The sequence below is a fragment of the Algoriphagus confluentis genome, from assembly GCF_036245625.1.
In the GTDB taxonomy this organism is placed as follows: Bacteria; Bacteroidota; Bacteroidia; order Cytophagales; family Cyclobacteriaceae; genus Algoriphagus; species Algoriphagus confluentis.
This window is the reverse complement of sequence record NZ_BTPD01000004.1, coordinates 57,672-114,933: the sequence shown is the minus strand read 5'-3', so window position 1 is coordinate 114,933 and position 57,262 is coordinate 57,672. Positions and strand designations below refer to the sequence as shown.

Sequence of the window (57,262 nt, the reverse complement as noted above, 5' to 3'; positions counted from 1 at the left end):
AAGACGATTTCCCCAAATTGAGCTACATTATTTTCAGAGTAATGTAGAAGGAGAGCTTATCAATAAAATCCAGGAAGTCGGCTTTGATTTTGATGCCATTTTACTCAATGCTGGAGGTTACACCCATACCTCTGTAGCCATTTCGGATGCCATCGCAGGGGTGACTACGCCTGTGCTGGAAGTCCATATCTCCAATATTTACAAGCGGGAGGAGTTTCGTCACAAAAGCATTATCTCCAAGCCCTGTGTCGGGATGATTGCAGGATTGGGACTTAAGGGATATGAGTTGGGAGTTCAGTATTTTCTTCATTCGCCACAGTTATGATCACATTTGCTCCGGGACCTTCCAAGGTCTACGATGCCTTGCCTCGATACATGCAGGATGCTTTCGAGCAGGGAATTCTCAGTGCCAATCACCGAAGCTCGGCCTTCATGAGGCTCTATCAGGAGACCGAACAGTTGATGCGGGAAAAGCTGCACATGCCGGATGACTATCGCCTGCTCTTTACTTCTTCGGCTACCGAAAACTGGGAGATCATTTCCCAATCCGTGGTAGAAAATGCCAGTTTTCATATTTACTCCGGGTCTTTTGGGAAAAAGTGGATAGAATTTGCCAAGCATATCCTTCCTCAGACTTCCGGGATCAAAATCGGGGCAGATGAAGAAATTGAAGTTCCTTCGCTGGAGATCGGGGAGGAATTTGATCTGATTGCCATCACCCAAAACGAAACTTCCAATGCCTCTCAGGTTCCCATGGAAGTCATCGCTGAGATTGGGCGTAAATATCCTGAGAAAATGATCGCGGTGGATACCACTTCTTCCATGGGAGGGATTGAGTTGGATTTTTCTCTGGCAGACATTTGGTATGCCTCCGTGCAAAAATGCTTTGGGCTGCCTGCCGGATTGGGGATTTTGATTTTGTCTCCCAAAGCCGTGGAAAAGACGCTGAGAAAAGGAGAAAGAGGGCGTTACAACAGTCTGACTTTTATGTTGGAGAATGCGGATGGATATCAGACCCACTATACGCCGAATGTTTTTGGAATTTACTTACTCAATAGGGTGCTGAAGGACATGGAAGAGATTCAGCATGTCGATGCCCGACTTCGGGAGCGAATGAGACGACTGGAAAATACCATTGCCCAATCTTCAAGTCTTAGAATGCTTGTGCCCAATGAAAAAACCCGCAGCACGACTGTAATGGGTGTAGCGGGGACTGAAGATTTGATCACCAATGTGAAGAAAGCCGCCGAAAAAGTAGGAATGCAAATGGGAAGTGGATATGGCCCACTGAAGCCGACGAGCTTCCGGATTGCCAATTTTCCTGCGATCACGGATGAGGAATTTGATCGCTTGATTCACTTTCTAAAATCCTATTAAAACTGAAGCCCTGATTTTTTGTCAGGGCTTCAGTTTTTTATGTGTTTTCCTCTTCCAGTACACTTTCATTGGCGGTAAAAGGATTGGATTTGCGAAGCAGCCCATCCGGAAGTTCGCCTTCTGTACTAGCCACGACTGTAGTCACGACCACGTCTCCAGTCACATTGACTACTGTACGGAACATATCCAAGATCCGGTCAGGGGCCATAATCAAGGCAATTCCTGCGGCAGGAACTCCGATGGACTCTAATACCACAATCAGCATAATCAAGCCTGCACCTGGAACTCCTGCAGAACCTATTGCAGCCAAGGTCGAGGTCAGGACAATCATTAACTGTTGGGATAAGGTGAGCTCCATACCTAAAGCTTGGGCGATAAACACGGCCGCTATACTTTGGTAGAGGCTGGTTCCGTTCATATTGATGGTCGCTCCAAGAGGCAGAACGAAAGAGGTGATGTTTTCAGAAACGCCCAATTCTTCTTCGGTCAGCTTCATGGTCACTGGGAGTGTAGCTGAACTCGAACTGGTAGAAAAAGCCAAAAGCTGAGCTGGCCGAATAGCTTTAAAGAAGTCCGCATATTTGACCTTGGTGAAGCTTTTGAGCAAGAGTGGATAGATTACCAGCATCATGAAGAAGAGTCCTCCAAGTACAATCAGACTGTACTTCAAAAGCGCCAACAAGAGATCCACTGCCGCATCCGGATTGTCTCCGGCTATCTCCACGATCAGGGAAGCCATGAGAGCAAATACACCATAGGGGGCAATCAACATCACATAATTCACCACCTGAATAATCAGGTCATTGAATCCGTCAAAAAAAGCAATGACGGGTTCTGCCTTTTTCTTGGGAATTTGTAACAGGGCAATTCCGGCGATGATAGCAAAAAACACGACCTGAAGCATAGCAGCGTTATCAGTGGTGGCTTGAAACAGGTTTTGGGGAACCATGTCCACGATGGGCTGCAGCGGGCTTTGTTCTTTCAGTTCTGCCGCAGCCAAGGCTCTCGCCCCAGCATCCCCTTCGTAGAGACTCATGAGGTTTTCTCGGGTTTCAGCAGGAAGACCTTTGCCGGGTACAAGAATATTCACCAACAGCAAACCGGTACAGATTGCGATCACAGTAGTGATGAGGAAGGTCACGATGGTTTTTCCCCCGATTCTGCTTAGCTTGGAGATATCGCCGAGATTGGAAACTCCGATAATCAGCGAAGCCAAAACGAGCGGCATGGCAATCATTTTTAGCCCATTGATAAATATGGTTCCTATCGGCTTGATCCAGTCCAGGGTCAACCAAGCTGGAATTCCGACTTGGATAGCTACGATACCATACACCAGACCCAATACCAGGCCGATGATGATTTGTGTATGAAGAGGTATTTTTTTCAGCATGATCTAGGATTAGATTTCTTCGAGTTTATTGGTTTTGGATAGTAGCAGGTAATCTGCCAAAACTAAGGCGGCCATGGCCTCCACTATAGGGACTGCTCTGGGGACTACACAAGGGTCATGCCTTCCCTTTCCGCTCACCGTGACTGCTTCTCCTGCTTCATTGACGGAGTCCTGGTCCTGCATGATCGTAGCTACAGGCTTGAAGGCCACACGGAAATAGATATCCTCCCCGTTGCTGATTCCTCCTTGTATGCCTCCGGAATGATTGGTTAGGGTTTTTATTTTTCCGGCTTCGTTGACCAAAACATCGTTGTGTTGCGATCCGCGCATTTTTACTCCTTCAAATCCACTACCGTACTCGAAACCCTTCACTGCATTGATACTCAGCATGGCCTTGCCCAACTCGGCATGTAACCGGTCGAATACGGGCTCGCCAAGACCCACAGGAGTATTTTTGATCACGCAGGACACCACCCCGCCTATGGTATCCCTATCCAGACGTACCGAGTCGATGAGGGAAATCATTTGCTCTGCTGTTGCCGGATCCGGACAGCGTACCATATTTTCTTCGGCCTTGAATAAATCCAGCTCCTGATAGGGGATTTGGAGAGAAAGGTCACCTACTTGGGAGACAAATGCCTGGATGGATATTCCTTTGGATGCTAAAAATTGCTTGGCAATGGCGCCTGCAGCTACTCTTGCGGCGGTCTCCCTCGCACTGGATCGCCCTCCTCCCCGGTAATCCCGCACACCAAACTTTTCGAAATAGGTGAAATCTGCGTGGGAGGGGCGGAATTTGTCTGCGATGTGAGTGTAATCCTTGCTCTTTTGGTCGGCATTGGGGATGACTATCCCGATGGGTGTCCCTGTAGTTTTTCCTTCAAATACACCGGAGAGAATCTCAATCTCGTCCTCTTCTTTGCGCTGTGTAGTTATTTTGGATTGTCCCGGTTTCCTGCGCTGCATTTCTTCCCTGATTTTTTCCAAATCCAGGTTCAGCCCTGCTGGGCATCCGTCAATGATGACACCCAGAGCCTTTCCGTGGGATTCCCCGAAGGTGGTGATTCGGAAAAGCCTGCCAAATGAATTCCCCATTATTTTTTTCTGATAATCAGTACGGCCAATAACACGACCGCACCGACGAGTAGTAAGTTTATAGCTGCCGAAAAATAATATTTATATCGCTCGTTTAAAAACTGATTGTTTTCGGTGGCGATTCGATCGTAGATTCCCCCCAGCCGCTGACCGGAAAGGGCCTGATTGACCTTGGATTCTCCCGTGACCAAAACCTTCCCTTCGGGTCTGAGCGTATCGTACACTGCCCTTATCGGATCAAAGTAAATCCAGTTGAAATATTCCTTTAGGGAGTATTCTCCGGCCTCATTTAAGGTGATGAAATAGCTGAATTCCTTGATCCCGGAGACCCTTCCGTACCCCCGGTTGATTTGCTGCTGTACGTTGGGTGCAAAGGTGTTCAGGTTGGTTTGAGATAGTTTTCGGGGTTCTTGGATCGCATTGATGTTGCCTACTCCACTGATGCCGAAATTGTAATTGAATCCTTTGCCTGTTTCCACTTCCAGCGAGGAGATATTTTCTCTGAGTTGATATACGCCAACCGCCACTTCATTTTTCAGAGGATGTGGAGGTAGAGGCTTTACCGTAATGGTTTTGGCGGAGGAATAAAAAGTCTTGAAGTCTTCCTGTCGGTTGGAACCAAAAAAGGTAGGATTCTTTGCCACTCGGTATTTGATCATTTCCCAAGGGACTCGGGGGATTTCTATTTTCCCTTCGGAAAAAGGAAAAAAGGTGGCCTCGTAGATCTTGTACTTATTCCACTTCTTGCCATTGATCTCCACCACGCTGGGTTCGATATTGGTAATATTGAAATTTTCCTCCCAGGCATTGGCCGGTTTGATTTTTTTCAGAATTGCATCGAGCTGCTTGCCGGGCTCGTACCAGGTGAAAGGAGCCTGGTTTTGGTCTGACATATAAAAAGCGATATTCACTGTCACTCCCTCTCCGGAATAGATTTCCTCTTTGTCTGCAGATACGGCAAAAAAGGCATCATCCTCCAATTCGATGTATTCCGGCTCTTCAGCGGTCCTTCCAAAAAACTCAGCGAAAGGATCGAAAACATTGCCTCCTGAATTTTGGGTACTGACCGGATCATCCACGGTGATTGTTTTTCCGGGGGAAGAGAAAGAACCCCCGTTGATTTCCATATCAAACGGAGGAAGGGTGAATTTGCCTTTGCGGGTAGGTTTGTAATACTGAATGATGCTGTTGGTGCTGCTCATCTGTCCATTGATGATATTCATCGAGGATGATTGGGAAATACCCTGCTTTTGGAATCCGGGAATCTCGGGAAACTGATCGTAAGATTTGATCTTGTCGTTGGAAAGGGTGGCTTTGATAGTAAACGTCTCATTCAAGCCGAGCTGATCCGGGCCCAGCTCAATCTGCACTTCCTGTCCTGAGGCTTGGCCAACAATAAATAAGGCAAGGCATACGAATAGAAGGTTCCGGAGCGTTTTTACCATAGGTGCGAAAATAGGGATAATTATTGGCTTAAAGCCTCCAAAATAACGCAACATCTTTGGAAAAGACTTCGTAGGAAAACTTAAAATCAGTTAATAAACCCAAATCAATCAGCTATGCTAGAATATGTGAAGACCATTTTGCAAAAAGTAAGCTTTAGCAGATATCTGTTTGAGCGAGAATTGAAAAAAGGCCTTCGGTATCTGATGCCGAGCGAAATTGAAGAATTCAGGGATTGGTGCTACGAAATGTTTGGCCGTCTGTACCTCCCTATTCTGAACCGTTATTTCAGACCAGCTTATTAAATAATCCACGACGAAAGCGAAAGCCCCGGAACCGAAAGGAACCGGGGCTTTCTTGTTAAAGGTTAGTGTGGTATGTTTAATCTTTGGAGGCAAAATCCGGATAGGCCCGCATGCTGTGCTCGTTTATATCAAGTCCTTCGGTTTCTTCATTTTCGTGAACTCGAATACCCACGGTACGCTTCAGGGAGAAGAAAATCAGCCAAGAGGTAGCGAAGCAGAAAAGTCCAACAGCTGCCACTCCCAAAAGCTGGGAGTAAAGCTGTCCCCATCCGGCTAAATCACCAAATATGCCGACAGCCAGGGTTCCCCAGATTCCTCCTACAAGGTGAACTGAAATTGCTCCCACGGGATCATCGATTTTGATTTTGTCAAAGAAGACCACAGAGAATACAATCAATCCTCCTCCAATAAAGCCAATAATCACTGAGTCCAAGACGCCCATTTGGTCCGCTCCGGCGGTGATACCGACTAAACCGGCCAAAATTCCGTTCAATACCATGGTGATGTCATAGGTTTTAAACTTGAGGTAGGATACAATCAAAGCCCCAATGGCACCCGCTGCTGCTGCAAGTGAGGTAGTCACAAATACCCGAGACACCGCCCCTGGATCTGCGCTGAGAACAGAGCCTCCATTGAATCCAAACCAGCCAAACCAGAGTAAAAATACCCCTATGGTGGCCATAGGCAGATTGTGTCCAGGGATAGCTTTCATTCCATGAGGCGTATATTTACCGATTCTAGGACCTAAAAGATAAGCTCCCACCAAAGCTCCCCAGCCTCCTACAGAGTGAACAATCGTGGACCCGGCAAAATCATAAAAGGGAGTGGCAAGCTCATTGAGGAATCCTCCTCCCCATTTCCACATGCCCACAATGGGATAGCAAATGCCTACGTACAAAAGGGAAAAAGTAATGAAAGGACCCAGTTTGATCCGCTCGGCCACGGCACCTGATACAATGGTAGCGGCGGTGGCGGCAAACATTGCCTGAAAGATGAAGTCTGTGAAATAGGTGTAGCCTGCATTGTAATTGCTGCTGTCCCATCCCTCGGGGAGAGATAGTCCAAATCCGGCAAAGCCAAAAATGCTTCCGGCAAAGTCAGCGCCAGGATACATCAGATTGAAACCAACAAAGGCGTAAGTCAGAAGACCGATTGCTGGAATGATCGTGTTTTTAAACAGAATGTTTACCGTGTTTTTGGCTCGGGTAAGGCCCGCCTCCAAAGTGGCGAATCCCAAGTGCATGATGAACACCAAAATGGTGGCAATCATCATCCATAGATTATTGACCGTGAAAAGGTCTTGTACAGGTTCTTGCATAGGTTTGAATAGGTTCGGTGATAGAAATTAAAGCGCGGCTTCTCCGGTATCGTTGTTTCGGATTCGGTAAGCTTCCAGGACGTCATAGATGAAGATCTTTCCGTCACCCACTTCTCCTGTTTTCCCTTCATTAAGGATGCATTGGATTACACTCTCAGCCAGTTCATCAGGCACGACGATTTCCAGCTTGGTCCGTGGGATGTAAGCTGGTTCATAGGGGATGCCACGGTACATTTCCAGACGGGCATGCTCAAAACCCATCCCTTTGATTTCATAAAAGGAGAGGAATTTCACTCCCATTTTGGAGACACAGGTATGGATTTGATCAAATCGGGAAGTCCGGATGATCGCTTCAATTTTTTTCATTTTGTCAATAGGTTAAAAGGTTTTTTGAGATTATGGCATGAAAGTAAGATAAAAATTGAATTAAAATCAAAATTGGGTTTAAAAAATACCCTATGGAGACTGAAAAAATGTTCCGGAATCGATTTCCGGTTTTTTCAAATACTTATTTGAATATAAAATCTCATGGTTTGTGATAAAATAAGTAAAAAATGAAACCAGCACCTTCTTTCTGGAGGATGTTTGGTCTTGGGAGATAAACTTCTAATTTTGCCCGCGATTCAATAAAAGACATGACTCAAAAACCAACACTCCTCGTATTGGCAGCCGGTATGGGTAGCCGCTATGGAGGCAATAAGCAGATTGACGGGTTTGGCCCTAACGGGGAAACCATTTTAGAATATTCGATTTTTGATGCAATCCGGGCTGGTTTTGGCAAGGTGGTTTTTATCGTTCGGGAAGAAATCCTGGAAGTAGCCAAAGAAAAATTCCTTCCTAAGTTGGAAGGAAAAATCGAAGTGGATTGGGTGATTCAGTCGCTCGATAGCTTTGTACCTGCCCACCTGAAGCAAGCTGATCGGGTGAAACCTTTCGGTACGGCCCATGCGGTGCTTTGTGCCAAGGATGCAATCAAAGAACCCTTCGCTGTAATCAATGCAGATGACTTCTATGGAAAAGAGGCCTTTGAAGTATTAGGCAAGTTTCTCTCTACCGAAGTTCGTCCGGACCTGCATGCCATGGTAGGCTATGCAATCCAAAACGTACTTTCTGAAAACGGAACCGTCAGCCGCGGAGTCTGCGAAACCAATGCCAAAGGACAACTGATTGGCATGACCGAGTGCACCTCTATCTCCAAAGAAGGAGATAAGATCCTCAGTCGTGGAGAAGGAGAAGTTTTGGAGATTGCCGAAAATACGCCGGTGAGTATGAACTTTTGGGGATTTCACCCAGGTGTGTTTTCAGACATTGAGGCCATGTGGAATGAATTCCTTCCGGCCAACCGGGAAAACCTGAAGTCAGAATTCTATATCCCGACCGTAGCCAATAACCTGATCAAAGCGGGCAAAGCAGCCTTTGAGATTCTTCCGGGAGGCAAGGTTTGGTTTGGGGTCACTTATACCGAAGACCGGCCGGTGGTCATCGAAGCTTTAAAAAAGCTGCACAAGTCAGGCGAATATCCTACCCAATTATGGTAAAAATAAAGAGGCTTCGGCCTCTTTTTTAGTTTTTAACTTTTCCCTTTTCCACTTCAAAAAAGGCTACCTCGGCGTCCAAAGCTCCCAAAATACTTTTTGATCGCTCGGGACGGGCGTCGGTCAGGAAGATCTGCCCGAAAGTGCCCCTAGACACCAATTCCATCAACTTGGCTATCCGCTCATCATCCAGCTTGTCAAAGATATCATCCATCAGCAGGAGAGGTTTTTCACTTTTAGCCTTTTCAAAAAGCCGAAATTGGGCCAGTTTAAGCGCAATGGTAAAGGACTTTTGCTGTCCCTGACTGCCGATTTTCCGGATGGGATGTCCCTCGATCTGAAAGTCAAAATCATCCTTATGGACGCCTGCATTGCTGTTTTTGGTGGCAAAGTCCTTTTGCCGAAGGCCGATAAAGTAGCTTTCAAAATCTTCTCTTAGGACTTCGGTCTCATAGTTCACGCCAATGGTTTCCTTTCCGGAGGAAATCTGCTCATAAAACTGCTGCAAGACGGGAATCATCTCCTCCAAAAGGGCCTTTCTTTTTTCTCCCAAAATGCGACTCAGCTGAATAAGCTCCCGGTCATATCCGCTCAATAAAGTCAGGTCTCTGCGTCCCGTCTCTGCAAACTGCTTGAGCAGGGCATTTCTTTGCTTGAGAAAATGATGGTAGCGAATCAACTGATCGAGATAGGTATGGTCCAGTTGGGAAATCAATCCGTCGAAGAACTTCCGCCTTCCTTCACTGCCGCCTTTGAGCAGTTCGGTATCATCCGGAGCGATCATCACGAGGGGGATCATGCCCACATGATCTGCAGTTTTGGCATGGGCACTTCCGTTGACCCAAATCTGCTTTTTCTTGCCTGCCTCAAAAGAGCATCGGACTTCTACCTGCTTCTGATCGATCCGGTATTTGCCGATGATGGAAAAGAACTCCTCGCTATGATGGATATTCAGGGTATCGCTGCTCTGTATGGCACTTTTGGTCAGGGAGAGGTAGTGAATCGCATCCAGGACATTGGTCTTGCCACTTCCGTTGAGTCCGACGAGGCAGTTGATCTCCGGACAAAACTCCAGGCTGGTTTTCAGGTGGTTTTTAAACTGGATCAGATTGAGTGACTCCAAGATCATGGAAGCGGGAATTATTTGAATGGCATCCTGATTTTTAGGTCGGGATTGCTATATTTGGGGCCTAAAATAGCATATTTTGATTCAAGCGATATGGCAAAGAAAGCGACAGCAACCAAGTCCAAAGTAAAATATTCCAAGGAAACCTATGCTTTTTGGTATGAAAGCATGCTTTTGATGAGACGATTTGAGGAAAAAGCGGGACAACTTTACGGTCAGCAAAAAATCCGTGGTTTCTGCCACCTCTACATCGGACAGGAAGCCTGTGCTTCTGGAGCGATCACGGCCCTGACCAAGGACGACAAGTGGATCACAGCCTATCGCTGCCATGCCCATCCGCTAGGCTTGGGTACCGATCCGGGTGCAGTGATGGCGGAGCTTTTTGGCAAAGCTACGGGCACGACCAAAGGCAAAGGCGGATCCATGCATATTTTTGACAAAGAAAGAAACTACATGGGCGGACACGGGATCGTGGGTGCTCAGGTTCCTATGGGTTTGGGTATCGGTTTCGCTGAGAAATACGCCGGTACCAAGAATCTCTGCATTTGCAAAATGGGAGATGGAGCTGTTCGTCAGGGTGCCGTTCATGAGGCATTTAACCTGGCCATGCTTTACAAGTCCCCGGTCATTTTCGTAATTGAAAACAACGGTTACGCCATGGGAACTTCCGTGGCCCGGACCTCCAATGTGACCGAATTGTACAAAATCGGTGAAGCTTACGATATGCCTTCATTCCCAGTGGACGGGATGAATGTGGAGGCGATTCATGAAGCGGTAGCCGAGGCAGCCGAAAGAGCAAGAAGAGGAGATGGCCCCACGCTCTTGGAGTTCAGAACCTATCGATACAAAGGACACTCCATGTCCGATCCTCAGAAATACCGAACCAAAGAGGAAGTAGAAGAATACAAGCAAAAAGATCCCATCGAGCAGGTCCTTCACACTATCCGGGAAAACAACATCATGACCGAAGAGGAAATTGATGCGGTGATCAAAAAAGTGAAGAAGCAGGTAGATGAGGCCGTGAAGTTTGCAGAAGAATCTCCTTGGCCTGACGGACAGGATGCCTTCAAGGATGTGTATGTTCAGGAAGATTATCCTTTTGTGATGGAATAAAATCCCTTCCCAACCAAAGAAAGCCATGAAGTCTTTCCTGCTTCATGGCTTTTTTGTTTGGGCTTGTAGATTTGATAAAAACCGTATATTTGCGACCGAAAATTGAGTAACATGGCAACGAAGCAATCGAAAAAAGCAACCGAAAACGAACTTTTGGAAAATCCGGAAGTAATCGCTGAGCGAATCGGGAAGGGTGAAGCTTTTTTGAAGAAAAATAGCAAAGTATTGGGTGGCGTATTGATCGCGGCCATCGTATTGATCGGAGGTATTCTCTTTTTCCAGATCAACAATCAAAATCAAAACGAAAAAGCACAGGCTGAAATGTTTCAGGCCGTGTACTTCTTCGAGCAGGACAGCATCGAGTTTGCACTCAACGGAGATGGAATTAACAAGGGGCTTCTTTCCATTGTAGAGAATTACCCAAGAACAGATGCAGCCAACTTGGCTAATTTCTACATCGGGTCTATTTACCTTTCAGAAAGAAAATTCCAGGAGGCACTCACCTACTTGGAGGAGTTCTCCTCAGATGACTATTTGGTGCAGTCCAAGGCCTATTCCCTGATCGGGGATGCCAATTTGGAATTGGGAAATACGGATGCCGCTATTTCTAACTATACGAAGGCAGCACGAACCAATGAAAACAAATTCATGACTCCGAAGTATTTGGCCAAATTGGCCGTGGCTCAAGAAGAAGCCGGTAAAATTGCCGATGCAATCGCCACCTATACCGAGATCGAGGAGAAATACTTCGAGTCTTATGAATACTCTGCCGCGCGAAAACATAAAGCACGCTTAGAAGGCCTTGCCGCTAAGTAATGCTTCTGCATGCAAGCATATTAGAGGAGTAGGGCCGCAGGTCTTACTCCTTTTTGTTTTAATTCCAGTCTTTAAATTCAAATCAACCTATGGCAACAGCCAATAAAAGCCTGAGCGATTACAGCTCAAAAAACATTCAGGATATCTCCGAAAGGAAGTTTGCCATTGTCGTATCCGAGTGGAATGAAGAGGTGACAGAGGCTCTATATTCAGGAGCATATCAAACACTCATTCAGCATGGTGCAAAGAAAGAAAATGTCATCCGAAAAAATGTGCCCGGTTCATTTGAGTTGAGCCTTGGCGCCCAATGGTGTGCACAGGATGAAAGCATCGATGCAGTAATCTGTTTGGGATGCGTGATTCAAGGGGAAACCCGCCACTTTGACTTCATCTGTGATGCAGTCGCCCATGGGATTACCCATGTCGGCTTGAAGTACAACAAGCCGGTGATTTTCGGAGTTCTCACTCCGGACAATCAGCAGCAGGCCTTGGACCGTGCAGGAGGAAAGCACGGAAACAAAGGAGACGAAGCAGCCATCACGGCCATCAAAATGCTCGGATTTTAACTACCAACCTATTTCCTATTTAATCCAAAATCCATGAAAATCATGAAGTTTGGCGGTACCTCTGTGGGCCGCCCTGAGCGCATGCATCAAGTTAAGGACTTGATTACCCGAGGAGACGAACCTACCATCGTGGTGCTTTCGGCACTTTCCGGTACTACCAACGCCCTGGTAGGGATCGGTGAAGCCTTGGCTGCCGGAGATAAATCGCTTGCAAAGGAGCGAATCGACACTTTGCATGCCCACTATCTGGCTTTTTATCCTGAATTGCTTCAGACGCCCGGAGCCAGGGTACAGGCAGAGGAGATCATCCGGGAGCATTTTGAGTTTTTGAATATCCTGCTCAAGATTTCCTTTAATGAGGCCATCAACCGGGATATTCTGGCTCAGGGAGAAATGTTATCCACCAAGCTGTTTTTCACTTTGCTAGGTGAGTTGGAGATTCCTGCTGTATTTCTTCCGGCTTTGGACTTTATGTCTATCGATGAGAATTCTGAGCCTGAGCTGCAGAAAATTTCAGAAAAACTAAAGGCTATTCTGGCGGAACATCCTCAGGAGAGGCTCTTTATTACCCAAGGCTATATCTGCAAAAATCACCGAAATGAGGTGGATAATCTAAAAAGGGGAGGAAGTGACTACACCGCATCGTTGGTGGCGGCGGCAATCCATGCTTCGGTCTGCGAAATCTGGACTGACATCGACGGCATGCACAACAATGACCCGAGGATCGTAGACCGAACCCGTCCCATCGCGGAGCTTTCCTTCGATGAAGCGGCCGAATTAGCTTATTTCGGAGCCAAAATCCTCCACCCGGCATCCATTTGGCCGGCTCAGTTGCACAATATCCCTGTCAAACTGCTCAATACCATGCAGCCTGACGCAGGAGGCACCTTGATCAAAGCTTCGGTAGAAACTACCGGCGTGAAAGCCATCGCAGCCAAAGATGGCATCACCGCAATCAAAATCAAATCCAGCCGAATGCTGTTGGCTTATGGTTTCTTGAGAAGGATTTTTGAGATTTTCGAGAAGTACAAAACTCCGATTGATATGATCACGACTTCCGAGGTAGCCGTGTCTGTCACTATTGACGACCTGAGTCATTTGGATCAGATCCTGGATGAGCTCAACGCTTTGGGTTCGGTGGAAGTGGACCGAAATCAGACCATTATCTGTATCGTGGGCAATATGGTCTCCGAGACCAAAGGAGCGATCAAGTCGGTAATGGATTCCTTGGTGGACATTCCGGTACGGATGGTCTCCTATGGAGGCAGCCGTCACAATGTGTCCATTTTAGTAGATGCACAGTATAAAGTTCAGGCCTTAAAAAGCTTGAATGAAGGAGTGTTTAGCTGGTAGGAAATTGGAAGGTTGAAATATTTCAACCTTAAAAAATTGATGGATAAAGAGCCGGAGAAATCCGGCTCTTTTATTTAGAATCTTTCTTAGTACTTTTGGCCATGCAAACCGAAAAGCCAGGATTTCTCCAACGCCTTCAGACCAAATGGAAACTGGAAAGTCTATTCCAAGTGGTGATGGTTTTGGTAGTGTTTGCCTGCACAGGCTTCACTATTTTGTTTATCAAAAATCCGATCTTGGATTTTTTTGGCGTAGAAAGAGGAGGAGGTCAAGGATTTCTGAATACGGTGCTATACCTGCTTTTGGTGCTTCCTTTGTACCAAATTATTCTCCTGATCTATGGCTTTATTTTTGGGCAGTTTAATTTTTTCTGGGAAAAAGAAAAGCAGATTTTCCGAAGGATAGGAAAGCTTTTCTCGAGGAAATAGAAAGATGTTGGCAGGTAAGTGTTATTTACGATATTCGAATTGCGATTTACGACACCAAAACGAACTTCAAACCCTTCTTTAGAAATCAACTTTTGGGAATTAAAGCTGAAGTACCTGTAATTGTTGTAGATAAAAATCCTAACTCGTCAATCAACTGATTCTACTCCAGTTTGTAGCCGTTTTTTTCTGTTGTTTTACTTGCCTCAAAATAGCTGAATTATTGGGCAGGCTTAGCTCCGGGTCATTGGCCAAAAGCTGCTGTGCGGCATCTCTGGCCAAAGTCAATAAAGGGGCATCCTTGCTCAGGTCTGCAATCATCAAGTCAGTAATCCCGCTTTGTTGAGTGCCCATCAGATCTCCGGGGCCGCGTAGTCTCAGATCCACATCGGCTATTTCAAATCCGTCATTCGTTCGAACCATCGTTTCCAATCGGATTCGGGAGTCTTTGCTCAGTTCATACTTGCTCATCAGGATGCAATAGCTCTGCTCAGCCCCACGGCCGACCCGACCCCGCAGCTGATGCAGCTGGGAAAGCCCAAAACGCTCCGCGTTTTCGATGATCATCACCGAGGCATTGGGCACATTCACCCCTACTTCAATTACCGTGGTCGCTACCATGATTTGGGTTTCCCCTTTGACAAAGCGCTGCATTTCGTAGTCTTTGTCTTCCGCTTTCATGCTTCCATTCACGATGCTGAGATGATACTGAGGGAAAGCCCGAGAAATGCTCTCAAATCCATCCATCAGGTTTTTCAAGTCCATTTTTTCGGACTCCTCGATCAGAGGATAGACGATATACACCTGCCGGCCTTTTTTGACTTCTTCGTTGATAAAACCAAAGACTTTCAGGCGATCCTTATCGTACCGGTGCACTGTCTGAATGGGTTTTCTTCCAGCCGGCAATTCATCAATGACCGACACATCCAAATCTCCGTAGAGGGTCATCGCAAGCGTTCTCGGAATCGGTGTTGCCGTCATCACCAATACATGCGGGATAAATTCCTCATTTTTTGCCCAAAGTTTGGCTCGCTGAGCTACGCCAAACCGATGCTGCTCATCGACGATCGCAAGCCCGAGATTTTGAAACTGAACCACATCTTCCAGCAGCGCATGGGTCCCGATCAGGATTTTCAACTCGCCACTGAGCAACTCTTCATGGATGATTTTGCGGGCAGATTTTTTGGTCGAGCCGGTGAGCAAGGCGATTTTCAATCCCATCATTTCGGCATATCCTTTCAGCCCATCGTAATGCTGATTGGCCAATATCTCCGTTGGAGCCATCAGACAGGCCTGAGCACCAGAGCTGATGGCAATCAGCATGGAAATAAACGCCACCATGGTTTTTCCGCTTCCTACATCCCCTTGAATCAGTCGGTTCATCTGCTTTCCCGACTTCATATCGCCGTAAATCTCCCGAATCACCCGCTTTTGAGCATTGGTGAGCTCAAAGGGAATGTGGTTTTTATAGAAATCCGTAAGAAGGTCTGTGTTTCCCAAGGATTGTCCGCGAAACTTTTTCGTGCGGGTGACTTTCATCAGCAAAAGACGCAGTTGGAGGTAGAAAAACTCCTCAAATTTCAGGCGTTTTCTAGCCCGATGAAGCAATTCAGGATTTGTCGGAAAATGAATTTGACGGACAGCCTCCCTTTTTTCAATGAGCTGGTATTGCTGAAGAATATCGGAAGAAAGGGTTTCGGGGATTTGGCTGTAGACCAAGGGTACCAGTTGCTCCAGAATCCGTGAAATGCCTTTGGAATCCAGGAATCTCGCCCGGAGCTTTTCAGTGGTGGAATAGACTGGTTGGAAATTATTTCGGGTTTCATTGGCAGCGGTGATAGGCTCCATTTCCGGATGGGCCATACTCCATTTCCTTCCGTATTGGGCAGGTTTTCCGAAAAAGATATACACTGCCCCAACAGGAAGCTTTTTCTGCACCCATTGAATTCCCTTAAACCAGGTCATTTCCATTTCCCCCGTTTCGTCAAAAACATGGGCTACCAAGCGCTTTTTTCCTCCCGCACCAACCAGTTCCACAGTTTTGATTCGGGCAATGACTTGGACATTTTCCAACTCGTCGTTTAGTTCCCGGATTTTAAAAAACTTGGTTCGGTCCTCGTAGCGAAAAGGATAATGCTGCAAAAGATCCCCGTAAGTGAATATATTCAGCTCCTTGTTGAGCAGTTCAGCCTTTTGCGGGCCGACGCCTTTAAGGTACTCGATGCGGGTATCAAAAATGCCTGACAAGGGATCTGGATTTTGGGTTAGGCAAAATAAATCCCGCCCCGTGCATTTCCCAAGGAAATGAAGCCAAATGTCAGGCTAGTCAGGAATACCGGTGATCTTTTTCCAAATCTCTTGCAGTTGAGGACGCAGGGCTTGCTGGCTTTGGAGAAAAAGCATCTGATTTTTGGCCCGGTGAAAATTCTGCTCCGGATAGCTGACCCGGTAATAGATATTGCCTTGCAGATGATCGGTGAAAAACCTCAGTCCCATAATCAAGGTCATCACCTCGCCACCGAGGAGTATGGATCTACTTTCTTTCGGTGTGGAAAAGGATTGAATGCTTTCCCAATAGCCTCGCAGTAGTTCTTCAAAAATATAGGGAATCAGTTTTAATGACGCCCATTCAGTGGAGGTTTCAGGAAGGCTACAGGCCACAGTCCGGACCAAATCTCCAAAATCATACATCAGATAGCCTCCCATCACCGTATCCAAATCGATCAGGGCGTTAACTTTCTCAAGATTTTCGGAGAAAATCAGATTATTGATTTTGGTGTCGTTGTGAGTTACCCGAAGTGGCAGATGCTGGATTTGATCCAAATACCAGTCAATCAAGGGTTTTTGGGATAGGTAAAAGTCCCTGAGTGCTGTTTCTTCCGCAGTAAGGGCCTGCTTATGGGCCAGAACACTTCGGAGTTTTTCGAAGCGTAGGTCAAGTCGGTGAAAGTCGGGTATGCTTTCCTGCATTGCCTGTGCATCCAGGTCTTTTGCCCAATCCGCAAAAACACCGTAGGCCTGTGCAGCCAAAAAAGCTTGGCTGGGAGCCTGGATCTGCTGAAGCGTCACACCTTCCACAAATTCAAAAAGGCGGAACTTTCTTCTTTCCAGTTCGGTCAACCCTTTGTTTATCTGATTTAAAATCGGGAGGGGAAGCTTAAAAGGAAGCTTTTTTCCCTGAGTTTCTTGGTCCAAAAGACGCAGATTGTGGTCGATTCTCTCGGGATAGTTGAACACCGAATCGTTGAAGCCCTGCAAAATCCATGTTCCCCGCTGGGATTTCAGAAGCAGCGTCTCGTGAATCAGTCCTTCTCCAAATGGGGTGAGCTGGAGATTTCCCTCCTCAAGAAAAGGATACGCTTGAATAAGTTGTGGAAGAAGCCTGGAATTCATCGGGCGAAATTAAGAAAGAATGCCTTTTGGAAGTAAAAAGGTAAATGGCTGAAGGAAATTAGATGAACATTTCTTTATTCGCGCTAATTTTTCAAAAAAATTAAAAAAGACTTCACTTCTTAAGAAAATTTTTTTGTTAATTGGTTTCCAAAATTAACCCCAAACCCTATGAATGTAAGCACCCTGGATTGGGCCATCATTGCTGCCTTCTTTATCATCTCTTTATTGATAGGATTATTTACTGCCAAATCGGCCGGGAGCTCGGCAAAGGAATTCTTTCTCTCCGGACGAAATATGCCCTGGTGGCTTTTGGGTGTGTCGATGGTGGCAACTACTTTCTCAGCTGATACTCCCAACTTGGTCACCGATATTGTCCGTAAAAACGGAGTTGCGGGAAACTGGGCCTGGTGGGCTTTCCTTTTGACAGGGATGCTGACGGTATTTGTCTATGCTAAGCTCTGGAGAAGATCTGAAGTGACTACCGATTTGGAGTTTTATGAATTGCGCTATTCAGGCAAAGGTGCGGCCTTTTTGAGAGCTTTTCGAGCTATCTATTTGGGGGTGTTTTTTAATGTGGTCATTATGGCGACTGTTTCCCTTGCTGCAATCAAAATCGGTGGTGTGATGCTGGGTCTTTCCCCTGTTCAAACGCTTTTGATTGCTTCTGTTGTCACCGTGATTTACAGCTCTTTGGGTGGCCTGAAGGGGGTATTGTTGACCGACTTTTTTCAATTCTTTATTGCGATTATCGGTTCCTTCGGAGCGGCATTTTATATTTTGGATTTGCCAGAAATTGGTTCCTTAAACAATCTTTTGGCCCATGAGGTGGTATCCACCAAATTGGATTTTCTCCCCGATTTTTCTGATCCCAATGTGTATATTCCGATTTTCATTCTGCCGATAGCCATACAGTGGTGGGCGACTTGGTATCCGGGTGCAGAGCCTGGCGGTGGGGGCTACATTGCTCAGCGGATGCTATCTGCCAAGGATGAAAAAAATGCAATAGGAGCTACCTTATTCTTTAACGTGGCCCACTATGCCTTGAGACCTTGGCCATGGATAATTGTCGCACTTTCCTCTTTGGTCATTTTCCCGAATATCTCTGACCTTCAGGAGGCTTTTCCTCATATTCCGGTAGATAAATTGGGGGATGATTTGGCTTATCCTGCCATGCTTTCTTTTCTACCTACAGGTTTGGTTGGGATTGTATTGGCTTCTTTGATTGCTGCGGTGATGTCCACGCTGTCCACCCATCTCAACTGGGGCTCAAGCTACGTAGTCAATGACTTCTACCTTCGCTTCATTAAGCCGGATGCTTCGGATAAGCAATTGGTGGCTGTGGGAAGAATTTCCACCGTATTGCTGATGGGCTTTTCGGCTGTCTTAGCCCTGGCGCTTTCCTCTGCTTTGGATGCCTTTCAGATTTTGCTGCAGATCGGAGCTGGTACCGGTTTGATTTTTATCCTACGCTGGTTTTGGTGGAGGATCAATGCCTACACGGAGATTTCGGCTATGGCTATTTCCTTCGTGGTGGCGATTTTCTTTGAAGTGATCAATCCCAAGCTGGGCTTGATCGATATTCCTTCGGATCAATCTTACCTGAAGTTGATTTACTCTGTTTCGATTACCACTGTAGGATGGTTGATTGTCACCTTTTTGACCCAACCGGAGAAGGATGAGGTTTTACTCGCCTTCTATCGAAAAGTTACTCCTGCAGCCCTAGGTTGGAGAAAAGTCCTGGACAGATACCCTTCGGAGCAGGTAGTTGTGGGTACTTTAGGAAAAGAAATAGGATTGATGATTACGGGTACGTTTATGGTGTATTCGGCCTTGTTTTCAACCGGATTTTTTATCTACGGAGAAGTAGTCCCCGGATTCATTGCAGCCGTAATTGCTCTTGGGGGTGGATTTATTATCCTTAAGTCTTGGAAAAAACTAAATTAAGTTTTCAATCCTTGTTTTAAGAAAATCCTGCTCTGACCTGAGAGCAGGATTTTTTATTCTTTGAATTTGACAGTATTCATCAAGTGGGTCATGTCGATTTTGATGTATTCGATCACGGGAGCAAGCGAGTCATTTTTCATTGCGGTATAAAAATAGAGTGCTCCCCGGAGAAAATGATCCGTGGAATCGGTCACAAAAAACTGGAATTGCGTTGGCACTTCGCCTGTAAGCTCTGCGACCACTCCTGTATAGCCGTTTGGGGTCAAAATCACTCCCTCCTCTATTCCATAGGCTTTCATTTGGTGTTTGGCTGTAAGTTTGAAGGCGTCGTTGGAAAGTGTTTTAAAGTCGGTTTCCCCATCTATCGACTTATAGGTCAAATGAACTTTAGCTCCAAAATCTCTGTAATTGAGATTGATCCATGCTTTTTCAGAAAGGTTGAATGAATCCGGCTCCACCAAGCTGTGCTGTGAATATTCCAGTTGATAGGGGTAGTTGTTTTCCAGCTCCTGAAAGGCATGCGGAGGTAAATCAATCCGATTATACCCTGGAGGTTTTGGAAGCCAATTTTTTTCGCAGGCACTGAGCAGAGTTCCTACAATCAGAAATGCCAACATTCTCTTCATGGCTTAAAATTAGGTTTTCCATTTGATTTGATGAGGGAAATAGGGAACTTTAAGATTCCACCAAATAATGAATGGTTATGATCAATAAAATTAAAGTATCTGTGGTCGCAGTTTTGTCAGCGGTAATAATGGCAATAGGATCTTTGGCTCAGGCTCAGACGACTAAGGAGGAGTTTCTCAGCAAATGGAATAACAGCAAGCAGTTTACTTTGGATGTTTTGGCCAAAATGCCGGATTCAGGAATGGATTACAAAACTGATCCCGGTGCCATGTCCTTCAAAGAACAGATTCATCATATCGGCACCGCCATCGTAGGTATTTCCCAAGGCTTTCTCAAAGGAGGAGCTGAAACGCCTTCCTTGGATGTTAATACTGCCACTAGAGCCCAATTGGCAGATTTTGTGGCCAAAGCCTATGATTATGGTGCTGCTGCTGTACAGGGATTAAGTGCTGCTGATGAAGCAGAAAAAATCGAAGTTTTCGGGAATATGGTCTCCAGAAGACAAGTAGAAGCCCTCTTAATTGATCACAGCACCCATCATCGAGGATCGGCGATTGCCTATTTGAGAGCCAACGGAGTAGAGCCTCCGGCTTTTGTCGGATTCTGATCAAGTTTTCCTTTTAAGCAAAAAAGCAGCGTAAATTTTCCGCTGCTTTTTTCATTTATAGAGCGTAATTAAGAAAATGCTTCAGTTAAATCTTCCCACTTCAAATCCTCCGATTTCCATTGTGGTGTCCTTTTGCTGATGGAGTTCTGCCAACAACTTTCCGGTCGCCGGGGCAAGAGATATTCCCATCATGGAATGCCCACTTCCCACGAGTACATTAGAGTAGTTTGGTGAAAAGCCGATGTAAGGCAACCCATCCGGAGAGCAGGGCCTCAATCCTTTCCAAATATCCTTTTCCTGAGGGAATTTGGCCTCAAAGCTGGGATAATACCGGTTGATGGATTCAAAAATACCCTGAACCCGGCGCATATCCACTTTTTGGTTAGTGCCGGCAATTTCCAACGTGCCACCAAAGCGAACTGTTTCCCCATAGGGACTGACAGCTACTTTTTGTTCGGTTAGGATAGTCGCCTGTTTGATCTCGGGTTGGTTTTTTTGTAGGAAGGAATAGCCTTTTCCTCCCATCATAGGCAAGGAAAATCCAAGCATCTGAGCCAAGTCCCCAGACCAGGAGCCTCCGCAGAGAAGGATTTTTTCTGCCTCAATTTTTCCCTGATCTGTTATTACAGCATCAACCTTCGATCCTGATTTTTCAAATCCGGAGACCTGGGTTTTGGAAAGAAATTTTACTCCCTTTTTTTCCAAATATCCTTTCAAAAAGCCATACAAAGCTCCCGGGTCCAAATGCGCATCTCCGGGGAAAAGTACAGCGCCACGGGCTTTAAGCTCCAAGTTGGGTTCCACTTTTCGGATATCTTCCGGAGATAGAATTTCGGCATCTAAGCCATATTTTCTGGCCAAATGGGCAAATTCCACTTCTTCCTTTTCTACTCCTTCGGTCTGGTAGGCCATCATCAGTCCTTTTTCCTGAAGTGCCAAAGTCGCCTCCGGATGCTCTGCTTTGAAAGTCAGGTAAAGAGCTTTGGAGAGCAAACTCAGATTTTTCAGATAAGGGATGGCCTTGGATACTTGCTTTTCATTGGCAGATTTAAAAAAAAGGAGGCACCACTGCAAGAGTTTGTAATCCAGTCTGGGATGGATATAGAATGGGCTTTTGGAAGAAAACATCCAGGTGATCCCCTTCGTCACCATACCGGGTGCGGCCAAAGGGATGATATGACTCGGCACAATCATCCCGGCATTGCCTGTGGAGCAATTGTCCTGCAGGTCGGTGCGGTCAAGGACAGTGACTTCAATGCCTTCTTTCTGAAGAAAATAGGCAGAAAACAGTCCTACAATTCCTCCGCCGATGATGAGAGTGGGCTTCATGGGGTTTATTTTACCTAAGAATGCGAAGATAGATTAGGAAAGCTGAAATTTCAGGTCCTAATTTGACCTGTTTTTATTTTGGATTGATAATTTTTTGGCGCTGAAGAAAAAGGGAAAATCCAAGCAGAAAGGATTCCAGGCCAATTTTGCCTATGCTGATTCACCTACGATGTATTCCTGACAGGTCCCAATCATTTGGGATTGAAAAGCCTCTTCGTTTTTAAGGATTTCGAAAAACTCAAGGAGATAGGCTTTGGCTTTTTGGAATTCCTGTTCTGAAAGGTCGGTTTTGAACTTTTCCAGCGTTAGGAAAAACCGGTCTTCCTTCGCCAAGAAATCATTTTTAACCCATTGCGTGAGTTCAGGATTTCTACATACTCCACGATAAAGTCGTTCGGTGACAGATTTGATCGGTAAGTAGTCGTAGGGCAGGGCATAGGGTGCGTTGACAAAACCGGCGTAATCGAAGTCGTAAGGTACAGGAACGTGCTTCTCCTCCTGCTTCAAATCCAGCATCCGGACATTATGCTGGGTGGTGTTGGACCAATCGGTATTGCCAATCATGTAGGAGAAAAAATCCTGCTTCATGGCTAGGGTGTCATTGATCAAGTGGGGGAAAATTATCCCGGAGTTGATCTTTTTAGCATCATGTTTTTTGGCTACCTCATCCACGTCTTCGATGACAAAGGCAACGAGGGCATAGGTCCTTTTCTTTTTGTTTTGCTGGTCGGTGAGGGTCAGATTGACTCGGCGGGTTCTGAAATGAATCGGACTGACTATTTGATAGAGTTGGTAGACCAAAAATTCTTTCGTGATTAGCTCTCCATAGTCGGGGCCCTCCTGACAGGGAAGGACCAGTTTGAGGCTTCTGTTTCCCTGAAATGGAGTGTTTTTTGAAACTCCCTTTGGAATCTTCAACCAAAGCGGCATAAAATAGCATTGTTTCCTGCGGGAATTGCCTCTTGCCCTTAGGTCTACGGGAACTGAGTCGGTAATACCAAATTCGTTTTTGTACTTGAGAAAAGTGGGAAAATAGACGGTGTCCGATTCTGAACCCTTCAGCGATTTGAATTGGGTGGTGAGTTCAAGTTCTAAAGGTTTTTCCTCCTGAAAGAGAATGTCCTTTTGTCTTCCAAATGATGAAAAGACAACAGAAAACACCAAGATAAAAGCATAAGCTTCGCTGATTCTGAAAATCCCCTGCATACCAAAAATGAAAGTTAATCCTTTGAATTTAAGGATTATCCCTTTACAAAAAGAAGAGGGGCCGATTTAGCCCCTCAAAAGCATCGATAAAAGTGATCAAAAGGTCTCTTTTTACCCTTAGATTACCTGAAATCCATGAACGTAGGGGTCATCGTCGTCTAGGATGATGGTGTTGTACCCGTAGACCTTGGCCCAGCCTTCGATACTGGGGACGATAGCAGGCTTTCCTGCGATTTCGGTGACTTCTTCGATTCTTCCGATAAACTTGGAGCCGATAAAACTTTCATGGACAAATTCATCTCCGGGTTTCAACCAACCTTTGGCAAACCACTGGGCCATTCGAGCGGAAGTGCCCGTGCCGCAAGGGGAGCGATCAATGGCTTTGTCCCCATAGAAAACGGCATTTCGGGCCGTGCTGCTTTCATCCAGCGTTTTTCCCGTCCACATCACATGGGAAAGCCCGCGAATCCGATCGTGTTCAGGATGCACAAAGTCGTAGTGCTCGTTCATCTTTTGGCGAAGGTTTCTAGCCATGGAAATCAACTGTTCCGCTTTGAAAGGCTCCAGTCCAGGAAAATTTTGCTGAGGATCGACGATGCAGTAGAAGTTGCCTCCATAGGCTACGTCCACGCTCAGCTTGCCGAGTTCCTCGATTTCAATTTCCAGATTTTCTGCGGCCAGGTAGCTTTTGACATTGGTAAGCTTGACCGATTTCACTTTTTTGCCTTCCTGCTTGTATTCTACCAAAACCAATCCTGCCGGAGCTTCCATTCGAAGGAAGCCAGGTGTCTTGGGATGAATCAACCCTTCTTCGATGGCGATAGTGATCGTACCTATGGTGCCGTGTCCGCACATTGGAAGGCAACCGGAAGTTTCGATAAATAGGACTGCAACGTCGTTTTCCGGATCATGTGGAGGAAAAAGCATTGATCCTGACATCATATCGTGCCCCCGAGGCTCAAACATCAGCCCCGTTCGGATCCAATCCAGATTTTCCAGAAAATACTGGCGTTTTTCCAGCATATTATTCCCTTTCAGGAAAGGAACCCCACCGGAAACTACCCTCACGGGATTACCGCAAGTGTGGGCATCGATGCAGGAGAAGGTGTGTCTTGAGGGCATTGAGATTAGATATTCGAGGTTCTAAGTTAAATGCTGTAATACTATTGAAATACATTAGAAATAAGTCCCGCAAGCGGGACGAAATTTTATAGAAAAACTTCTGGACTGAAAATGTTTCACGGAGCAAAGCGAAGTGTATTTCTATTGTGTTTCACCGTATTTCCTTAGTCATTCACTTTGTGTAAGTTCCATTTATCATTCTCCAAATCCCGAGTGGATTTCCTTCTCGAAGTGCATCGGGAAGCAGATCCTGGGGCATATCCTGAAAGGCGATTGGTCTTGCAAAACGCTTGATGGCATGGGCACCGACCGAGGTGCTGTTAGGTGCTGAAGTGGAAGGGAAAGGTCCTCCATGCTGCATGGCATAGCCTACTTCTACCCCGGTTGGAACGCCTTTGAAGAGTAATCGGCCGCATTTTTCCTCCAAAAGACTGATTAGAAACAGCTGGTTTTTCAATTCCTCTTCCTCAGCCCATACGGTAATGGTCAGCTGCCCGTGAAGATGCTTGGCAATCTCCAACAGCTCCTCCTCACTCTGGTACACCACCATCATGGCGAAGGATCCGAAGACTTCCTTTTGGAAAAGTGAATCCTTAAGCCAATCCTGAGCCTTAATTTCAGCTAAGGCAGTACTGCCATTGATCAAATGCTTAGGGTCTGCGACTTTCACCCAACGGAGCTCTTCCCGAGACTCCAGAAACTGGATGGAATCGTAATAAGCTTGAGCAATCCCTGGATGAAGCATAGGCGCTGCAGCAATGTCTTTAAGCTCCGCAGCAATGGCCGCTTCAAACCCTTTGGCCTGAGATTCAGGTACAAAGATCAGCCCCGGATTGGTGCAAAATTGACCTACACCCAAGGTCAGAGAAGCGATGAAGGCTTTCGCCAATCCTTCAGTGTTTTCAGACAGTTTCTTGGGAAAGCAAAAGATCGGATTGACCGAACCCATTTCTGCAAATACGGGGATCGGCTCTTTTCGCTGATTGGCCAAGTCAAACAAGGCCATTCCTCCGGCATGCGAACCGGTAAATGCCACTGCTTTCGCCAAGGAATGCTGGACTAAGGCTTGGCCTTCTGCGATTCCTCCTTCGATATGGGTAAATAATGCCGAGGGAAGACCGCTTTTGAGAATGGCTTGATGAATGCAATCCGCTACTTTTTTGGAAGTTTCAGGATGAGCGGGGTGAGCTTTGTAGATGACCGGGCAGCCCGCAGCCAAGGCCGATATGGTATCTCCTCCTGCAGTAGAAAAAGCCAAAGGAAAATTGCTAGCTCCAAAGACGACTACCGGTCCCAGTGGAGTCAGCATTCGGCGAATATCTGCCCTAGGAAGTGGAGTTCGGTCCGGCATTGCAGGATCTATCGTGGCCTCTACCCAAGATCCTTCCTTGACCAAATTGGCGAAAAGCCGAATTTGGCCAGTGGTTCGTCCCAATTCCCCGTTGATTCGGCCTTCAGGTAGATTAGATTCCTTCACGGCTAAAGGGACGATTTCAGTACGATTGTTTTCTAAAGTATCGGCAAGGGTTTCCAAAAAGGCTCCTTTTTCTTTTCCTGGAAGGTTTTTATAGAAAAGAAATGCTTCTTGGGCTTCTTGAAAGATGGAGTCGAAGTTCATAAGGATTGAAAGATTTGAAAATTGAAAGATTTGAAAATTGAAGAAGTAGAGGGCCGAAGATCACTTCCGTCTTCTGTCTTCCTTCTTCCGGCTTCATCACAATTTCGGCCTTTTTGCCAATCCTTCAGTAATTATCTTCTCAATTCTTGCTCTTTCTTCCCCGATCAGAGTCAGTCTAGGTGCTCTCACATGCTCAGAACCCACCCCGCAATGCTGCTCAGCGAGCTTAATGTATTGAACTAATTTTGGATGGATGTCCAGCTCCAGCAAAGGCAAAAACCAGCGGTAGATTTCTCTGGCCTCTTCGATTTTCCCTTCCTGAACCAGGTTGAAAATGGTCACCGTTTCTTTAGGAAAAGCACAAACCAAACCGGCTACCCAGCCCACAGCTCCCATGAGCAATTCCTCCAAAGCCAAAGTATCCACTCCGCAAAGCAGTTGGAATCGATCTCCGAAACGGTTGATCATGCGGGTGACATTGGAGATATCCCGGGTGGATTCTTTGATGGCCTGGATATTTTCACACTCGGCCAGTTCGGCAAACATGTCAATTGTTACCAAAGTCTTGTAATCCACCGGATTGTTATAGATCATCATTGGTAGTCGGGTGGAATTGGCGACGGTTTTGAAATAAGTAACTACTTCCCGCGCATCAGCAGCATAGCGCATCGGAGGCAAAATCATTAAGCCTGAAGCTCCGAGTTCTTCCGCTTTTTTAGCCCAGAAGAGCGCGTCTTGAGTGGCCCCTTCGGCAATGTTGAGGATTACAGGGACTCTCCCGTTGATATACTTTACGGTTTCTCCTGTTAGGGTGATTTTTTCTTCATGGGACAAAACCGAGCTCTCACCCAAGGTGCCGCCAAGGATGATCCCATGGACTCCACTTTCGAGTTGGAAGTCCAGATTTTTAAAAAACAAGTCCATATCCAGACTTCCGTCTGCGTGAAATTTGGTCGTGACCGCGGGGAATACGCCTTTCCAGTTCATAGTAGTTTCAATTTTTAACCCAGAGGGTTTGATGATTATTTATCAAAAGTAAAAGACCAAAGAGGCAATTTCTTTCACTGGATTAGTTCCTTTTGATACCCAATTGATTTGTTTATAAAATTTGTCTCTTACTTTCACTCAATTTGATATTATTTGCAGCATGGCAAAAGTGATTTCCTTTCAGGTCCCCAAGTCACAGCGGGAGTTTGTTCGCTATCAGGAGGATAGAGGAGCACATTTTTATGATAAGCTGCATCAGCATCCTCAGCTGCAGTTGACTGTGATTTTGGAGGGAAAAGGTCAGCTGCTCAGTGGGGATTATGTTGGGAGATTTCAGCCTGGAGATTTATTTTTTTTAGGAGAAAATGCTCCGCATGTTTTTCGGAGCGACCAGGAATATTTTGAAGACGGCACCGAATTAAAATCTGGAGGAAATACCATTTTCTTTGATTTCCAAGCCTTGGGCAAGGCTTTGGGAGAACTGGATGAGCTACAGTCTATGCGGAAATTTGAAGAGTTCCAAGGTTTGTGTTTTCAAGTGCAGGGTGAAACTGCCGAACGGATCAAATCTCTTTTCCCTCAGGCGGAAAACAGTGAGGGGCTTCATCGCTTTCAGTTGGCTTTCCAATTGCTGAATTGGCTGGAGGAAGCAGGAGAGGATTTAGTCCGGTTAAATGAGCCGGGATTGATGCGGGGACTTTCGGAAAAGGATGGTAGCCGAATGAACCGGGTCATGCAATTTATTCTGGAAAATCGCTTTCGATCCATCACACTGGAAGAGGTAGCAGGGCAGGCCCATCTCTCCAAGGAAGCCTTTTGCCGCTTTTTCAAATTGAGAACCCGGAAGACCTTCACCCAATACCTCCAGCAACTTCGAATCAACGAAGCCCAGAAATTGCTTCAGGAGACTGATTTGGGGGTTTCTGAGATTGCTTACCGGGTCGGCTTTGAGAATCTTTCCTATTTCAACCGGAGTTTTAAAAGTCATACAGGAATGACCCCAAGGGAGTTTAAAAACCTAGCGTAAATGTGCCGCAACCTTTTTGGTGATGGTCTTTTTCACGCTTGTCCAAGTTTGCCCTTTTAGACTTACAGGATCTTCATCTTCCTCAGCATCCTGAAAATACACCATCACTTGTGGAATGGAGATGAGGAGGTTTTGAGTGCTGTATTTTTCCTTATGGGATTGGATAAAATCAGCTACAGAATAATGCTGAAGAAGTTCGGAAATATCCCAAAAATCCTTCTTTTTTCCCCGACCCAAAATGGCTTGAATCTTCATGGCCATGATATCTCTATCTGAGAAAAAGCGGATTTCTTCGATGGTTTCTACGGGTCCTAAAATAGGATGAGGATGTTTGACTAGATCTACTTTGATTTCATCGATAAAACAAAAAATTCCAAACCAAGGTGGACTCGTGCGGATGGCCAATCTTTCTCCAAAATGAATTTGGAGATTATTGATCATAATTTCATTTTCGAATTTTTCGGGAGAAAATAAATCTAAATCAATCGAAAGTCTATGTCCGAATTTTAAAGAAAGTGCAGTTCCTCCTACTAATCCAAAGTTTTTCAGTATGGGTAGAGAAGAAAGCTCCTTTAGTAAGGAAAGAGTTCCGGGTTCGACTGTCTGAGTTTGTAGCATCTGAAATCTTCTACAGGACGATCAATGACTGCTGCTGCTAAATACATTGTCATCGCAGATAGGTATTTTGCATTGAGTAAAACTTCTGCGATCAATTCATCCCCATAATATCTGCGGCAATTACGGATATCAGGCGTGTCTCCCCGCTCAAAAACCCGCTCGATGACAAACTTGTATTTTTTGTCATAATCGATGGCTTCAAAATTCACATCCCAGAAGATGCGCTTGTCAAAGATGGGTTTGGGCTTATCACTCATGATGGGAATTTATAAAGGATCGATCAGACAAAAAACGAATTCCTGATTTCAATTTAGTCCGGCAAAGCAAATGCCACATAAGCATCCCCACTTTTTGTCCCTTTTCCTCCCCCACAGGCTATGACCAGAAACTGCTTCCCGTCTTTCTCATAGACCGCCGGAGTGGCATGACCTGCAGCGGGGAGTTGGGCTTCCCAAAGGAGTTGACCTGTTTCTTTGTCAAAGGCTCGGATTTTCTCATCCTTGGTCGCAGCGATAAACAAAACTCCTCCTGCTGTGACTACCGGACCACCATAGTTTTCAATGCCGGTATTTTCAAACCCCATGGTTATCAAAGAATCAATAGAGCCCAAGGGAATCTGCCATTTCTTCAAGCCGGTATTCATGTCGATCGCCGTCAAAAGTCCCCAAGGAGGATTTGAGCCGTAGATCCCTTCTTTGGTAACCAATCGCTTGTAGCCCTTCATGTAGTAGCGGGGATAGAGTTTGGAGCTTTCGGCTTCCATTTCTTTTTTGTCTCCCTGATCTGCTTTCCCCAACAGGAAATCTACCAAAACGCCTCTCTCCTCGGCAGAAATATGAGAAAAAGCAGGCATGGCTCCCCTACCTTTCACTAGGAGTTGATTTAGGGAGTCTGCTGTGTATTTCTCTTTCAAACCTATCAAACTGGGTAATGCAGGAGGGTTTCCCTTGCGGTCTAGGCCATGACAATTGCCGCAGTAATTGCTGTAGATGGAAAGTCCAACGTTGCCGAAACTGGCATTGGGAGTCATTTCGATCAGCCAGGGGATTTGGTTGGCATTCACGTAGAGCGTTTGGGTTTGCGGATCAAAAGCTGCTCCACCCCATTCTCCGCCTCCATCCATTCCTGGGAAGAGCACGATGGGCTTCTCTGGATGAGGAGGTGCCCAAGTATCACCCAGAATGGCATCCTCGAGCTGAGTTCGGATGTCAGATTCCCATTCAGGAGTGAGATTGAGGATATCTTTTTCCTCAAAGACCATATTCATAAATGGTTCTGGAAGGGTAGGAATAGGCTGAGTTTTCGAACTCACCTCTCCAGGCATTACGCTTTGGGTGACGGGAGTCTCTGTGATGGGCCAGATGGGCTTCCCGGTTTCCCGATCAAAAACATAAGTCATGCCTTGCTTGGAAATCTGAGCCACTGCATCAATCCATTTTCCGTCTTTTTTGATTCGGATCAGATTGGGATTGGCAGGGAAATCCCTGTCCCAGACATCATGATGCACTGCCTGAAAATGCCAGATTCTTTTTCCGGTACGGGCATCCAAAGCCAAAAGGGAATTGGCGTACAGATTATCTCCCGTGCGGTATCCACCCCAAAAGTCATACGTAGCCGAGCCAGTAGGGACAAAAACAATCCCACGGCTTTGGTCCACGGTCATTCCAGCCCAGTTGTTGGCTGCCCCGATTTGGCGGATGTATTTGGGATCCCAAGTCTCATAGCCTTCCTCGCCTTCATGAGGGATGGTGTGAAAAATCCACTCCCGCTTTCCGGTTTTGATATTGTAGGCTCGGATATGACCCGGTGCAGCATCCAAGCCCTCGGACAGGCGCATGCCCAGGATGAGTTTGTCTTCGAAAACCACCCCGGGCGAATTGGATACAATCAGAAAGTCCTCCAAGTCGGTATCCAGATCCTTTCTCAGATCTACTTTGCCCTGATCTCCAAAGCTGTAAATCGGCTCCCCAGTCAAGGCATTCACCGCCATCAGCCAATTGCCGGCGGTAAACAAAATCCGCTTATCCTCGCCTTCCTCCCAATAAGTCACTCCTCGATTTGTACCCGCCCATGAATTTTCCCCACCCAAAACCTGAAAGGGATCAAATCGCCATACTTCTTCCCCAGTAAAGGCATCAAGTGCAAAAACATTCAGCTTGGGAGTGGTTCCATACAGCAGTCCATCCACTACAACGGGCTGACACTGAATCTGACTTCGCTCAGTGGCATCTTCGGTATGGTAGGTCCAGGCTACTTGGAGCTGGGCGACATTAGTTGGGGTGATTTGGGTAAGGGCCGAGTACCTGGATCCGTCCTCCGGTCCTCCGTAATGAGACCAGTCGGTGTAGTCGATTTCCGGGCTTTTTTCAGCACAGGAAAAGAACAGAAATAAAGAGATTGGAAGAAATAAACTCCGAGAGGACAAATTGCATCTAATCTTCAGCCAATGGGAGGGAAAATAACTCAAAATCATATTCTTGGAATTGAAGAATCTAAAGCTAATAAGAGAATCCTTTCCAATCAAAAGATGAGTTTGGCTCTCACAGATTCCACTGATTCACACAGAATAAAGCTAATCTGTGCTAATCTGAGCAATCTGTAAGTAAAAAAAGCTTCAGTAAATAGATTCTCTAGGTAATGATTTCCCAAGTGTAGTTTAAAATAAGCTGCCTTTTGAGGATTAGCTCTCACAGATTGCACGGATGCCCACAGATAAAAACCCATCTGTGATGATCTGTGTCATCTGTGAGCTAAAAAGGAAGTGTGCAAAATCCCTTGGTTCCTTTAGGCCTTCGTGGCCAAAAATGTATTTACTTTGAAGCATGTGGAAGGAAATCTCGGTTTTGATCCGAAAGGAAATCACCCTCGAGTGGAGACAAAAATATGCCTTGAATGGGATTTTGCTCTATGTGGTTTCGGCAGTTTTCATCACCTACTTGAGTGTTGGTGCCAAAATGGGTAACCTTTCCATCCCGACTTGGAATGCGCTGTATTGGATTATTATTCTTTTTTCTGCGGTGAATGCCGTCGCAAAAAGCTTTGTACAAGAGCATCAGGGTCGGCAGCTATACTACTACATGATCGCTTCTCCTGAATCCATTATAGTTTCGAAAATCCTCTACAACACCGGACTGACGCTGATTTTGGCTCTTTTAGGTTATGGCGTTTTTTCGGTGATTTTGGGAAATCCTGTTCAGGATCAAGGGCTTTTCCTTCTCAACCTAGTCTTGGGATCGGTGGGCTTTTCGGCTAGTCTGACGATGGTCAGTGGCATTGCTTCCAAAGCTGGTAATAACGCCACGCTGATGGCTATACTGAGTTTCCCTGTGATCATCCCGATTCTGCTGATGGCCATCCGAATATCCAAAAATGCCTTGGATGGCTTGGACTGGAGTGTAAGCGCGGACAAGTTACTGAGCCTTTTGGCGATCAATGCCATCGTGGCAGCTACGGGATATATTTTGTTTCCGTATTTGTGGAGAAGCTGAATTTGATTTACGATTTTAGAAGTAAGATTTACGAGGGGAAAAAGAACTTCCACCGTCTGTCTAGAACACACTGCTAAATTCTAACTTTTTCACTTTTCATCCTTCACCTCCTTCCCTTCGTAGGGCAGGAACTCCGTTTGTTAGCAATTTTTCAATCTTTTAATTCCTACTTCAACCCGCTAAAATCAAACGTATGAATCACCAGTTCATCCTCGTTGAATTCGGGATTATCGGGATGCATAGGGAAAAGATTTAGTCCTTTTTCATCTACAAAATAATGATGGGCGAGGTAGGTGTTTCTTGGGAGAGTAAATTCTTTGATCAAGGAGAAATCGGAACCATCGTAAACACTTAATGTGTAAAATGGAGGAGTGGAATTGAATTGTGTTGTATTTACACCATCAGGAATTTCCTCCCCTGGCCAACCAAAGCGGTAAAGTAAATTTTTATGAGGGTCGAATTCCAATCCAAAATTTTCCGAATGTTTGAAGGCCAATTTCATGTTTTCCTCGATTGAACTCGACATCCTAGGTGAGAGGAAATAGGCGTTAGAAAAATTAGTGATCAATTCTGACTCCAATTGGTGCTCATTAAAAGATTCTCCAGAAAAGTCGACTTCAAAGAGCATATTGCTTTGGCCATGGAGAAGAAGAATGGAGGAATTATTCGCTGAAATGCCAAATTCGATAGAGTTATTATACCTCAAAATTGAGTTTGGAACTTTAAAATCCAAAAATTCAAAAATCCCTTTTTCCAAATCAAGTTTCAAAATTGGAGGGTATTCTGTTAATGCCTTTTCATCGATATCTTCTATTGGTAGATTTTTTAAATCTTCCATCCCAAAATATAGTCTCCCCTTTTTGTTTGTTTGAATCATGCTCGAATATCTAGTCATCGATGGTATCACCACACTAATTTTTGAGAATTCAGAATAATCAAACTTAGCCAATTTGGATCCAAGAGAATTAATTAAATTAAGTTCGTAGGACATATTGGGTATTATCAAACTGTCAGAATTGATTACAAAAATACCCAAAGCGATTCCTAAACCATCCGGCCCCTCTTCTGCAAGCTTGATCGTTTTTTCTACCTGTTGGCTCTCTAAATCAATAACGCTTATTGTGGATCGATTTGAATTCCACCAATATAATTTACCGTCAAAATGCTGGACTGCCCGAACATAATTTTCGGTTTTTCTGTCAATAGAAATTACAGTTGTATCAGAAACGTAGCTTAAGGGATCAGTTGAATGCTCCTTTACTTGGGAGCATGAAGCAAGGCAAAATATGCCAATAAGGATTGAAAGGTTTTTCATGGCTTTTTTTAAGAGAAAGACTACCTTAATTCAATTTCATCCGGAAGCATTCCCAAAGAGCTTGAGCGGAATTTCATTTTCGGTTTTGGGGAATGAATTCCTTGATGATTCCTCATTATTAGTCCAATTTTGACTTATCTGGACACTTTGGATATCATTTATGCTTGAAGAAGTTTTATGAGGTAGTCTTTCTAATTTGAACAAGTTTAATCTAAGACTTCTGGAATAGTTGACTGGCATCCATCACCGCCATAGGCACAATATCCATCCTTAGCGGACATTAAGCACCATTCTAACTTTTTGTCCCATTTACATAAATAATCACCATTTGGTTGACTTTGGGCATTGGCTACCTGCATGCTGCTCAGTGTAGTCTAAAGGAAAACAAGGGACATTACCCCTAGAAACTTGAGATAGTTTTTCATAAAACATTGAGTTAAGTTAAACATAGGTAAAAGATCAAACCTTTATTCTTCGTTGCCTATTAAATTTACACCCCCCATATTTTACTGATAAATGGTCTAATTTTGGTTTAATCGGTTTAAAATAATTTATTTGATTAGTGGTAATTGTTTTTTGTCGTCTATTAACTGAAAGCTAATTTAATTTAATGTCTCGATTGGAATTGAGAAATTCTAATCTGAGAGGACCAATTGTCTTTATTCCATATCCTACAAAATCGTTCAAGCTGTCCTACTATTCGGTCTTAAATTTCCATCTTATCACTTTTCCAATCCGCCTCGGCGGACAAGTTCTTCCAATCCTTTTATCTTTAAAACATGGAAAATAAAATTGCCCTGATTACCGGAGCGACCTCCGGAATCGGAAAAGCCTGTGCGATTACTCTCGCAAAATTGGGGTTTGATATTATCGCTACAGGGAGAAGAAAAGATCGCTTGGATGAATTAAAGTCGGAACTACCTACTACTGTCCGCTATTTGCCTCTGGTTTTTGACGTCCGGGACAGAGAAAAAGTCGGTGAAATCCTGGGAAATCTACCCCCTGAATGGGCAACAGTTGACGTTCTGATCAACAATGCAGGAAATGCCCATGGCATGGACCCGATCCAAACGGGGAGTTTGGACGATTGGGATGCCATGATGGATATCAACGTGAAGGGCTTGCTGTACGTGTCCAAAGCCATTATCCCCGGAATGACGGAGCGTAATTCGGGCACTATTATCAATATTGGCTCCATTGCCGGTAAGGAGGTCTATCCCAACGGGAATGTATACTGTGGCAGCAAGCATGCGGTAGATGCCATTACCAAAGGCATGCGCATCGACCTGAATCCTTTTGGCATCAAAGTCATTGGCATTCATCCAGGTTTGGTGGAGACAGAGTTTTCCTTGGTCCGATTCAAGGGAGATGAGAAACGTGCTGAGACGGTCTATCAAGGGTACGAACCGCTAGTGGCTCAGGATATTGCCGATATCGTTGAGTTTGTGGTAAACAGGCCTCCCCATGTGGTTTTGGCAGATATTGTGGTTTTGCCCACTGCCCAGGCTGCTGCGACCTTGGTCAAGAAAAACCTGCCTTCATGAGAAACTGGGCTTTGATCGGAATAGCCTTGGCTTTTGCCTGCTCTGCTCCCAAGAGTGATCAGGAAACCTTTTCTGAACTGCAGCGGGAGGAAATCGCTCCCATTGCCACTGTGGAAAAAACAGCCCCAATTTCTTCTCTTGAGCAGAAATTGATCGATCAGGGATTGGTGGACATTCAGACTGTGGACCCTAGCATCAGGGTGGAATTGAAGTATTCTACTGAGGATAATTTCTTTGGTCAGGATGTTTATGGGGAATTGACTCGATGTTATTTGCAGCCTGAAGTAGCTCAGCGTGTAAAATCTGCCAATGAGGCCCTGCAAAGGGAATTTCCTCACTTGACCTTGTTGATTTACGATGGAGTGCGGCCTCAAAGTGTTCAGCAGATTCTCTGGGATAGCCTGGACAAGCCGGACAGTATCAAGCCCCTCTATGTGGCGGATCCTAAAATTGGCGGACTTCATAATTTTGGAGTGGCCGTGGATTTGACCATTTTTGATACCCAAGCGGATTCGGTTTTGGATATGGGTACTACCTACGATTACTTTGGCTATCCTGCCTATCCGGACCGGGAAAAGCAGATGCTGGCCGAGGGAAAAATTACCCAAACCCACATAGCCAATCGCGAAATCCTCAGAAAAGTGATGAAAGGGGCAGGTTTTACAGGAATCGGTAGCGAATGGTGGCATTTCAATGCATTTTCACGAAAAGAAGCCGGTGAGAAATTTTCACTGATCAAATAACTTCAGACATTGGATTCCGGAAGTCGGTTAGGCTTTCCGAAATCCGAAATTTCCTTATCAATAACCCATTAACCATCAACACACTATGAATCTCAAACCCACCATACTGACGCTTTGCCTCATTCTTGGCATTGCCTTTTCTGCTCTTTCCCAAGGAGGCGCACAATACAGAGTCTTGGTCTTCTCCAAAACTGCCGGATTCCGTCACCAATCCATCCCTGAGGGGGTAGCAGCTGTTAAAAAACTCGGTCAGGAAAATGGATTCGGAGTCTATGTCACCGAGGACGCCAATCAATTTAATGAGGAGAATCTCGCCAAATACGATGTGGTGGTTTTACTGAGCACCACCGGGACTATTTTCAATGAGGCTCAAAAAGCTGCTTTTCAAAAGTTTGTCCAAAGTGGAAAAGGGGTAGTCGGGATCCACTCCGCTACCGATACAGAATACGATTGGCCGTGGTACAATCAAATGATTGGTGCCTATTTCCTGGCCCATCCACGCCAACAGACTTTGAGAATGCAGGTCTTGGATCAATCTCACCCTTCTACTTGGCATTTGCCTGAGAATTGGCTCTGGTTTGATGAGTTGTACGAATTCAGAAATATCAATCCGGCCATCAAGGTCCTGATCAATGCGGACGAGACCACCTATGAGCCCGCCAAACCTATGGGAGCGAATCACCCGATGGCTTGGTATCATGAGTTTGATGGGGGTAGAGTTTTTTACACTGCTTTGGGACACGTGGAGGCTGCATGGGCCAATCCTGTTTTTCTACAGCATGTGCACGGAGGCATTTGGTATGCAGCCAAAGGTAAGCTTCCTTAATGATTTGGTGTTAAATCACCTAAAAATCAGGAAAAACACAGGGCTTCGGAACTTCCGGAGCCTTTTTTGGTTTTTCTTTACAATCAAATCAAGAATACCATGCTCAAAGCTCAAGCCCGACCTGTCCACCTCTACATGGAGGCTAATCCCAATCCCAATTCCCTGAAGTTTGTAGCCAATTTTATGCTGGTAGATGAGGGCGTAAGTTTTGACTTTCCTGATGTGGAAAGCACTGGAAACAGCCAATTGGCCAAGGAGTTGTTCAATTTTGCTGCGGTGCAGCGGGTATTTATCGCTTCCAATTTTGTGACAGTGACCAAGTCCGAAGACGTGGAATGGCCGGAAATCCAAACCATCATCCGGGATCATATCAAGCAGTATCTTGAATCAGGTCAAAAAGCTGTTCAGGCCAGTTTTGAAAAGGATCCGCTTTTTGATGAGAATGATTCGGAAGTGGTCAAAAAAATCAAAGGAATATTGGACGAATACATCCGTCCCGCGGTAGAGCAGGATGGTGGAGCGATAGTTTTTCATTCTTTTCAGGACGGAGTAGTCAAAGTCCTGCTTCAAGGTTCCTGCTCCGGCTGTCCATCCAGTACGGTGACACTCAAAGCGGGAATCCAAAATCTGCTGACCCGTATGCTTCCTGAGGTGAAGGAGGTGGTGGCAGAGGGAATCTAAGCGTAAATTTATATGGGCAAAAGGGATTGGTCCTGGGCTTTTCTTGGGGTATTGGCCTTGGGAATAAGGTATTTTGCCATGCAAAATGCCGAATTGACTGATGAATTGTATTCCCGAAAGTTTTTCCCTGGAGTAAGGAATGTCGTTGACCTGACCTTGGGGTATTTGCCCTTTCCGAGTGTGTACCTTTTTTTGGCTTCGGTATTTTTAGTAATCGGGATTTATCTGTATCGCTTTTCGAAAAGAAAAGGCTGGAAGGAGAAGATAATGTATTCTTTACAGGCTTTTGCCAATGGGGCAGGAGCATTGATTTTCTTTTTCCTAATCCTTTGGGGCTATAATTATCAGCGCACGCCTATCTTTCAGCAACTGGAACTAAAGCCCCAATCGCTCAACCTAGAGCAAATTGAATCTGAAATCAAACTCACCCAAAGGCTGGTGGAACTTTACCGATCGCGGCTTTCTCAAGACTCCACGGCCATTGTCAATACGATTCCGTACTCGGATTTGGAGATTCTGGTACGTTCCAATATGAGTGAAAACCTGGAAATTCTCGGCCTCAATTTCACGGGAAGGCCCAGGACTAAGCTTTTTCCTCCTCCCGGATTTATGCGAAAGATGGGAATTCTCGGGATCTATTTCCCTTTCACCGGAGAGAGCTACATTGACCCCACCCTGCACCCTTTGGAGAAACCATTTACCGTGGCCCATGAAATGGCCCATAGCTATGGAGTAACAGATGAGGGGGAGGCGAATTTTATCGCTTGGGTCATCTGCGCCAATTCGGAAAATTACCTGCTCCGCTATTCAGGACATTTGAGACTACTCCAATATCAAATGAGAGATTACTATCGGATGGAGCCGGAAAAATATAGAGCCTGGGTCAAGACCATCAATCATGGAGTCCTGGCTGACTTGCAATCCATCCGGGAAGCGGCGGAAGCAATCAAACCTTTTTCTTTGGAACTGTCCAAAAAGTCCAATGATCTCTTTCTCAAGACCCAAGGAGTAAAGGCCGGAGTAAACTCCTATCAGCAGCTCCCTATGCTGGCTTATGCCTGGAGAAAAAGAATCAACTTCGAGCAATGATTGTTTTGTTTTTGGAGTCTTTATTATTAGTTTTCCTCCCAAGAAAATTAATTAGCAATGAAATCCCTCTTTTTTATCCTTTGCTCGCTCATCGCTGTGCCCTTTGTATCTTTTGGGCAAATTGAAATGGAATCGGAACGCGACAATGATGGAATAGTTACCCTCTATGCTATCAATCGTACTTCCATTCCCCATACTGTTTTGATCAATTTTTCCCAATTGCAAAACATGACTACACCCGGTGGAGGAGATGTCACCGCATTGGCTTCTCCGGGCAGGTCTAGAGTTGCTACCCTCAAACCTACCCTGTCAGGACAAGGGACAAACTACAGATATTCGTATTCTTATGTGAGGGGCAACCTATTCGCCAAATCAAAGACAAAGCCTCTTTACCTCATTCCTGTGGAAGCCGGACAGGAAGTCGTGGCTACCCAGATGAATCCACTTGCAGATAGATTGACCGATGGAGAAAAGACCGGCAGCTATGTAGGAGTCTCTTTTTCTTTTTCCAACCCTACCATGATCGTAGCCCCGAGAAAAGGAATAGTCTCAGATATGAAAATGGACTACGAAGGGAATAAAGAAAATTTGAGTTTCAATCGGGCGGAAAACTTCATCGAGCTGTATCATGAAGATGGGACATTCACGAAAATATCTGTGCTAAAAGCAGGTACATCCCGAGTGAAGGAGGGCGATTTGGTATTTCCAGGTGATATTTTGGCCCAATCCGGCGGGGAAAACTACTCCTCAGGTCCCCATGTCCGAATGATTAACCTCAGACCAATAAAAACGGATACCAATAAACTCAGTATGGAAGCTTTCCCTGTGACTTTTGTAGGAGAGAATGGAGAAGTAGCATTCAATCAGCCTGAGAAGTTTCAGGTTGCTCATCCTCAAGCTGTAGTTACAGCGGAAATGAGCAAAAAAGAATTGAAAGCTTTTCAGGAAGGAAAATAAATCAGCCAGTTTTTTTTCTATTTCCTACCCATACCCCCAAAATAACGGCTGCGATTCCAAAATAATGGCCCAAGAGCAAGACCTCTCCATCCAAGACACCCCACAAAATCGCTACTATAGGAATGGTGTAAGTGACTAAGCTGGCAAAGAAAGGTCCGGATCGCTTCACCATGATATTGAACAGAATGAGGGCAGTACCGGTACCCACCATGCCAAGTAGGGTAACATAGCCCAAGGCCTCTAAGGCATTCGGATGGGAGACCAATTTGTATGAGAATTGGGTGCCTGCAAAAAGGTACATCAAGGCCACCGGCAGGATCATCAATAGAGAAATCGAGGAGATTTCAATTGAAGTAAGTTTGGTAAATCGGGTTTTGATCACATAGAGATTGAAGCTGTAACAAATGCAAGCTGCGATCACAAACAGGGCGTAGGAATTGATTCCGCTCAGGGAACTCCAGCCCCCGCCTTCCTTGTAGGCTACCAAAACTATCACTCCGGCAAAAGCAATAATCAATCCCAGGAGATTTCTTCGGGTGATTTTGGCATCAAAGAATAGGGCCCCCACCACGACCACAAAAAGAGGCGTCAAGGCATTCAAAACCCCAGTCAAAGAACTGCTCAGCTGAGTCTGGGCCATAGGAAACAGGAAGGCGGGGATAAAACTGCCCAACATGCCCGAAATGAGAAGATTTTTAATTTGGGTTTTGTTCAGGTTCTTTATCCGGGGAATGGAAAGGGGAAGCAAAAGGGAGGCTGCTGCCACCATCCGATAGGCACCTACTTCTCCCGGGGTGAACACCTCCAGTCCTCGTTTGATTAAAATAAAGGAGCTGCCCCAAATCAGGGTGAGTAAAGTCAGTAAGCCCCAGCTAAGCAGACTGTTTTCTGAGGAGGAGGAGTTCATGTGGGTGAGGACAAATTAGGATTGCAAAAGAAAGCAAGGAAAGAAATAAAAGTTCAAAAAAAAGACCTCCGGAAAAATATCGGGAGGTCTGGTTGATTTCATTTTTAAAATTCATATTCCGAATAGGCTTCTGCTACCTGATCGAGGATTTCACAGACCTGGGAATAGGTGTCGGCTGTGACCATTTCTGTGCGGTAAGGTTTGAAGTTGGGCATACCTCGGAAGTAATTGGTATAGTGCCTTCGCATTTCCAGGATCCCCTGTTTTTGGCCCTTCCATTCGATCGAAAAATCCAGGTGTTTTTTGGCTACAGCCAGTCTTTCTGCCAAATCCGGGGCAGGGAGTTTCTCTCCTGTGGCCAGATAATGCTTGATTTCATTGAAAATCCAAGGATAGCCAATGGATGCCCGACCAATCATCATTCCATCCACATGGTATTTGGATTTGTATTCAGCTGCCTTTTCAGGGGAATCAATATCTCCATTACCAAAAACCGGGATGTGAAGCCTTGGGTTGGCTTTGACCAGATTCAGCCAGGACCAATCTGCCTCTCCTTTGTACATCTGCTGTCGGGTTCGGGCATGAATGGAAATGGCCTGAATCCCTACATCCTGAAGTCTTTCGGCCACTTCCACGATTTTGATCGTCTCATGACTCCATCCCAGACGGGTTTTGACGGTCACCGGAATATTTACCCGCTTGACAATCTCAGCGGTCATGGACACCATTTTCGGTATATCCAAGAGTATTCCTGCTCCAGCACCTTTGCAGGCTACTTTGTGAACTGGACAACCGTAGTTGATATCCAAAATGTCAGGTCCTGCCTCCTCTGCGATGGCCGCCGCTTCCCTCATGGATTCGATCTCGTTGCCGAAGATTTGAATGCCAATGGGGCGCTCGTAGTCGTAGACATCGAGCTTTTGGACACTTTTTGCCGCATCGCGAATCAGTCCTTCCGAACTGATAAATTCCGTATACATCAGGTCAGCTCCATTCTGCTTGCATACTGCCCGGAAAGGTGGATCACTCACATCTTCCATCGGTGCGAGCAGCAGCGGGAAGTCACCTAATTCTATATTTCCAATCTTAACCACTTCTCTATTCTAAATTTGGCGTAAATTTAGCCCAAATATGGAGATTTACGAAACTCAGGCAGAAATCGCCCAACGCAAAAGCTGGCTTTTGTCCTTGGTAGTCATTGTGTTAGTGACTTTTGGAACCCTGATCCTGCTTCAGGCCTTTTCTTTGGCCTTTGTTCCCTTTCTTTTCAATCTGTCTGTAGATGACCTTTTGGGTCTGATGTCAGGCAATTATGATGTGCCAAATGGACGGATGGCTTTGCTCTTCGTACAGGGAATCGGTTCGGGAATAGGCTTTTGGGTTGCGGCATGGATAATTTTGAAATACATCGAAAAAGCCGATCTGCATTGGGAAATCCAAGGGGAAAGACTCAATTCCAAAAACTTGATTTTATGCCTTGGGATCACTTTGGGAGCCATGCTTTTCAATGGTCTTTTGGTGTATTGGAATGCTCAATTGAAGCTTCCCGAGCCTATGTCCGGATTGGAGACTTGGATGAAGGAGATGGAAACCCAACTGATGGACTTGACCAAGTACCTGACCGATTTCCAGACTATTCCTGAGCTTTTGGCCGGAGTACTTGTGATAGGGGTTTTAGCTGGAGTGGGAGAAGAGGTGTTTTTTCGGGGTCTTATTCAGCCCAAGATGCAGGGATATTTCAAATCTGCCCATTGGGGAATCTGGATTACAGCCATCATTTTCTCAGCAATCCACGTTCAGTTCTATGGATTTGTGCCCAGGGTGTTTTTAGGAGCATTGTTTGGGTATTTGTATCATTATTCCGGTAGTCTTTGGTATCCCATTTTAGCTCATATTTTCAATAATGGACTTACTGTATTGATTGTCTACTTTTCCAATCAGGGAGCTTTGGACTTTGATTTGGAATCCTCAGACACCGTTTCATACCCAGCAGCCTTGTTTGGGCTTTTGGTTCTTATTCTGGGATTCCTTTACTTTAGAAAAGTCAACCAACAGGCAAATGCAGAATTGGATCAGGGTATTTGAGGATCAAAATCAGATCAGAGCTGAAATAGTGAAAGGAGTTTTGGAAGAAAATCAGATTCCTGCGGTGGTTCTCAATAAAAAAGAAACAGTGTACAAGATATATGGGACCTTTGAGGTATTGGTGCCTCATGACCAAGCCTTGGTAGCCCTCCAACTGATTCAGAATGAGATCACGTTTTAATATCAACAATTACAGCAATCTGGGACAGCGAGCCATCACTGCTGTGATTGGGGCTCTCCTTGTAGTCAGCGGGTCCATCTATTCGGATTGGACCTATTTTTTGATATTCGGCGTTATCCTGGCTTTTTCCCAAATGGAATTTTACAAGCTTTCCGGTTTGGACGGAATGCTGCCACTCAAAAGTTTTGGGACTGTTCTGGGATTAATGATTTTCACGCTGACCTTTATGATTGAGAAAGAAAGGCTGCCACATGAGTACCTTTACTTGATTTTCCCGTTGGTTTCCCTCACATTTTTTATCAAGCTTTATAAAAAGACAGATAAAAAACCATTTACAGGAGTTGCATTTACTTATTTGGGGATCTTTTATGTAGCTGTGCCTTTTTCTCTTTTGAATTTGGCGGTGTTTTCCGTGGGAGCCACATACCACTACGAAATCCTCATCGGCTGTCTCATGATCCTTTGGGCTAGTGATACCGGGGCCTATTTTGCAGGGACAAAGTTTGGAAAAACCAAGCTGTTCGAGCGGGTTTCTCCGAAAAAGTCCTGGGAAGGATTTTTGGGGGGAGCATTTTCAGCAATAGCAGTGGCCTTTTTGATTTCTCAGTATTTTCATGTGTTGGCTGACTGGAAATGGCTGGTGATTGCCGGAATCATCATCATCGCTGGGACCTATGGAGATCTGATCGAGTCCCTTTTCAAGCGTTCTATTGAGATTAAAGACTCAGGAAATGGTCTTCCCGGTCACGGGGGATTTATGGATAGATTTGACGGATTGTTACTTTCAGCCCCATTTATTACTGCTTTTTTAAAAATCTTTTAATTCTTAATCGGGCAGTCTGAAAATCCTCTTAAGTTTGTACCGCATTTCACTTAATAATCAAAACCCAATATGGCTTACATTGAACCGGCCCCAATTAAGGACAAAGAAAATCCATTGGAGTCTATGATGGAGAGATTCAATATCGCAGCTGAAAAGCTGGGACTTTCAGATGAAGTCTACAACGTATTGAAAAACCCTGCCAAACAAGTTATCGTCTCCCTTCCGATTACCATGGATAATGGTAAGATTCAGGTTTTTGAAGGGATTCGAGTGATTCACAGTAATATTCTTGGACCTGCTAAAGGAGGAATTCGCTTTGCTCCGGATGTACATCTGGACGAAGTACGGGCTCTAGCGGCTTGGATGACCTGGAAGTGTGCTGTAGTGGACATTCCCTATGGTGGGGGTAAGGGTGGTGTTCGATGCAATCCTCGGGAAATGTCAAAAGGAGAAATTGAACGGTTGATGCGGGCTTACACCATGGCCATGATTGACGTGTTCGGTCCGGATAAGGATATTCCTGCCCCTGATATGGGCACTGGCCCAAGAGAAATGGCCTGGTTGATGGATGAGTATTCCAAGGCACATGGCATGACAGTACCAGCGGTGGTTACCGGAAAGCCCCTGGTACTCGGAGGATCACTGGGACGTACAGAAGCGACGGGACGAGGAGTGATGGTCTCTGCGCTTTCTGCCATGCAAAAACTTAGAATCAATCCTTTCCAGGCGACTTGCGCTGTTCAAGGATTTGGAAACGTGGGCAGCTGGGCTGCTCAACTTTTGGAAGAAAGAGGCCTAAAAATCACTGCGATCTCCGACCATACCGGAGCGTTCTACAACGATAACGGAATAAATATTGAGGAAGCCATCAAGCACAAGGAGTCCAACAACGGAACCCTGGAGGGCTTCAAAGGGGGAGACCTGATGGAAAACCCCGGTGACTTGTTGACATTGGATGTGGATGTATTGGTACCTGCAGCACTTGAAGATGTGATCACCGCTGCCAATGCGGACAAAATCAGGGCAAAATTGATTGTGGAAGGAGCAAATGGACCTACCTCGGCCAAAGCGGACGCCATCATCAATGAAAAAGGAATCATGGCGGTTCCGGATATTTTGGCCAATGCTGGAGGGGTTACCGTTTCTTATTTTGAGTGGGTCCAAAATCGACTTGGTTACAAATGGACTGCAGACCGTGTCAATCGTCGGTCTGACCGAATCATGAAGGATGCTTTTGAGCACGTCTATCAGGCCTCTCAGAAGTATGATGTGCCGATGCGGATTGCGGCTTACATTGTCGCTATAGACAAAGTAGCCAAGACCTACACCTTCCGTGGTGGTTTCTAAATCAATTAAGAGAATCTAGTATCTTTGAGGCGTGGGTGATGAATCCACGCCTTTATTTATCTTATACCATGACTATACATAGAGAAGGAAGAGTCCTGTTGTTTTGGCTTTTGATCATTTTGGTAGCAGGAAACTACCTGATTATCTATTTCTACCCGGATGCCAGACTTTGGTCCAATGTAGCCATTTTGGGAAGCTTGATGTTGTATCTGATCATCCTTCAGTTTTTCAGAAACCCAATTTTCAAACTTCCAAAAGATGATAGCTTGGTATATGCCCCCGCTGATGGAAAAGTGGTAGTGATCGAGGAAGCTTTCGAAGATGAATACCTCAAGGAAAAGCGTAAGCAAGTCTCCATTTTCATGTCTCCGATCAATGTGCATGTCAATCGCTCACCAGTCAAAGGTGTAGTGGAATTTTTTAAGTACCATCCCGGAAAGTACCTCGTGGCTTGGCACCCCAAATCCAGTACCGAAAACGAAAGGACTTCCATGGTGCTAAAGACCGAATCCGGTGTGACCATCATGGTGAGGCAAATTGCAGGAGCTTTGGCCAGAAGAATCAAATGGTATGTCAAAGAAGGAGATCAGCTGGAGCAAAACGGGGAATTTGGATTTATCAAGTTTGGATCGAGAGTGGATTTGTACCTTCCCTTGGATGCGGAGATTTTAGTCTCCATGGATCAAGTGACCAAAGGAGGAAGGACCCCAATTGCAAGGTTGAAAAATTAATTTTCATTGTCCTGTAGCATTTTGGAGAATAGGTTCGTACTAGTATATATACCCTTCTTTTGACTACCATGAAATCCTCTTCTTTCTTCTTCTCTTTTGTTCTTTTCCTTATTCTTTTTGGCTGTCAGGAGTCCGAAGAGCCTCTTCAGCCCTTAATGTCAGGAACTTGGGAGCACAGAGTGTACGATGAATCCCTCGAACTCTGGATGGTAGAGGTGCTCACCTTCCAAAACGACAGTGTGATGGAAGTTCAGAAAATTGTTCGCCAGACAGAAACGGGCGAAACTCTGGGCTATCGGATGTTGACCACTTCCTGGTACAATCTGGAAGAGAATATATTCAAATACTACTATTCAGATGCCTTGATTTATTTTGGAGGAGGATCTGATTCGGACTCCCCGCCTTATGGGACTAAAGATGACCTCAGACCAGGCATTGTTGATTTCTTTAGACTCCCAACTGGGACACTTACTTTTTCAGCCAACAGAAATAGGTTTGTATATCAGGAAGACTGCTGGCGAATAGGCACCGCTGAAGACTGCTTACCCTTTCCGGCAAGAGAATATGTAAGGGTTAACTGATCCTTTTTCGGCTTCGGTATAGCCCATATCCAAATCCCAAAGTACTCAGAAAAAAAATCGCAGTTGTCCATTCAAAGGTTCTCCGCGAGGAAAGCATCTCTTCAATTTGCCGATCCCTTTCTGCCACGGCTCGCCTGAGTGCCTGAACATCCTGCTCCAAACTCAGGGTAATCGTCTTGTAATCGTCCTTTTCCTGAGAAATCACCGTGGTCTCGATTGCCCCGATCATTTTCAGCTCGTCCATGATCTGATTGTCCTTGGCCAAGATTCTTTCCAGCCATTCATTGGTTTCGATCATGTCTTTTTTGGTGCGGTTTCCAAAAATCCCTGACTTTTTGGATTCGGAGTCCTTCCATTGTCGATGTAGACTTTCCCGCTCAGCAACCAGTTTCTCCAGTTTGGCACTTTCCAGGTTTGCAGATTGAGTCAAAGTCAGCAAAAAGGTGAATATAAAAATCAGCATAGTCTTCCGTTTATCGTGGCCTTTTGCAAAATACAAGCCAATTCAGTAGGCGGTTCTCAGTAGGCAGTTGTTCGAGTTAAACTATCAGCTTTCTGATTATAGATTTCTGACTTCAAAAAAAGTAGTTAAAATCCCATAAAGAAGCAGCCATCTAGAGAGTGCTTTCTTCAACTTACTACCTACTATTTACCAATTACACTCTTTCCCCGCCTACTTTCCTCTGCGTACTACCTTCTGCCTACTGCAAGCCGATTTTCCATGCCCGGGTCATTTCCTTTTTGCCGGGAGGTCCCGGAAGGGTCTCTACTTCCAAGCCTAAGTCTTTCAGGTCTCGTTTGACTTGTCCCTTAGCGCAATAGGTAGTAAAAACTGCACCGGAGCGCATGCTTTTTTCAATTTTGGCCAGCATGGGTTTTTCCCATAGTTCCGGTTGCTTGCTTGGCGCAAAGGCGTCGAAAAAGACCACATCCATAGGGTAAAGTTGGGCTTCCTCCAAGGTGACTTGGTCTTTTTTCATGTTGAAATATTCAGAAATCGGCCCCCCTTCATTCCATGAGGATTGGTGAAGGGCCTCAAAATATTTATGGTAATGCCATATCCCGTGGTCATGCTCAATGTAATTGAGCTGGGAGTAAATCTCTTTCGAAAGCGGAAAGGGTTCTATGCTGTGGTAAAGAACAGGAACTTTGTTCTGCTCTGCCCAAACTAAAGTAAGCCAAGCGTTTAATCCAGTACCAAAACCCACCTCGAAAATCCGTATGGGGTACTTTCGGGGATTTCTTGCCAGCCAGGCATCCAGCCCGTAAATCATGAAAACATGGAGAGATTCCCGGTAAGCTCCGTGAAAACTATGATACGTCTCCTGTAGTCCCTCATGATAGAGAGAGTGAGAACCATCCTCTGTAGTGATGATTTTTACTTTTTCGCTCATACCTTATAAATCAATGCAGTACAATAGGCAGAAATCCCCTCTTGCCTACCCACGAATCCCAACCATTCGGAAGTCGTTGCCTTGATGGAAACTGCTTCTTCGCTCACATTCATTACCTCTGCCAGACAGGTTTTCATGGCTGGTATGAAGGGGTTGAGTTTGGGGAGTTGAAGGCAAACGGTGGAATCCAAGTTTCCCACTTCGTAACCTGCCTCACGGATCATCTTCATCACTTCTTTCAAAAGGATTTTACTATCAATTCCTTTGAATTTTGGGTCTTTGTCGGAAAAGTGATAGCCGATATTGCGCATGTTTGCTGCTCCCAAAAGGGCATCGCAGATCACATGGATCAAAACATCTGCATCAGAGTGCCCCACCGCTCCTTTTTCAAAGTCAATTCTGATTCCTCCCAGCCAGAAGTCATACCCCTCCTTGAGCTGATGGACATCGTACCCAAATCCAATTCTAAATGGTGTCATAGTGCTTGCGCTTGGTAGTAAATCACGGAAGATTGATTTTCATCGAGCAGCTTTTTTGCCCAGGTTTGGATTTGGTCCGGACTTATCGCTGATTTTTTTTCAAACTCTTCCTCATAAATATCCGGATTTCCCAAATGAGCATAATAGGCCAGATTCATCGCTCGATTAAGCAACTGAATGGATTCATAGACTTTCATGCTCTCCGATTGGTTTTTTATCTTTTGCAATTGGTTTTCGGAAATGTCGCTTTCCAAAAACTCCCGCAAAACTTCATCCAAGGCTTCTTCGGCCAGCTTGGCCTTGATGTTTTTTTCCATTTTTCCGGAAAATACCAAAAGCCCAGGATCTACTGACCCGGTAATGTAAGCACCTACGGAGGCAAATCGGTCTCCATTTCTGACCAGTTTTTGCTCTAGCAGAGAGGATTTGCCAAAACCCAACATATCCGTGATCAGATCGGCTTCAAGATAGCCTTCCTCCCCTCGGGCTGGCATTTTAAATGCTTTGTATAAAGCATCAGTTGGAACTCTGGCCTCTAATTCCTGAATTTTTCTGCCGGATTGAGCCTGCTCTTTAGGGATAGCCTTGTGTTTGGGCTGGGGATTGGGAATGGGACCAAACCACTTTTGAGCCAGGCCAAGGACTTCTTGATGATCCACATTGCCCGCTACTACCAATATGGCATTGGCAGGGTAATAATTTTGTCTGTAAAATTCCCAGACATCCTCTTGGGTGTAGTTTTCGATATCTGAAAGAGATTCCCCGATTGTGGGCCAACGGTACGGGTGGGAATCAAAGGCGAGTTTTCTCAGATGGTGCCAAATATCTCCGTAGGGTTGATTCAGGTAGCGCTGCTTGTATTCTTCCAAAACCACTTTTCGCTGCGTTTCGACCGTTTTTTCCGAGAGGGTGAGCTGAAGCATGCGATCGGATTCCAACCAAAAAGCCGTCTCCAGATTGCTGGGAGGCAAGGTCATGTAGTAGTTGGTGATGTCAGGGCTGGTAAAGGCATTGCAGGACCCTCCAGCCCGCTCCAGAGCCCGGTCAAATTCCGGTACATTGGCAGAGCTTCCAAACATTAAATGTTCAAAGAAGTGGGCTAAGCCTGTTTTTCCCGGCTTCTCGAATCGGGAGCCGACTTTGTAAAGCAAGTTAAACACCGCAATCTTGCTATTGGGGTCTTGATGGGTAATCACTTCAAGCCCATTATCCAGGAAGGTCCTTTGGTAGGGAATCATCGAATGGGAAGGTTTCGGGTAGATAAAAAGTTCAAAGGGTTATTTTGTTTCTTTTTCGGAAAGAAAAAGCAATTTAGCCTTCTCAGACTGCCACTGATGTAAGTTGTCCTGATTTTTGAAAAAAAAAACGAACTTTGACCAAAACGACTCAGTTACCCTCCCCAAAATCACTTCTCCTTTAGATGAAAAAGTACTGTATTGATCTTGAAAAAACCGGCCAATTTTCATCGTTTTTTTTGGATTACTTAGAGGGAAAAGAAAGTCTCCGTCCATTTTACACCCATCTTCCCCAGCTGGAAAGCTTCAGGGGGGCGATGCAAGCAAAATCATTTTCGGAGTCAAAAAGAAAAATTCTTCACGATGCTCTGTTGGAGCAATATCAATCGCTTTCTCTCAAAGAGGAGGTTCAGTCCAATATTGAATCACTTCTCGACCAAAGGACCTTTACGGTTACCACAGGACATCAGCTGAATTTGTTTACGGGGCCATTATATTTTATATATAAGATTGTTTCTACGATCAATCTGGCCAAAAAGCTTAAGAATGAATTTCCGGATTGTCATTTTGTGCCCATCTATTGGATGGCCACTGAGGATCATGATTTCGATGAAATCAATTATTTCAAATTGGATGGGAAAAAGTATCAATGGAACAGCAATCAATCAGGAGCAGTAGGGGATTTTGAGCTGGATCAAAGCTTTCAGGAGTGGATGAAAGAGATTCATTTTGCACCGGAAGTATTCAAAGAAGCCTATTCAAAAAGTAAAACCCTCGGCGAAGCGGTAAGAAAATATGTAGATGGACTCTTTGGTCAGGAAGGGTTGGTGGTGCTGGACGGGAATCATGCAGGTCTCAAGCGGGAGTTCTCTCAGGTGATCGAAGAGGATATTTTTATCCATTCTCCCTATCAGGAGGCTTCTGATTCCACCCAAAGATTGGAGGGTCTAGGCTATAAAAGTCAGATTTACCCAAGAGAGATTAACTTTTTTTACCTGAAGGAAGGAATTCGGGAACGAATAGAGCTTGTAGGAGAGGCATACCGGGTATTGAATAAAGAGCTTGTATTTTCCAAAAATGAAATGAAGGACCTGATTCATGCCCACCCTGAGCGGTTTAGTCCAAACGTGGTTCTCCGCCCTCTGTACCAAGAAATGATTCTGCCTAATTTAGCTTATTTAGGCGGTCCTGCGGAAGTGGTCTATTGGTTGCAGCTCAAAGGAGTCTTTGAACACTTCCATACCCCTTTCCCGGTTTTATTGCCAAGAAATTTTGGTCTTATTGTAGATCAAGTCACTTCAAGAAAAATGAAGCAATTGGACTGGACAGCAGAGGATTTGTTCAGTGATTATTCCTTATGGAAAAAAAGCTACGTGGAGACCCATGCTTCGCTAGATTACAGCATGGACGAGGAGAAGAACAAGCTAATTCATCTTTTTCAGGAAAAAGGAAAGGAAGCGGAAGGATTGGAAAAAAGCCTTAAATCCGCATTTGATGCTGCACAGGTACGAACGCTGAAGATTTTGGACCATTTGGGTGGCAAGCTGAGGAAAGCAGAAGAAAGACGCCTGGAAGTAGTTCTCGGTCGGGCCAAAGCAGTTTTGGATTTTGCAGCTCCTGGAGGTGTGCCTCAGGAGCGGACGGTAAATTTTATGCAGTTTTATCTGGAGAATCCGGGAATGATTTCTGAATTGATGGAAAATTTCGATCCATTAGAGTTTAAGCTATTTGTTTTCCAATACGAATGAAAACCAGCACCAAAGCTCAATTAAGAGCCGTCTATAGGGCCAGAAGAATGGGATTGTCTTCCAATGAAGTCGAAAACCAATCCAAAGCCATTGCAAAGCGAGTCATGGAGTGGCTAAAAATCCATCCCGATATCCATCATCTTCATTTGTTCTTCCCTATCATTCGGTTTAATGAGGTCAATACCTTCCTTTTGAGAGAAGAATTGGACAAGTCCGGGAAAACCCTCTACACATCAAGAGTAAACCGGACGGCTACCGAATTGGAAACTTTGAAGCTCCCAAAAGAAGCCGAGTTTTTTGAAGATGAATGGGGGATTCCTGTTCCTCAGGAGTCTATACAAGTGTCTTCTTCCAAAATCCAGTTGGTTTTCGTTCCGCTTTTGGCTTATGACGGGGAAGGTAACCGGGTAGGATTTGGGAAAGGATATTATGATTCGTTTTTGGGAAGCATGGATCATCCGGTAATAAAAATGGGTTTAAGTTTTTTTCCTCCCGAAGGAAAAATTGAAGCTGAACCACACGATGTTTCCTTGGATTATTGCGTAACTCCGGAAAAAATCTTTACTTTTTCTTCCTAAACATTCACCCCTTGAATCATTCAGCGCTCTTCCGATTTTGGATATTCACTTTTTTTTATTGTTCTACCACCCTGATTTCCCAAGCGCAGTATAGCTTCAGGGATTACAACACCATGGTTGGCGTTCGGGCTGGGACCTCGATTGGTGGGTCGGTGAAGCATTTTGTATCTGACCAATCCGCCTTGGAATTGATGGTCTTTAATCGATGGAAAGGATGGAATGCCAGTCTGCTTTACGAGTACCATAGGGACATTCGTGAGTTTCGTGGAATGGAATGGTATTTCGGGGGAGGGGTACACTACGGAATCTGGAAAGAACCCAAAGCAGAACCTCCTTGGGTTTACAAAGGAACGGAAGATTACAGGGCATTTGGAGTAGATGCAATTGTAGGTTTAGAGTATAATTTTTATAATACTAATTTCTATTTAAGTCTAGATTGGAAGCCCGCATATAATTTTGTTGACTTCACTGATCTCTGGTGGGATGAAATAGCCTTTACGTTAAGATATTCCTTCTAAAATTGGAAAACCGGTTAAAAAATCAACCGGTTTTTTCATTTTTTTCAAAAAAAACAAAAAATACTGTTCAAAAAGGAATCAAATATTTTGTTTTCCGAAAAAAGGATGGATCTGATTTTTAAAAATTGACCTAAAGCAAAATTTTATATTGAAAAATACGATTTGAGTGAATTTTTTCACTCTATTCGGCACATTTTTCAAAAAAAGACAGACATTTTGAGTTTTTTTTCGATTTCAATTTTTTTTTATTTTTTCACTTTTTCGAGATTTCTCAAAATATTGTTTCGCTAATTTTAAAAAATATGGCTTTCGCAGTTAAATATTGTTAATAATAGGGTATTGCACCAAATAATTAGCTTTTTCTTCCGCTTAGACGAATTTTTTACCGCTTTTGAAATTAAAAAAGAATAAATTTTCTTTACGGATCAACTAAACTAAATACCTTATGAGAAAAGCTTTACTCTTTGTTGTTGCGCTTTTCACCATGGCCCTCAGTTATGAGGTGTCGGCGCAACAACGGGTAATTACCGGCAAGGTAATTTCCGAGGAAGACGGACTAGGGTTGCCAGGAGCAACTGTTCTCGTCAAGGGTACAACAGTGGGAACTACCACCGATCTGGATGGTAATTATTCCATTAATGTACCTGCGGGATCAGATGTTCTCATCTTCTCCTTTGTCGGACTGAAGTCCGTCGAGGAGGCAGTCGGCAACCGATCCGTAGTGAATGTCACTCTGACGACCGATGCGTCTCAACTATCCGAAGTGGTAGTGACAGCGATCGGTATCGAAAGAGAAAAGAAAGCACTGGGTTACGCAGTAACCTCAGTGGACAACTCGCAGCTAGAAAATCGGCCTGAGGCTGACGTAGCTCGGGTATTGCAAGGCAAAGTGCCGGGTGTGAATATCACCTCCACCAACGGGATGTCTGGTTCTGGTACCAACATGGTAATTAGAGGTTATTCTTCTGCCACTGGTTCTAACCAGCCGCTATTCGTAGTAGATGGTGTTCCTTTCAACACCAGCACCAACAACGCCAACGGATTCACCACAGGTGGTGCTGCGACTTCTTCCCGATTCTTGGACATTGATCCAAACAACATCGAGAGTATGTCTGTATTGAAGGGACTTTCTGCAACTGTACTTTACGGGGACCAAGGCCGGAATGGGGTAATTTTGATTACGACCAAATCCGGTGCATCCAAAAGAAAAGCAGCTGAAGTAACGGTAAACCAATCTTTCTTTGCCAATGAGGCGGCTTCTTTGCCAACCTACGGTCAAGTTTATGGAAATGGTTTCCAACAGGCTCCGGGCTTTTTCTTCTCCAACTTTGGACCGAGAATGGATCAAGGGCTTACCGTTAATCACCCTTATGCTACTTCTTCTGTTGCGGCTATCCGAAATGCATTCCCTGAGTTTTGGGTAGATGGTATCGTAGGCGGTACTCCTGTACAGTACGAGTACAAAGCGTATGCGGATCCATCGGAAGTATTCTTCAGAACTGGATTGGTATCCAATACTTCCGTTCAGATTGCAGGTGGTTCTGACCGTACCGGCTTCAATGCCAGCTTTGGCTACACAGACGAAGAAGGATATCTTCCAGGTAACGATTTGGAGAAATTCAACTTCGGATTGGGTATCAACTCTGCCATCACAGATAAGCTTTCTGTGAATTCTTCCTTTACCTATGCAATCACCAACTTGTTGACTCCTCCGGTGAACGCCGCATTCGGTTCCGGTCCATCAGGCGGTATTCCTTCTGTTTTCGCTCACGTGCTTTACACACCTAGATCTGTAGATTTGGCTGGATTACCTTTTGAGAATCCAGTGGACAGAAGCTCCGTGTATTACAGAGGGGGTAATGATATCGTTAACCCGAACTGGTTAGTGAGAAACTATGTAAACTCTTCTGATGTAAGCCGTTTCTTCAACTCCACTTCAGTAAACTACGATATCAATGACAACTTCTCGATCACCTATCGTTTAGGTTTGGATACTTATTCTGAAGTTCAGGAATTGAGATACAACAAAGGGGGGCCTTCTTCTTCCTTGGCAACCACTTCCGGATATTACAGAACGATCAACATTGCCAATACCATTTGGAATCAGGATTTGATCATTAACTGGAAAAAGGATATCTCTGAAAAGTTTGCCATTAGTGCATTAATTGGAGGTAACTCTCGATTTGATGACTATGAGCAAGTAGGTCTAGCCTCTCAGGGCCAGTTGGCCTTTGGATTGTTCCGTCACTCCAACTTTACTACCTCATCAAGTAATGATGCTTATTCTGGAAGCGGAATGAACTTCATTGTACAGGAAAGAAGATACGGGGTCTATACCAACGTAACCTTGGATTATTCTGATTACCTATTCTTGAATTTGGCTGCCAGAAATGACTGGACATCCACTTTGGAACCGGAAAACAGAAGCATTATTTACCCAGGAGCTTCTATCTCTTTCATCCCTACTACTGCATTTGACTGGAATTCTTCTACAGTCAATGACTTGAAATTGAGATTGGGTTATGGTACCTCAGCAGGTTATCCTTCTCCTTACAGAACAAGAAACATTTTGAACCAAACTGCACGAGCATTTGACCGAAATGGGGTAACTGCCACTCACGCTGTAGCCAATCAGCTGGGTAATCCAAACCTTAAACCGGAGTTGATCGGAGAATTGGAATTTGGTGTGGAAGCCGTGATGTTCAACAACAAGTTGAGATTTGATATCTCTTTGTATGAGAAAAACACCAACGACTTGATTACCCAAGCCCCTATTGATCCTTCTACTGGTTTTACAAGTACTTTTACCAACATTGGTAATATCAGAACCCGTGGTGCTGAATTGCAGGCAACAGTTACTCCAATATCTACTGCCTCTGGTTTCCAGTGGAATTCAACTGTAAACTGGTCCAAATACCGAAGTGAAGTGACCGAACTTGGTGGTGGCTTGGAAGAAATCGTGGTTGCTGGTTTTACCAATTTGGGGAACTTTGCTATCCCAGGCAGACCATTTAACGTCATCAAAGGGCTTGGTTTCGACCGAGTTCCTGAAGGTCAGGAGTTTGCTGGTCAACCCATCATCCTTTCCAACGGTGTGCACAAGGCAGCAGTTGGCTTAGTAGAACTGGGTGATCCAAACCCTCAGTGGACAGGTTCATGGATCAACAACTTCACCTACAAAGGTTTCACGTTCAACTTCATGGTGGAATACCGTCACAAAGGTGCTGTATTCTCCAATACAGTAACAGCGACTTTGGCCCGAGGTGTTACCAAGGACCCAGTAGCAGATCGTGAAATGACCTTTATCATGCCAGGTGTAAGACAGGACGGAGTAAAGGCAGATGGTTCTCCGAACTATATTCCAAACGACTACCAAATTTCTGCTTCTGACTATTTCTTCTCCGGATATCAAGGAGCAACAGATGAACCAAACATATTTGATGGTTCAATGTGGAGACTTCGCGAGGTATCTTTGGCTTATCAGCTTCCGAACAACCTGATGTCTAAGACTCCTTTCAAGAGAGCTTCTATTGCTGTTAGTGGTACTAACCTTTGGTTTTTGGCTGTTAACTTCCCACCAAACATGAACTTTGATGTGGACGTGTTGGGAACGGGTGTTGGTAACGGCCTTGGATTTGATTTCGTGACTGGACCTAGCTCAAGAAGATTGGGTGGAACGTTAACCCTTACATTCTAACCCTAAAACAGACACAATTATGAAAAGAATTCTATATAGCATGACCTTGGCAGGCAGCTTGCTTTTTGCCACGTCATGTGAAGATAAATTGGATGAACTTTTGGAGAACCCAAATGCTGTAAACGCCCAGACGGCTTCTCCGGATTTTCTGTTGAACAGAATACAGTTAGATTATCAGGATCTTTGGTTTAGCATGTCTGATGATGGCGAAAGACTCACCCGAATCATCAATCAAGGTTCTGCGCTGTATGAATTGGCTTATGCACCAACGTCGAAAAACTTTGCATGGTCTACTGCCTATGCAGGGGTTCTGGCGGACATTGATTTCCTTCTGCCACTTGCTGAGGCGTCTAACTTCCAAAGACATATGGGTATCGCCAAGACCATCAAAGCCATGGTTTTGTTTGACTTGGTGGATACTTTCGGAGATGTCCCATTCTCTGAGGCCTTAGATCCAGCCAACTTCAATCCCAATGTCGATCCTGGAGCCCAGATTTATGAAGCTGCCTTCGGTCTTTTGAATGAAGCTGCTGCTCACTTCACTGCAAACTCTGCCGGTAATCCGAATGACTATTTCTACAATAGAAATTACACTCGTTGGGTGAAATTTGTGAATACCTTGAAGCTGCGATACTTCCTCAACAAACGATTGGTGGATCCATCTGGCTCTACGGCGGGTATCAATGCTTTGATTGCAGAAAACAACATGTTGGGTACCGGTGATGATTTCGTTTTTCGTTTCGGTACTACACAAGCTGACCCGGATTCCAGACATCCTAAATTTGCAGGTCAATATACCGCCGGTGGAGGTGACTATCAGTCTACCTTCTACATGTGGCATTTGACTGAAGAAAAAGGCTTTGATGATCCTAGGGTAAGGTATTACATGTATCGTCAGTCTCTGACCAATACCTCCAACCCTGATGAGCAAGAGTGTATCAATCAGCTCCCTCCTCCTCAATACTTGGTAGGTCAATTTATCTACTGTAACCCGGGTACAAGAGGCTACTGGGGTAGAGATCACTTGGATCCAGACGGTATTCCACCAGATGGGTTGAGGAGAACTGCCTACGGAACTTACCCTGCAGGTGGTCGTTTTGACGACAATTCAGCTGCTCCGGTAAACAATCCTACTTTGGGAGCTGCAGGCGCTGGTATTCATCCTATTATGTTGGCAGCTAATGTTGACTTTATGCTGGCAGAAGCTGCAATCACACTGGGAACTACCGGAAATCCTAAGGCCTTAATGCTTTCCGGGATTACCAAGCAAATGAATTTTGTAAGAGCTTTTGCTTTGGCAAGTGCTCAGGGTGCCGCTATTCGTACCTTTGATCCGGATGATCAGTTTACCAGATCAAGAGACAATTACTTGGCATTTGTTGGTGACCGATATGATGATGCGCCAAATAACACTGAAAAGATGAACGTGATCGCAACAGAATACTGGCTCTCTCTATATGGAAGTGGAGTGGAATCCTACAACCTGTATAGAAGAACGGGAATGCCGCTTAGAATGCAGCCTGCTTTGGAAGAAATTCCCGGGCCGTTTATCCGTTCTTTCTTCTATCCATTGAACTATACGGTAACCAATACCAATGCGCCGGCGAGGACCAATCTCGCGGAGCAGGTGTTCTGGGATAATAATCCTCCTTCACCTTGGATTTATTAACCAAAAAATTAGAAAAACATGAAAATGCTAAAATATAGTTTCGGCTTGTTCGCAATGGCCCTTGTCTTTCTAAGCTCCTGTAGAGATACGGTAACGCCTAATGTGCCTTACACCGACTTCGACAATGGGGCTTATTTAAGAACAATTGCCAGAACCAGTACGACCTTCAACTTCTTCAATCTGGCTAATTCCAGATTTGCCCTGACACTCGAAGCAGTGGACAATGAAGATGGTGCTACAGTGGAAACTGTGGAAATCCGAGTGAGACACCGCAGGTTGATTCCGGGTGTAGGTTTGGAGTTCACC

The 57,262-nt window shown here is 45.1% G+C and carries 55 protein-coding genes and 1 pseudogene (2 of these 56 only partly in view); 31 read left to right on the top strand and 25 right to left on the bottom strand.

Features of this window, described 5'->3' with window-relative positions:
* On the top strand, window positions 1-325 hold the 3' portion of the coding sequence (aroQ, locus tag AAA943_RS06965) for a type II 3-dehydroquinate dehydratase (protein ID WP_338223514.1). It extends 104 nt beyond the left edge of the window; 325 of the gene's 429 nt are visible here — the last part of the coding sequence; its start codon lies beyond the left edge, outside the window; it ends in the stop codon at window positions 323-325.
* A complete protein-coding gene (locus AAA943_RS06960; RefSeq protein WP_338223513.1) occupies window positions 322-1,377 on the top strand; it encodes an aminotransferase class V-fold PLP-dependent enzyme in 1,056 nt (351 codons plus the stop codon). Before aroQ ends, AAA943_RS06960 begins: the two co-directional genes overlap by 4 nt.
* Window positions 1,378-1,414: 37 nt before the next feature.
* On the opposite strand, the gene AAA943_RS06955 is transcribed toward AAA943_RS06960, so the two are convergent.
* From AAA943_RS06955 to AAA943_RS06945, 3 genes are read right to left on the bottom strand one after another with little or no spacing between them, the layout of a single operon-like run.
* Complete coding sequence (locus tag AAA943_RS06955) at window positions 1,415-2,767, bottom strand: dicarboxylate/amino acid:cation symporter (protein WP_338223511.1); 1,353 nt, start codon at window positions 2,765-2,767, stop codon at window positions 1,415-1,417.
* Window positions 2,768-2,776: 9 nt separating this feature from the next.
* Entirely contained in the window at window positions 2,777-3,862 is a 1,086-nt protein-coding gene (gene aroC, locus AAA943_RS06950) for a chorismate synthase (protein WP_338223510.1), read from the bottom strand.
* On the bottom strand, window positions 3,862-5,307 hold the full coding sequence (locus tag AAA943_RS06945; RefSeq protein WP_338223509.1) for a BatD family protein: 1,446 nt from the start codon (window positions 5,305-5,307) through the stop codon (window positions 3,862-3,864). Before AAA943_RS06945 ends, aroC begins: the two co-directional genes overlap by 1 nt.
* Window positions 5,308-5,421: 114 nt before the next feature.
* Between AAA943_RS06945 and AAA943_RS06940 the strand changes: the two genes are divergently transcribed.
* Entirely contained in the window at window positions 5,422-5,610 is a 189-nt protein-coding gene (locus tag AAA943_RS06940) for a hypothetical protein (RefSeq protein WP_338223508.1), read from the top strand.
* A gap of 76 nt (window positions 5,611-5,686) precedes the next feature.
* On the opposite strand, the gene AAA943_RS06935 is transcribed toward AAA943_RS06940, so the two are convergent.
* Entirely contained in the window at window positions 5,687-6,928 is a 1,242-nt protein-coding gene (locus tag AAA943_RS06935; protein ID WP_338223507.1) for an ammonium transporter, read from the bottom strand.
* Window positions 6,929-6,955: 27 nt separating this feature from the next.
* A complete protein-coding gene (locus tag AAA943_RS06930; protein ID WP_338223506.1) occupies window positions 6,956-7,294 on the bottom strand; it encodes a P-II family nitrogen regulator in 339 nt (112 codons plus the stop codon).
* 269 nt (window positions 7,295-7,563) lie between these two features.
* Here AAA943_RS06930 and AAA943_RS06925 point away from each other — a divergent pair, with 269 nt between their 5' ends.
* The gene (locus AAA943_RS06925) at window positions 7,564-8,466 is read left to right on the top strand and encodes a nucleotidyltransferase family protein (protein WP_338223505.1); all 903 of its coding nucleotides are present in this window, start codon (window positions 7,564-7,566) and stop codon (window positions 8,464-8,466) included.
* 25 nt (window positions 8,467-8,491) lie between these two features.
* Here the strand turns inward: AAA943_RS06925 and recF are convergent, their stop codons facing one another.
* Window positions 8,492-9,592 carry a DNA replication/repair protein RecF gene (gene recF, locus AAA943_RS06920; protein WP_338223504.1) on the bottom strand — a complete coding sequence of 367 codons (1,101 nt, stop codon included), beginning with the start codon at window positions 9,590-9,592 and terminating at the stop codon, window positions 8,492-8,494.
* A gap of 90 nt (window positions 9,593-9,682) precedes the next feature.
* On the opposite strand from recF, the gene pdhA reads away from it, so the two are divergent.
* From pdhA to AAA943_RS06895, 5 genes are all read left to right on the top strand, one after another.
* Window positions 9,683-10,702, top strand: coding sequence for a pyruvate dehydrogenase (acetyl-transferring) E1 component subunit alpha (gene pdhA / locus AAA943_RS06915; RefSeq protein ID WP_338223503.1), 1,020 nt, complete (start codon window positions 9,683-9,685; stop codon window positions 10,700-10,702).
* A 111-nt stretch (window positions 10,703-10,813) separates the two neighbouring features.
* Entirely contained in the window at window positions 10,814-11,518 is a 705-nt protein-coding gene (locus AAA943_RS06910; RefSeq protein WP_338223502.1) for a tetratricopeptide repeat protein, read from the top strand.
* Window positions 11,519-11,607: 89 nt separating this feature from the next.
* The gene (ribH, locus tag AAA943_RS06905) at window positions 11,608-12,084 is read left to right on the top strand and encodes a 6,7-dimethyl-8-ribityllumazine synthase (protein ID WP_338223501.1); all 477 of its coding nucleotides are present in this window, start codon (window positions 11,608-11,610) and stop codon (window positions 12,082-12,084) included.
* A gap of 33 nt (window positions 12,085-12,117) precedes the next feature.
* The gene (locus tag AAA943_RS06900; RefSeq protein WP_338223500.1) at window positions 12,118-13,437 is read left to right on the top strand and encodes an aspartate kinase; all 1,320 of its coding nucleotides are present in this window, start codon (window positions 12,118-12,120) and stop codon (window positions 13,435-13,437) included.
* 101 nt (window positions 13,438-13,538) lie between these two features.
* The gene (locus AAA943_RS06895; RefSeq protein WP_338223499.1) at window positions 13,539-13,865 is read left to right on the top strand and encodes a DUF6787 family protein; all 327 of its coding nucleotides are present in this window, start codon (window positions 13,539-13,541) and stop codon (window positions 13,863-13,865) included.
* Window positions 13,866-14,015: 150 nt separating this feature from the next.
* Here AAA943_RS06895 and recG read toward each other — a convergent pair whose 3' ends face one another.
* Window positions 14,016-16,109 (bottom strand): ATP-dependent DNA helicase RecG, encoded by a 2,094-nt coding sequence (gene recG, locus AAA943_RS06890; protein ID WP_338223498.1) that lies wholly within the window; start codon window positions 16,107-16,109, stop codon window positions 14,016-14,018.
* Window positions 16,110-16,184: 75 nt separating this feature from the next.
* Complete coding sequence (locus AAA943_RS06885) at window positions 16,185-17,255, bottom strand: phosphotransferase enzyme family protein (RefSeq protein WP_338223497.1); 1,071 nt, start codon at window positions 17,253-17,255, stop codon at window positions 16,185-16,187.
* Window positions 17,256-17,423: 168 nt separating this feature from the next.
* Between AAA943_RS06885 and AAA943_RS06880 the strand changes: the two genes are divergently transcribed.
* Window positions 17,424-19,199 carry a sodium:solute symporter family protein gene (locus tag AAA943_RS06880; protein WP_338223496.1) on the top strand — a complete coding sequence of 592 codons (1,776 nt, stop codon included), beginning with the start codon at window positions 17,424-17,426 and terminating at the stop codon, window positions 19,197-19,199.
* Window positions 19,200-19,252: 53 nt separating this feature from the next.
* Here AAA943_RS06880 and gldD read toward each other — a convergent pair whose 3' ends face one another.
* Window positions 19,253-19,825 (bottom strand): gliding motility lipoprotein GldD, encoded by a 573-nt coding sequence (gene gldD / locus AAA943_RS06875; RefSeq protein ID WP_338223495.1) that lies wholly within the window; start codon window positions 19,823-19,825, stop codon window positions 19,253-19,255.
* A 77-nt stretch (window positions 19,826-19,902) separates the two neighbouring features.
* Here gldD and AAA943_RS06870 point away from each other — a divergent pair, with 77 nt between their 5' ends.
* Entirely contained in the window at window positions 19,903-20,433 is a 531-nt protein-coding gene (locus tag AAA943_RS06870; protein WP_338223494.1) for a DinB family protein, read from the top strand.
* 81 nt (window positions 20,434-20,514) lie between these two features.
* Here AAA943_RS06870 and AAA943_RS06865 read toward each other — a convergent pair whose 3' ends face one another.
* The 5 genes from AAA943_RS06865 to AAA943_RS06845 form a co-directional block, all read right to left on the bottom strand.
* On the bottom strand, window positions 20,515-21,762 hold the full coding sequence (locus AAA943_RS06865; protein WP_338223493.1) for an NAD(P)/FAD-dependent oxidoreductase: 1,248 nt from the start codon (window positions 21,760-21,762) through the stop codon (window positions 20,515-20,517).
* A gap of 150 nt (window positions 21,763-21,912) precedes the next feature.
* Entirely contained in the window at window positions 21,913-22,968 is a 1,056-nt protein-coding gene (locus AAA943_RS06860; RefSeq protein WP_338223492.1) for a hypothetical protein, read from the bottom strand.
* Between the two features lie 117 nt (window positions 22,969-23,085).
* A complete protein-coding gene (locus tag AAA943_RS06855; RefSeq protein WP_338223491.1) occupies window positions 23,086-24,090 on the bottom strand; it encodes a 4-hydroxyproline epimerase in 1,005 nt (334 codons plus the stop codon).
* A gap of 172 nt (window positions 24,091-24,262) precedes the next feature.
* Window positions 24,263-25,708, bottom strand: a complete 1,446-nt coding sequence (locus AAA943_RS06850) for an aldehyde dehydrogenase (NADP(+)) (RefSeq protein WP_338223490.1) — start codon at window positions 25,706-25,708, stop codon at window positions 24,263-24,265.
* Window positions 25,709-25,804: 96 nt separating this feature from the next.
* Window positions 25,805-26,695: a dihydrodipicolinate synthase family protein gene (locus AAA943_RS06845; protein WP_338223489.1), complete on the bottom strand. Its 891-nt coding sequence runs from the start codon at window positions 26,693-26,695 to the stop codon at window positions 25,805-25,807.
* A gap of 160 nt (window positions 26,696-26,855) precedes the next feature.
* Between AAA943_RS06845 and AAA943_RS06840 the strand changes: the two genes are divergently transcribed.
* Window positions 26,856-27,722 (top strand): AraC family transcriptional regulator, encoded by an 867-nt coding sequence (locus AAA943_RS06840; RefSeq protein WP_338223488.1) that lies wholly within the window; start codon window positions 26,856-26,858, stop codon window positions 27,720-27,722.
* Here AAA943_RS06840 and AAA943_RS06835 read toward each other — a convergent pair.
* The 4 genes and pseudogenes from AAA943_RS06835 to AAA943_RS06825 form a co-directional block, all read right to left on the bottom strand.
* Window positions 27,714-28,163 (bottom strand): nucleotidyl transferase AbiEii/AbiGii toxin family protein, encoded by a 450-nt coding sequence (locus AAA943_RS06835; protein WP_338223487.1) that lies wholly within the window; start codon window positions 28,161-28,163, stop codon window positions 27,714-27,716. The two genes, AAA943_RS06840 and AAA943_RS06835, sit on opposite strands and share 9 nt — an antisense overlap.
* A 72-nt stretch (window positions 28,164-28,235) precedes the next feature.
* Window positions 28,236-28,340 (bottom strand): annotated as a pseudogene (locus AAA943_RS21875) (nucleotidyl transferase AbiEii/AbiGii toxin family protein); the annotation flags it as partial.
* The gene (locus AAA943_RS06830) at window positions 28,295-28,597 is read right to left on the bottom strand and encodes a DUF6922 domain-containing protein (protein ID WP_338223486.1); all 303 of its coding nucleotides are present in this window, start codon (window positions 28,595-28,597) and stop codon (window positions 28,295-28,297) included. The pseudogene AAA943_RS21875 and the gene AAA943_RS06830, both read right to left, overlap by 46 nt.
* Before the next feature lie 53 nt (window positions 28,598-28,650).
* The gene (locus AAA943_RS06825; RefSeq protein ID WP_420915595.1) at window positions 28,651-30,813 is read right to left on the bottom strand and encodes an outer membrane protein assembly factor BamB family protein; all 2,163 of its coding nucleotides are present in this window, start codon (window positions 30,811-30,813) and stop codon (window positions 28,651-28,653) included.
* A 349-nt stretch (window positions 30,814-31,162) separates the two neighbouring features.
* On the opposite strand from AAA943_RS06825, the gene AAA943_RS06820 reads away from it, so the two are divergent.
* Window positions 31,163-31,828, top strand: coding sequence for a heme exporter protein CcmB (locus tag AAA943_RS06820; protein ID WP_338223484.1), 666 nt, complete (start codon window positions 31,163-31,165; stop codon window positions 31,826-31,828).
* A 166-nt stretch (window positions 31,829-31,994) separates the two neighbouring features.
* On the opposite strand, the gene AAA943_RS06815 is transcribed toward AAA943_RS06820, so the two are convergent.
* Window positions 31,995-33,143 carry a DUF4221 family protein gene (locus AAA943_RS06815; protein ID WP_338223483.1) on the bottom strand — a complete coding sequence of 383 codons (1,149 nt, stop codon included), beginning with the start codon at window positions 33,141-33,143 and terminating at the stop codon, window positions 31,995-31,997.
* Window positions 33,144-33,922: 779 nt separating this feature from the next.
* On the opposite strand from AAA943_RS06815, the gene AAA943_RS06810 reads away from it, so the two are divergent.
* The 6 genes from AAA943_RS06810 (at window position 33,923) to AAA943_RS06785 (ending at window position 38,983) form a co-directional block, all read left to right on the top strand.
* Complete coding sequence (locus AAA943_RS06810; protein ID WP_338223482.1) at window positions 33,923-34,687, top strand: SDR family NAD(P)-dependent oxidoreductase; 765 nt, start codon at window positions 33,923-33,925, stop codon at window positions 34,685-34,687.
* On the top strand, window positions 34,684-35,430 hold the full coding sequence (locus AAA943_RS06805; RefSeq protein WP_338223481.1) for a M15 family metallopeptidase: 747 nt from the start codon (window positions 34,684-34,686) through the stop codon (window positions 35,428-35,430). The genes AAA943_RS06810 and AAA943_RS06805 overlap by 4 nt, the downstream gene beginning before the upstream one ends.
* A gap of 85 nt (window positions 35,431-35,515) precedes the next feature.
* Window positions 35,516-36,256, top strand: coding sequence for a ThuA domain-containing protein (locus tag AAA943_RS06800; RefSeq protein ID WP_338223480.1), 741 nt, complete (start codon window positions 35,516-35,518; stop codon window positions 36,254-36,256).
* Between the two features lie 99 nt (window positions 36,257-36,355).
* Window positions 36,356-36,937, top strand: coding sequence for a NifU family protein (locus AAA943_RS06795; RefSeq protein WP_338223479.1), 582 nt, complete (start codon window positions 36,356-36,358; stop codon window positions 36,935-36,937).
* Between the two features lie 12 nt (window positions 36,938-36,949).
* Window positions 36,950-38,026, top strand: a complete 1,077-nt coding sequence (locus tag AAA943_RS06790) for a DUF3810 domain-containing protein (RefSeq protein ID WP_338223478.1) — start codon at window positions 36,950-36,952, stop codon at window positions 38,024-38,026.
* 57 nt (window positions 38,027-38,083) lie between these two features.
* The gene (locus tag AAA943_RS06785) at window positions 38,084-38,983 is read left to right on the top strand and encodes a M23 family metallopeptidase (RefSeq protein ID WP_338223477.1); all 900 of its coding nucleotides are present in this window, start codon (window positions 38,084-38,086) and stop codon (window positions 38,981-38,983) included.
* A gap of 1 nt (window position 38,984) precedes the next feature.
* Here the strand turns inward: AAA943_RS06785 and AAA943_RS06780 are convergent, their stop codons facing one another.
* Together AAA943_RS06780 and dusB are read right to left on the bottom strand one after the other, a co-directional pair.
* A complete protein-coding gene (locus tag AAA943_RS06780) occupies window positions 38,985-39,890 on the bottom strand; it encodes a DMT family transporter (RefSeq protein WP_338223476.1) in 906 nt (301 codons plus the stop codon).
* Window positions 39,891-39,994: 104 nt separating this feature from the next.
* On the bottom strand, window positions 39,995-40,984 hold the full coding sequence (gene dusB, locus AAA943_RS06775; protein WP_338223475.1) for a tRNA dihydrouridine synthase DusB: 990 nt from the start codon (window positions 40,982-40,984) through the stop codon (window positions 39,995-39,997).
* A 37-nt stretch (window positions 40,985-41,021) separates the two neighbouring features.
* Here dusB and AAA943_RS06770 point away from each other — a divergent pair, with 37 nt between their 5' ends.
* The 6 genes from AAA943_RS06770 to AAA943_RS06745 all read left to right on the top strand — a co-directional run bounded on the left by AAA943_RS06770 (window position 41,022) and on the right by AAA943_RS06745 (window position 45,638).
* Entirely contained in the window at window positions 41,022-41,975 is a 954-nt protein-coding gene (locus tag AAA943_RS06770) for a CPBP family intramembrane glutamic endopeptidase (protein WP_338223474.1), read from the top strand.
* Window positions 41,950-42,156, top strand: coding sequence for a putative signal transducing protein (locus AAA943_RS06765; protein WP_338223473.1), 207 nt, complete (start codon window positions 41,950-41,952; stop codon window positions 42,154-42,156). Before AAA943_RS06770 ends, AAA943_RS06765 begins: the two co-directional genes overlap by 26 nt.
* Entirely contained in the window at window positions 42,140-42,979 is an 840-nt protein-coding gene (locus AAA943_RS06760) for a phosphatidate cytidylyltransferase (protein ID WP_338223472.1), read from the top strand. Before AAA943_RS06765 ends, AAA943_RS06760 begins: the two co-directional genes overlap by 17 nt.
* 69 nt (window positions 42,980-43,048) lie before the next feature.
* Window positions 43,049-44,326 (top strand): Glu/Leu/Phe/Val family dehydrogenase, encoded by a 1,278-nt coding sequence (locus AAA943_RS06755; protein ID WP_338223471.1) that lies wholly within the window; start codon window positions 43,049-43,051, stop codon window positions 44,324-44,326.
* Window positions 44,327-44,394: 68 nt separating this feature from the next.
* Window positions 44,395-45,057 (top strand): phosphatidylserine decarboxylase family protein, encoded by a 663-nt coding sequence (locus AAA943_RS06750; RefSeq protein ID WP_338223470.1) that lies wholly within the window; start codon window positions 44,395-44,397, stop codon window positions 45,055-45,057.
* Window positions 45,058-45,125: 68 nt separating this feature from the next.
* Window positions 45,126-45,638 (top strand): hypothetical protein, encoded by a 513-nt coding sequence (locus AAA943_RS06745; protein WP_338223469.1) that lies wholly within the window; start codon window positions 45,126-45,128, stop codon window positions 45,636-45,638.
* Here the strand turns inward: AAA943_RS06745 and AAA943_RS06740 are convergent.
* From AAA943_RS06740 to AAA943_RS06725, 4 genes are all read right to left on the bottom strand, one after another.
* Window positions 45,631-46,101, bottom strand: a complete 471-nt coding sequence (locus tag AAA943_RS06740) for a Clp protease ClpB (RefSeq protein WP_338223468.1) — start codon at window positions 46,099-46,101, stop codon at window positions 45,631-45,633. The genes AAA943_RS06745 and AAA943_RS06740 overlap by 8 nt on opposite strands.
* Before the next feature lie 238 nt (window positions 46,102-46,339).
* Window positions 46,340-47,032 (bottom strand): tRNA (5-methylaminomethyl-2-thiouridine)(34)-methyltransferase MnmC2, encoded by a 693-nt coding sequence (gene mnmC2, locus AAA943_RS06735; RefSeq protein ID WP_338223467.1) that lies wholly within the window; start codon window positions 47,030-47,032, stop codon window positions 46,340-46,342.
* On the bottom strand, window positions 47,029-47,511 hold the full coding sequence (gene ispF / locus AAA943_RS06730) for a 2-C-methyl-D-erythritol 2,4-cyclodiphosphate synthase (RefSeq protein WP_338223466.1): 483 nt from the start codon (window positions 47,509-47,511) through the stop codon (window positions 47,029-47,031). Before ispF ends, mnmC2 begins: the two co-directional genes overlap by 4 nt.
* A complete protein-coding gene (locus tag AAA943_RS06725) occupies window positions 47,508-48,749 on the bottom strand; it encodes a M16 family metallopeptidase (RefSeq protein ID WP_338223465.1) in 1,242 nt (413 codons plus the stop codon). The genes ispF and AAA943_RS06725 overlap by 4 nt, the downstream gene beginning before the upstream one ends.
* Window positions 48,750-48,931: 182 nt before the next feature.
* Between AAA943_RS06725 and bshC the strand changes: the two genes are divergently transcribed.
* The 6 genes from bshC to AAA943_RS06695 form a co-directional block, all read left to right on the top strand.
* Window positions 48,932-50,494 (top strand): bacillithiol biosynthesis cysteine-adding enzyme BshC, encoded by a 1,563-nt coding sequence (gene bshC, locus AAA943_RS06720; protein ID WP_338223464.1) that lies wholly within the window; start codon window positions 48,932-48,934, stop codon window positions 50,492-50,494.
* Window positions 50,491-51,072 (top strand): 5-formyltetrahydrofolate cyclo-ligase, encoded by a 582-nt coding sequence (locus AAA943_RS06715; RefSeq protein WP_338223463.1) that lies wholly within the window; start codon window positions 50,491-50,493, stop codon window positions 51,070-51,072. Before bshC ends, AAA943_RS06715 begins: the two co-directional genes overlap by 4 nt.
* 11 nt (window positions 51,073-51,083) lie before the next feature.
* Complete coding sequence (locus tag AAA943_RS06710; RefSeq protein ID WP_338223462.1) at window positions 51,084-51,590, top strand: hypothetical protein; 507 nt, start codon at window positions 51,084-51,086, stop codon at window positions 51,588-51,590.
* A gap of 445 nt (window positions 51,591-52,035) precedes the next feature.
* Window positions 52,036-55,287 (top strand): SusC/RagA family TonB-linked outer membrane protein, encoded by a 3,252-nt coding sequence (locus AAA943_RS06705; RefSeq protein ID WP_338223461.1) that lies wholly within the window; start codon window positions 52,036-52,038, stop codon window positions 55,285-55,287.
* 19 nt (window positions 55,288-55,306) lie between these two features.
* Window positions 55,307-56,956: a SusD/RagB family nutrient-binding outer membrane lipoprotein gene (locus AAA943_RS06700; protein ID WP_338223460.1), complete on the top strand. Its 1,650-nt coding sequence runs from the start codon at window positions 55,307-55,309 to the stop codon at window positions 56,954-56,956.
* Window positions 56,957-56,980: 24 nt separating this feature from the next.
* Window positions 56,981-57,262, top strand: the 5' end (the start) of a protein-coding gene (locus tag AAA943_RS06695; RefSeq protein ID WP_338223459.1) for a hypothetical protein. It continues 648 nt past the right edge of the window; the window shows 282 of its 930 coding nt (coding positions 1-282); it begins with the start codon at window positions 56,981-56,983; the stop codon falls past the right edge of the window.

Coding starts and splice junctions, on each gene's coding strand:
- bshC (WP_338223464.1), top strand. CDS start 48,932: ATGAAAAAGTACTGTATTGATCTTGAAAAAACCGGCCAATTTTCATCG.
- AAA943_RS06840 (WP_338223488.1), top strand. CDS start 26,856: ATGGCAAAAGTGATTTCCTTTCAGGTCCCCAAGTCACAGCGGGAGTTT.
- AAA943_RS06860 (WP_338223492.1), bottom strand. CDS start 22,968: ATGCAGGGGATTTTCAGAATCAGCGAAGCTTATGCTTTTATCTTGGTG.
- AAA943_RS06955 (WP_338223511.1), bottom strand. CDS start 2,767: ATGCTGAAAAAAATACCTCTTCATACACAAATCATCATCGGCCTGGTA.
- AAA943_RS06925 (WP_338223505.1), top strand. CDS start 7,564: ATGACTCAAAAACCAACACTCCTCGTATTGGCAGCCGGTATGGGTAGC.
- AAA943_RS06805 (WP_338223481.1), top strand. CDS start 34,684: ATGAGAAACTGGGCTTTGATCGGAATAGCCTTGGCTTTTGCCTGCTCT.
- AAA943_RS06885 (WP_338223497.1), bottom strand. CDS start 17,255: ATGAATTCCAGGCTTCTTCCACAACTTATTCAAGCGTATCCTTTTCTT.
- AAA943_RS06865 (WP_338223493.1), bottom strand. CDS start 21,762: ATGAAGCCCACTCTCATCATCGGCGGAGGAATTGTAGGACTGTTTTCT.
- ispF (WP_338223466.1), bottom strand. CDS start 47,511: ATGACACCATTTAGAATTGGATTTGGGTACGATGTCCATCAGCTCAAG.
- pdhA (WP_338223503.1), top strand. CDS start 9,683: ATGGCAAAGAAAGCGACAGCAACCAAGTCCAAAGTAAAATATTCCAAG.
- AAA943_RS06745 (WP_338223469.1), top strand. CDS start 45,126: ATGAAATCCTCTTCTTTCTTCTTCTCTTTTGTTCTTTTCCTTATTCTT.
- AAA943_RS06815 (WP_338223483.1), bottom strand. CDS start 33,143: ATGAAAAACCTTTCAATCCTTATTGGCATATTTTGCCTTGCTTCATGC.
- ribH (WP_338223501.1), top strand. CDS start 11,608: ATGGCAACAGCCAATAAAAGCCTGAGCGATTACAGCTCAAAAAACATT.
- AAA943_RS06800 (WP_338223480.1), top strand. CDS start 35,516: ATGAATCTCAAACCCACCATACTGACGCTTTGCCTCATTCTTGGCATT.
- AAA943_RS06785 (WP_338223477.1), top strand. CDS start 38,084: ATGAAATCCCTCTTTTTTATCCTTTGCTCGCTCATCGCTGTGCCCTTT.
- AAA943_RS06825 (WP_420915595.1), bottom strand. CDS start 30,813: ATGATTTTGAGTTATTTTCCCTCCCATTGGCTGAAGATTAGATGCAAT.
- AAA943_RS06705 (WP_338223461.1), top strand. CDS start 52,036: ATGAGAAAAGCTTTACTCTTTGTTGTTGCGCTTTTCACCATGGCCCTC.
- AAA943_RS06715 (WP_338223463.1), top strand. CDS start 50,491: ATGAAAACCAGCACCAAAGCTCAATTAAGAGCCGTCTATAGGGCCAGA.
- AAA943_RS06810 (WP_338223482.1), top strand. CDS start 33,923: ATGGAAAATAAAATTGCCCTGATTACCGGAGCGACCTCCGGAATCGGA.
- AAA943_RS06960 (WP_338223513.1), top strand. CDS start 322: ATGATCACATTTGCTCCGGGACCTTCCAAGGTCTACGATGCCTTGCCT.
- AAA943_RS06895 (WP_338223499.1), top strand. CDS start 13,539: ATGCAAACCGAAAAGCCAGGATTTCTCCAACGCCTTCAGACCAAATGG.
- AAA943_RS06845 (WP_338223489.1), bottom strand. CDS start 26,695: ATGAACTGGAAAGGCGTATTCCCCGCGGTCACGACCAAATTTCACGCA.
- AAA943_RS06870 (WP_338223494.1), top strand. CDS start 19,903: ATGATCAATAAAATTAAAGTATCTGTGGTCGCAGTTTTGTCAGCGGTA.
- AAA943_RS06830 (WP_338223486.1), bottom strand. CDS start 28,597: ATGAGTGATAAGCCCAAACCCATCTTTGACAAGCGCATCTTCTGGGAT.
- AAA943_RS06855 (WP_338223491.1), bottom strand. CDS start 24,090: ATGCCCTCAAGACACACCTTCTCCTGCATCGATGCCCACACTTGCGGT.
- AAA943_RS06820 (WP_338223484.1), top strand. CDS start 31,163: ATGTGGAAGGAAATCTCGGTTTTGATCCGAAAGGAAATCACCCTCGAG.
- AAA943_RS06755 (WP_338223471.1), top strand. CDS start 43,049: ATGGCTTACATTGAACCGGCCCCAATTAAGGACAAAGAAAATCCATTG.
- AAA943_RS06725 (WP_338223465.1), bottom strand. CDS start 48,749: ATGATTCCCTACCAAAGGACCTTCCTGGATAATGGGCTTGAAGTGATT.
- AAA943_RS06930 (WP_338223506.1), bottom strand. CDS start 7,294: ATGAAAAAAATTGAAGCGATCATCCGGACTTCCCGATTTGATCAAATC.
- AAA943_RS06910 (WP_338223502.1), top strand. CDS start 10,814: ATGGCAACGAAGCAATCGAAAAAAGCAACCGAAAACGAACTTTTGGAA.
- recF (WP_338223504.1), bottom strand. CDS start 9,592: ATGATCTTGGAGTCACTCAATCTGATCCAGTTTAAAAACCACCTGAAA.
- AAA943_RS06795 (WP_338223479.1), top strand. CDS start 36,356: ATGCTCAAAGCTCAAGCCCGACCTGTCCACCTCTACATGGAGGCTAAT.
- AAA943_RS06835 (WP_338223487.1), bottom strand. CDS start 28,163: ATGATCAATAATCTCCAAATTCATTTTGGAGAAAGATTGGCCATCCGC.
- AAA943_RS06940 (WP_338223508.1), top strand. CDS start 5,422: ATGCTAGAATATGTGAAGACCATTTTGCAAAAAGTAAGCTTTAGCAGA.
- AAA943_RS06760 (WP_338223472.1), top strand. CDS start 42,140: ATGAGATCACGTTTTAATATCAACAATTACAGCAATCTGGGACAGCGA.
- AAA943_RS06750 (WP_338223470.1), top strand. CDS start 44,395: ATGACTATACATAGAGAAGGAAGAGTCCTGTTGTTTTGGCTTTTGATC.
- AAA943_RS06945 (WP_338223509.1), bottom strand. CDS start 5,307: ATGGTAAAAACGCTCCGGAACCTTCTATTCGTATGCCTTGCCTTATTT.
- AAA943_RS06900 (WP_338223500.1), top strand. CDS start 12,118: ATGAAAATCATGAAGTTTGGCGGTACCTCTGTGGGCCGCCCTGAGCGC.
- mnmC2 (WP_338223467.1), bottom strand. CDS start 47,032: ATGAGCGAAAAAGTAAAAATCATCACTACAGAGGATGGTTCTCACTCT.
- gldD (WP_338223495.1), bottom strand. CDS start 19,825: ATGAAGAGAATGTTGGCATTTCTGATTGTAGGAACTCTGCTCAGTGCC.
- AAA943_RS06770 (WP_338223474.1), top strand. CDS start 41,022: ATGGAGATTTACGAAACTCAGGCAGAAATCGCCCAACGCAAAAGCTGG.
- AAA943_RS06700 (WP_338223460.1), top strand. CDS start 55,307: ATGAAAAGAATTCTATATAGCATGACCTTGGCAGGCAGCTTGCTTTTT.
- AAA943_RS06790 (WP_338223478.1), top strand. CDS start 36,950: ATGGGCAAAAGGGATTGGTCCTGGGCTTTTCTTGGGGTATTGGCCTTG.
- AAA943_RS06765 (WP_338223473.1), top strand. CDS start 41,950: ATGCAGAATTGGATCAGGGTATTTGAGGATCAAAATCAGATCAGAGCT.
- AAA943_RS06935 (WP_338223507.1), bottom strand. CDS start 6,928: ATGCAAGAACCTGTACAAGACCTTTTCACGGTCAATAATCTATGGATG.
- AAA943_RS06880 (WP_338223496.1), top strand. CDS start 17,424: ATGAATGTAAGCACCCTGGATTGGGCCATCATTGCTGCCTTCTTTATC.
- AAA943_RS06740 (WP_338223468.1), bottom strand. CDS start 46,101: ATGCTGATTTTTATATTCACCTTTTTGCTGACTTTGACTCAATCTGCA.
- AAA943_RS06780 (WP_338223476.1), bottom strand. CDS start 39,890: ATGAACTCCTCCTCCTCAGAAAACAGTCTGCTTAGCTGGGGCTTACTG.
- aroC (WP_338223510.1), bottom strand. CDS start 3,862: ATGGGGAATTCATTTGGCAGGCTTTTCCGAATCACCACCTTCGGGGAA.
- AAA943_RS06850 (WP_338223490.1), bottom strand. CDS start 25,708: ATGAACTTCGACTCCATCTTTCAAGAAGCCCAAGAAGCATTTCTTTTC.